Raw genomic sequence first — 55,829 nt, 5'->3', positions numbered from 1 at the left:
GCTATCAGCTATCAGCTATCAGCTATCAGCTATCAGCTATCAGCTATCAGCTATCAGCTATCAGCTATCAGCTATCAGCTATCAGCTATCAGCTATCAGCTATCAGCTATCAGCTATCAGCTATCAGAAAAGAATAAATCGAGTCTTCAATTAAGAAATAGTTTTTAGGAATTTATTTTTGAGAAAGTGGTCGGCGATGCAGAGTTTTAACTTGTGACTGCGTGAGATATACCCAAACCAAATATCACTAAACTTTATAATTAAGAAAGTGGTCGGCGATGCAGGATTTGAACCTGCGACCCCTTGGACCCAAACCAAGTGCGCTACCAAACTGCGCTAATCGCCGATATTGAAGAGTAAACTTCATATTTCTATTGAATACTTAAATTTTGATTTTAAGACCACTTTTGAGAAAGTGGTCGGCGATGCAGGATTTGAACCTGCGACCCCTTGGACCCAAACCAAGTGCGCTACCAAACTGCGCTAATCGCCGATATTCTTTTTTTGTAAATGGGGTGACTGATGGGGCTCGAACCCACGACAACCGGAATCACAATCCGGGGCTCTACCAACTGAGCTACAACCACCACTATATTTACATGTTTTCAAAATGGCGCACCCAGAAGGATTCGAACCTTCGACCGACGCCTTAGAAGGGCGTTGCTCTATCCAGCTGAGCTATGGGCGCATCGAAAACTTCATAGCGAACCAATAAGCTTCTCTTTTAATTAGAAAAGTGGTTAGCGTTTCAGGTTTTAACCTGCAACTGCATGGGATATACCCAAACCAACTATCACTATTATTAATAATTAAGAAAGTGGTCGGCGATGCAGGATTTGAACCTGCGACCCCTTGGACCCAAACCAAGTGCGCTACCAAACTGCGCTAATCGCCGATGCTTACTATTGCCTGCGAGTGACCTCGTTGACAACGGGGTGCATAATAGTGATTTGACCGAGTCAGGTCAAACCTTTTTTTAAGAAAATAAATCAATCGGTCATTTTTAGTTCATAATGGCTAAATAATGTAAAAACAAGCTAAAATTTCAACTCTTTTATAGAATTAGCGGCTATATCAGAAAAGCAACTTGGCGCTTTAACGCTTTTCTGCGAAAATAGTGGGCAGTTTAAAAACGAGTAATAAAGAACACGGTCTTTATTAGCATGATTACCCCTATTTTTGTATGCATTCGTTTTTTTAAAGTATCGGTATTAAGTTAACTAACCCCAATTAAAGGTCACCCATGACGGCAAACATCATCGATGGTAAGGCAATAGCTAAACAAGTACGCAGTGCAGTAGCACAACGAGTAACTGAACGTGTTGCAAATGGTCTACGCGCGCCAGGACTTGCAGTAGTACTTGTAGGGCAAGATCCTGCAAGCCAAGTATACGTAGGTTCTAAACGTAAAGCCTGTGAAGAAGTTGGTTTTGTATCAAAATCATTTGATTTACCTATAGATACAAGTGAACAGACATTATTAGATTTAATCGATGAGCTAAACGTTGACCAACAAGTTGATGGGATTTTAGTTCAACTGCCTTTACCTGCAGGCCTTGATGCTGAGAAAATTCTTGAGCGTATTACTCCACTCAAAGACGTTGACGGTTTTCACCCATATAATATTGGTCGCCTCGCGCAGCGTATGCCAGCCCTTCGCCCTTGCACACCAAAAGGGATCATTACATTACTGGATTCAACCGGCGTAAAATACAAAGGTATGCATGCCGTTGTGGTTGGTGCATCAAATATTGTTGGTCGCCCTATGGCCCTTGAGTTATTGCTTGCAGGTTGTACTACCACGGTGTGTCATAAGTTTACCCAAGATTTAGAAACCCATGTTCGTCGTGCGGATTTACTTGTTGTTGCGGTAGGTAAGCCTGAGTTTATCCCTGGTGATTGGGTTAAAGAAGGCGCAATTGTAATAGATGTAGGTATCAACCGCTTAGATACCGGTAAATTGGTGGGTGACGTTGAATATGGTATCGCAGAACAAAAAGCACACTTTATAACCCCTGTGCCAGGTGGCGTAGGCCCAATGACTGTTGCCAGCTTAATTGAAAATACCCTTGAAGCCTGTGAAAAGTATCATAGCTAAAAGCCATTAATTTTTGCTTCTATTAATATTAAAAGGGTTGCTGATCAGCAACCCTTTGTTGTTAAGAAAAACAGCATTGTTAGGCTATTTTAGCTGAGCGCTGGCGCCGTGTTAGTTTTAACAATTGCGGTAGTACAGAGAAGAAAATCATTAATGCCATAAGCATGTACTGCCACGGTTGATATTGCTCGCCCAGTAGCACCACAGCGCACATGATCCCTGCAATTGGGTTGGCGATTGTACCGAATGTAAATTCAACCACCGTCATTCGCCCAAGCAGCCAAACATAAAGTGTATAGGCTATCGCCGTATTGGGCACTACCAACCAAAAAAGTACAAACCATTGGCTTGGTGTAAACGCTTTAGCAAGAACTTGGTAAGCTTGTGGCTCAATATAGAGCGCTTGCATTGCTGCGGCAATTAGCAACACTCCACCACCTAGAATGAGTTGCCAAGTTAGTACTGTCCACCAATGAATGTGTGTGCTGATCTTTTGTACCAAAGTACTGCCAATCACTATTGTTAATAATGCCCCTATCAACGCAGCAATACCTAACATATTGACTGCAACGTGCTGTGGGTCGAATAGCCGCCACGCCAAATAAACTAATGTTAACGCACACATGGATTGTAATAGCGCAGGCCGTTGTCCTTTAAACAACCATGCATACAATAAAGCAACAACAGGCACTGATACCATACCCACCCCAGCAATTGCAGCAGGTAAATTAATCGCCATCACAAAAATAAAACTAAAAAATAAAGCGATATTGACTAAAGCTAATAATATCAAACCTCGCCATTGGTTACGTTTTGGCCAAGTTGGCTTGATAAGTAATAATAGTAAACCAGCGGGTAATGCCCGTATTGCACCGAGTAAAACGGGCGGCCAATCTGGTGTTGCATATTTTGTTACCGCATAGGTGGTACCCCATAGAAATGCGGGGATCATAGCAAGAAGAATATTCATTTCATTCCTTTAATAAATTAAGAAATGCAAACATAAAACCTCAAGCTAAGTTGAGGTCAATATACAAAAAATAAAAAGGTCGCCAATCTGGCAACCTTTTTTAACTTTTTTAACGAATAGACTTACGCTTTACGCCAGGTTGTTTTACCGGCAGAGTCTTCAAGCACTACACCTAATGCATTAAGTGCGTCACGTGCTTCATCCGCCGCAGCCCAATCTTTACTTGCTCGCGCTTCATTACGCTTGACGATTAATGCTTCAATTTGCGCAACTTCATCATCGTTTTGACCACCTTGTAAGAAAGCCTCAGGTGCTTGTTGTGCTATCCCTAATACTTCACCAAGGCTGCGCAGTACAAATGCTAATTTACTTGCTTGCTCTGCATCAGCGTCTTTTAAGCGATTCAGCTCTTTAGCTAATTCAAACAATACAGGTAGAGCTTCAGGTGTATTAAAATCATCATTCATGGCTTTTCTAAATTTAGCCACGTGCTCATTGCCTTCAAGCTCACACGCCTTAGGCTCTACACCACGCAGTGCAGTATAAATACGCTCTAATGATGAACGCGCTTGATCTAAATTCTCTTGCGAGTAATTTAGCTGACTACGGTAATGACCAGAGATCAAAAAGTAGCGTACTGATTCCGCGTCATATTCTTTAAGCACATCGCGCACGGTAAAAAAGTTATCTAATGATTTAGACATTTTTTCTTTATTAACCTGCACCATACCTGTGTGGATCCAGGTATTTACATACTTACCGTTATTTGCACAGCATGATTGCGCAATTTCATTTTCATGATGCGGAAACTGTAGATCTGAGCCACCACCGTGAATATCAAAATGCTCACCAAGGTGCTTTGAACTCATTGCCGAACATTCGATATGCCAGCCAGGACGACCTTCGCCCCAAGGAGAAGACCACGATGGCTCACCCGCTTTGGCTTTTTTCCACAATACAAAATCAAGCGGATCATCTTTGTCCTGTGCCACTTCAACACGCGAGCCCGCTTGCAGCATAGTTAGGTCTTGTTGAGAAAGCGCACCGTATTGCTCAAATGTAGATACGTCAAACAACACATCGCCATCAGCGGCTACATAGGCATGGCCTTTAGTAACAAGGCGTTCAACCATTTCGATAATTTCATCCATGTGGCCTGTCACTGTCGGTTCAACATCAGGACGAAGCATATTGAGATTATCAAAATCTTCATGCATTGCTTTAGTCATACGTACGGTTAAATCATTGATCGCCTCGCCATTTTCATTAGCTCGTTTGATGATTTTATCGTCTACATCGGTGATATTACGTACATACTTTAGATCATAACCAATATGACGAAGGTAACGTACAATCACGTCAAAACTTACAAATGTACGTGCATGACCAATGTGGCAATAATCATAAATGGTGATACCACACACATACATGTCGATTTTACCGTCGACCATAGGTTTAAATTGCTCTTTTTGACGCGTGAGTGTGTTGTATATATTTACCATTTACTATAAGTCCTTGACTGTTTACTTGAATCGCTATGTTAACACTTGAAAAGCCCCTGCTCTAGCGCTTTATCAATTGAATAAGCACTTTGTTAATCTTAGCTAACTAAGATAAAATAGCGGCAATTAATTCAGCTAATAGGAAACCTCATGGTTGTTCTACACACAAATTTTGGTGACATCACCATTAACATGCACAAAACCGAAGCGCCAAACACAGTTAAAAACTTTTTACAGTATGCAAATGCGGGTTTTTATGACGGCACTATTTTCCACCGTGTAATTGACGGCTTCATGGTACAAGGCGGCGGTTTTGAGCCTGGTATGACGCAAAAAGAAGTGCATGATCCTATTGAAAATGAAGCAAACAATGGTCTTGCAAACAAAAAAGGCACACTGGCAATGGCACGTACGCCAGATCCACATTCAGCAACTGCACAGTTTTTCATTAACGTGAATGACAACGACTTCTTAAACTTCAGCAGTGAAACTTCACAAGGCTGGGGTTACTGCGTATTTGCCGAAGTTGTTGAAGGTATGGACGTAGTTGAGAAAATTAAAGCGGTTGCTACTGGCAGCACAGGCTTTCATCAAGATGTACCACTTGATGACGTTATCATCAAAAGCGTCACTGTAAACTAAATTATTCTTACATTGAAAAGCGGATATTTATCCGCTTTTTTATTTCTTCGTTATTGACCACGAGTTCTCATGCGCCAAACATACTTTATTGCTGATCTTCATTTAAGTGAAAACCGCCCTGATATTACTGCGGCATTTTTTCAGTTTTTGGATGCCCATATTATTGATCAAGATGTCGACGCGCTTTATATCTTAGGTGACTTCTTTGAAGTGTGGGTAGGTGATGACTACGTGACTGAGCTTTCAACTGAGGTTGCAAAACATTTAAAAGCAGTGCGAGACAATGGCACACCGATTTATTTTGTTCACGGTAATCGTGATTTCATTATGCGCGATAAATACGCCAAACAAGCAGGCATGACTTTATTACCAGAGCAGGTGGTGATTGATTTATACGGCACGCCAACCGTTATTTTACATGGCGATGAAATGTGTACTCAAGATATTGAGTATCAAAAGTTTCGCAAGAAAGCTCGCGGTTGGTGGTGGCCTCGCCTCATGCTGGCTATGCCGCTGTGGTATCGTCGTAAAGTAGCGCAAAACGCCCGAGAAAAATCAAAGATGAACCAAGCTGGCAAAGCGTTAGAGATTTTAGATGTCACCGAGCAGGCGGTGCTTGATGTTTTTGCCAAACATCAAGTAACAAATATGATCCACGGACATACCCACAGACCCGATGTTCATCATTATCAAATTAATGATCAAACACTCACTCGCACAGTGCTTGGTGATTGGTATACGCAAGGCTCATACTTAGTGGTAACAGCTCAAGCACAAAATTTAATAAACGAGCCATTCGCACAAGCTTAAAATTTTGACTACCCTCTAGGTATTAATAGCTTTTAATGTTGGCCGCTATGATTAAACGTTGTTTTTTACTATTCTGGCTCTGTTTCACACACCATACTTACAGCCAAGAAGAGTGGCTTTTTGTCACTGAGCCCTTTCCACCTTACTTTGCTGAACAACTGCCACAGCAGGGTTGGTTAGCTGATCTCACCGTTACCGCATTAGCCAGTCAAAATATTACCGCAAGCATTGAGTTTACGACCTGGGCCCGAGCTATAAAGCTAGTTGAAAAAAATAAACGCACTGCAGTTTTAGGTGCTTACTTTAGCACTGAACGAGAGCAAATATTTCTCTACTCTCGACCATTAGCGCATTCGTTTACTGGTTTATTTAAGAGGAAAAACACTCATATAAGCTACGATGGTAGCTTAGCCTCATTAGAAGATTACAGTATTAGTAAAGGCAGTGACTATATTGTTGGTGATGAGTTTAGTAAGCAACGCAATTTAACTACCACAGAAAGTAAAGATTTAGTTAGTAGTCTCAGGGTGCTTCAGCTTGGCCGTGTAGATTTGGTGGCCGGTACCAAGGAAGTCGGCGAGTACTGGCTAAAAAATCATTCTATTTTGCAATCCGATACAGCCGCTGAAATTGAGTACATAGAGCCACACTTAGCTTATCATCATCTTTACATTGTTTTTTCTAGATCTTCAGCAAACAGTGAACAACGCCTTTCGCAACTTGAGTCAGGCCTAACGGCTATTATTAATAATGGCGAAGCTGCTAGTGTTTTACTCCGTCACGGTTTTTCAGAGGCGAAAACTGAGCAATACCTAGAGTTTTTAAAGCGTTGAGCATTATTTATATTGTGCATTGCTGCAAGGTGCACCTGAGTGGAACTTAAAATCGGTGTCTGGTGTAGCAATCAATTCAGCTTCAATATCGCCAAAAAACGTCACTCGCTCACTAATATCAAAACCAGCAATTTCTTGAGCAAGCGTTAGATAGTCTTGGAAATGGCGCGCCTCTGAACGTAATAATGAGATATAAAAATCCCCCAAACGTTTATCTACATGGGGAGCAAGCTTTGCAAAACGTTCACACGAACGCGCCTCGATGTAAGCACCCACTATGAGCTTATCTACTAGTGCATCAGGCTCATAGGTTTTTACGTGGCGTAACATGCCTTTAGCGTAACGACATGGGGTAATACTTTGATACTCAATCCCATATTCGTCCATTATCTCTAATACTTGATAAAAATGGTGCAACTCTTCTTTGATCAGCATCACCATCTTATCAACCAAATCTTGCCCATAAGCGGAATCAGACTTGGGGATCACGGCTTTAGTCAGTCTATTTTTCGCCGCAAGATCGCGCCAATTCCCTTCCCGCTTATAAATAAGTGTTTCAAATGGCTTAAGCCACTCAAGCAATGCGTCACTGCTGTCTTTATCAACGGCATATTTACGAATCAAAAACATTGCCGACTGCGCGGCCTTAAGCTCACAAATCAGATGATCAATTAAAATAACCGCGAGGTTTTCCTTTTTAACGGCTTCCTCAATCCATGCTTGAGGCGTTTCGCAAATAAGAAACTTATTAATTGGTTGTAAAAGTTGGCTGTATGGCACGAGTTAGGCTGCTCATTAAAATTAAATTCATAGAGCGATTATTTTACCACGAAACCATCGAGAGAATAAAACCAAGCTAAATTTTTTAATATTATTATGCCTATGTACTTTTCAGATTACTGTTGCTTGACAAGCCCCTATTACTGAACCATAACTTAATACAAGCTGTATAAAAATAAAACAGCGTCTACTTCCTTTTATGGGGCACACACTATGATACTAAACCATTTATGGGGCATCTATGCTCACCCACTCGAAGAGTGGCAAACAATTGATAACCGTCACGAAAGCTTAACTTATAGCCTTTCACATATTTTACTTATCGCGTTATTCCCTTCAGCAATGGGCTATTATTCGTCCGTTTATTTAGGCTGGAGCATCGGGGCTGGTAATCCAGTATTTTTAACTCATGATAGTGCAATATTAATTGCTGCAGCGATGTATGCGGCTTTAATTGTCGGTGTATTTGCACTGGCTTATTTAGCGCATTGGATGGCGGTGACATTTGGTGCTGAACCTACCTTTACCCAAACGTTAGAGCTTGCTGCTTACACCTCAACGCCGGTATTTATGTCAGCACTGGCGGCATTTTGGCCAGAGTTATGGTTTGTAGTTTGCGTAGGTATGGTTGCCTTAGCTTATTCAGTTTACTTATTGTATACGGGAGTGCCAATTTTAATGCATATACCACAGGAGCGCGGCTTCATTTATGCAAGTTCGGTGGTAACCTGTGGATTGATTTTGTTGGTGATTATTTTAGCGGTCACCGCCATATTGTGGACCAATGGTATTGTAAGTCCTAGTTTTACATAATACCAATCGGCTTAAATATTTAACCATTCTAGCGAGCTAAATGGTCAGTAACTTAACACGATTGGTATAATTCCTAGTTTCATGTTAGTAGCTGTAAAATGTAGTAAAAAGTAGTGTTATTATTTTCTTTCCTTCACAAAAAAGGAGCTTAATTTAGCTCCTTTTTTTATCTTTAGAGTTTAACGAATGCGTTAATCCGAACCATTTTCTTCTTGGTTATGTAACTCTAAACCAGAAGACATTGCACTTTCACGGCTACTTTTTGCTGAGTCATTGCGTAGTTGTTCAATGCGATTTAAATAATCTTGGTCAATTCCGCCGGTAATATACTGGCCGTCAAATACTGACGTTTCAAAGCGTGTGATCTCTGGGTTTTCTTGCGATACCGCAGCAATCAAATCAGGCAATGATTGAAAGATCAAACCATCAGCACCAATGCTTGCATTAATGTCTTCAACTTCGCGACCATGAGCAATCAACTCCGCAGCTGATGGCATATCTATACCATAAACATTCGGGAAGCGAATTTCTGGTGCAGCTGAAGCAAAATAAACATTTTTAGCGCCAGACTCACGGGCCATTTCAACGATTTGAGCAGAGGTAGTACCGCGTACAATTGAGTCATCCACTAATAGTACGTTTTTACCTTTGAACTCGCGGTCAATCGCATTAAGCTTTTGACGCACTGACTTTTTACGCATTTCTTGGCCAGGCATGATAAACGTGCGACCAATGTAACGGTTTTTAACAAAGCCTTGACGATATGGTAAATCAAGTACGCGGGCAATTTCCAATGCGACATCGCATGATGTTTCAGGAATTGGAATAACCACATCAATGTCTTTATCAGCCCATTCACGTGCAATTTTTTCACCTAGTTTGGTACCCATATTAACGCGAGTCGCATACACAGACATACGGTCAATGTTTGAATCCGGACGTGCAAAATACACAAACTCGAAAATACACGGTGAGTAAGACGCTTTATCTGCACAGGCTTGTGAATAAAACTCACCTGCTTCAGTTACATAAATTGCTTCACCAGGGGCTACATCGCGAACAAACTCAAAGCCGTCGGTTTTAAGTGCCACACTTTCAGAGGCAAACATGTACTCAGTACCATGCGCAGTGTCACGCTTACCAAACACTAATGGACGAATGCCATTTGGATCACGAAACGCAACAATACCGTGACCAATAACCATCGCAATAGTTGCGTAACCACCTTGAACTTTATTGATAACTTCAGTAATGCCGTTAAAAATATCTTCAGGGTCAAGCTTTAATTTATTTGGTTTACTTAATTCATGCGCCATGATGTTAAGTAAAATTTCAGAATCTGACGTTGTGTTAACGTGGCGACGCGCTTCACAGAACAATTGCTCTTTAAGCTGCTCTGCATTAGTTAAGTTACCATTGTGTGCTAAAGCAATACCGAACGGTGAGTTAACATAAAACGGCTGTGCTTCTGACGAGCTAGATGAACCTGCTGTCGGGTAGCGTACATGACCGATACCAATAGTACCTTGTAAGCGCTTCATATGACGGGTGTGAAATACATCTTTCACTAAGCCATTCGCTTTACGTAAACTAAAGGTGTTGTTTTCAATGGTAATGATGCCCGCAGCATCTTGGCCACGGTGTTGCAAAACAGTTAAGCCATCATAAATCGCCTGGTTTACAGGAGATGTTCCGACTATTCCAACGATACCACACATGAAATTTTTCCTCGCCGATTAACGGTTGACCGAATTTAAAAAGCTTGAATTGTTTTCGAGGTATGAAAAAAACCACTCAACAACAAAGCCAAATTCTGGGATCAAAATAGAGTTACCCCACCAGTGCGTATTAGGCGCACCAGTAAAAGCATCAAGAAAGAAGAGTAACGCGCTCACGACCAACACGCCACGAAGTGCACCAAAGACAATGCCAAAGACACGGTCTGTACCAGATAGACCAGTACGATGTACCAGCTCACCTAGTAGGTAGTTTAACAATCCGCCTAACAATAGCGTCGCAAAGAATAATATGGCAATGGCCGCTGCATTTCTTAAAAGGGGTTCCGAAATACTGGTTAGGAAGGAAGCTAAATATTGGTAAAATAAACTAGAGATGATAAATGCCCCAGCCCACACGGCCAAAGACATTGCTTCTTTTATAAAGCCACGAATTAAACCGATAATAGTAGACAGTGCAATAATGCCAAGTATGGCGTAATCAACCCAGATCATATGAACCAACTAGTCGTTAATTTGGGGCGCATTCTATAAGAGGTCGGCGCTAAATACCAGATCATTTTGTTACTTCAAATTGGGTAACCTTACCATTGAGTTTAGTAAGCGCTTTTAATTCAGGGAGTTTGCTCTCAAGCTCTGCCTTATTAAGCGACGGACCCACAAAAACTTTGGTTAAAGTGCCATTGGGTGTTTTAACTGGGCGAGTAAAGGTTTTAAAGCCTTTATCGCTGAGTTTCGCCTGTAACGATTTAACATTAGCGGCGTGAGAAAAACTTCCCAGCTGAATTACATAGGCCATTTTAGATAAATTTTCTTCTGGCTTACGTGCTGGCTCTGGTTGCTTCTCAACGGCTTGTGGTTTCTCTTTGGCTGCAACTTGACTAGTTGATGCTTCAACAACTTTCTGCTCAGCAGGCGTTGATTCTACAACGACCTCTGCAGCACTTGTGAGCTGTTCATCATCTGCTGCAATATCTTCCTCAACGTCTTCTTTTGGCTGCTGTGCGTTGGCCACTTGGTCATCTATCGCATCTTGGAGGTCGATAGTTTTGAACTCAGGACGTTCAGGAATGGCTTTAAAGCCTTCTTTGTAATGTACTTTTTCGCCATCGAGAATATTAGGAATAAACACGATAGCTGCAATCACCACAATACTTGTGCCGACTAAACGATTTATAAAGCCTGAGTTCACCAGATTCCTCTCTATTTTTTCCAATAATTAATAGCGGCTGCTACGGTAAAAAAGGAGCCAAATACAATCAATACCGATTTTGCATCTAGCTGTGGCAATACTGTGTCTAGTGCCTCATCAACACTTTGATATTGCTCAATCGGCGCGGATGTTTGCACACTACTCATCGATTTAGCTAAGTTTTCTACTTTATCGCCACGAAAACAATTTAGCCCAGCTAAATACCAGGTATCGACTACTGAGTTTACTTCATTTAATACCGCAACTTTGTCTTTATCAGCCAGCATAGCGACTAACGCATGAACTTTAAAGCCTTGTTCTTGCAGGTGAGCTAACTTTTTAGCTAAATAACGTGCAGATTCAGGGTTGTGCGCCACGTCAGTATAGACCATAGGTTCACTGCTTAGTTGCTGAAAACGCCCTTCAACCACTAAATTAGTTAAACAATCGCGGATCACAGCCTCATCCGGTAATAAGTTTAACACCGCTAATGTGGTCAACGCTGTCGCCACGTTTTGACACGGAATAGCTGGTTTAGCTAATTCAAGCTGATGCCCTTGATATTGCCAACTAAACGTATCTTCATATTCTGCAAAAATAAACTGCTGGCCTGATAAATACATATCGGCATTAATCTCATGCCCGTAATCAGTCACTGTGTGCGGTATGTTTAAATCGCCGACAATGGCGGGGGTGCCAGTACGGAAAATTCCTGCTTTATCATAACCCACAAGCTCCCGCGTATCACCTAGGTATTCTTTATGATCTAAATCGATGGTGGTGATCACACTGGCAAATGGGGTAACGATGTTGGTTGCATCATAACGCCCGCCAAGCCCCACTTCTAACAACACATAATCAACACTGTGGCGTTTAAAAATCGCCAATGCACCTAAAGTGCCATATTCAAAATAAGTCAGTGGCGTGTCACCACGGCCCTGCTCGAGTAAATCAAAGGCATCAACATGAAATTGGTCATCAAGCTCTGCGCCATTTACGCGTACGCGTTCGTTGTAATGAATAAGATGAGGTGATGCATAGGTACCTACAGAATAACCTTGGGCAAGTAGCAGCGTTTCTAAACAACGAGCTGTAGTACCTTTGCCATTGGTGCCACCGACGAGGATTATTTTACTCGCTGTATCGAGTAAGCCAATCGCATTGGCGACATGGGCAACGCGCTCTAGCCCCATAGCAATGTTTGCAGGGTGAACACTTTCTAAATAACAAAGCCAATCATCAAGGCTTGATGATTGGCTAGGAATGTTTTTGGTCATAGCGTGTAATCAGTAAAGCTGAAATTTACGCTACTCTATGCTCTTGTTCCGTAGAAGGCAAGTTCATAAATTTAGCCAGTATACGTGCAAGCGTATCACGCATTTCACGACGGTCGATGATCATATCGATAGCACCGTGCTCTAGTAGGAACTCACTGCGCTGGAAGCCTTCAGGTAAGGTTTCACGCACTGTTTGTTCAATAACACGCGGACCCGCAAAGCCAATTAAGGCTTTTGGCTCGGCAACGTTAATATCGCCTAGCATTGCTAATGATGCAGATACACCGCCCATGGTTGGGTCAGTCATTACTGAAATAAACGGTAAACCTTTTTCGCTCATTTTCGCAAGTGCAGCACTGGTTTTAGCCATTTGCATCAGTGACATAAGCGCTTCTTGCATACGTGCACCACCAGATGCTGAAAAACAAATCAGCGGCATATTATGCTCTAAACACTGATCAACCGCATCAACAAAGCGCGCGCCAACAACCGATGCCATTGACCCCCCCATAAATGAGAATTCAAAGGCAACAGCAGCAACAGGGATACCTTTTAAGCGCCCTTTCATCGCGACTAATGCGTCTTTTTCACCACTTGATTTTTGTGCAGCGGCAATACGGTCTGAGTATTTTTTTGAGTCTTTAAACTTTAAAATATCTTTTGGTTCGTGTTGTACACCAAGCTCTTGGCGATCATTATCATCCAAAAAATGTTCAAGACGTTTACGGCCACTCACACGCATGTGGTGATTGCATTTAGGGCATACGTTAAGTGATTTTTCTAATTCCGCTTTATATAAAATCGAATCACAATCTGTACATTTCGCCCAAACACCTTCAGGTATCTCTTTACGAGCCGAAGACTTTGTTGTTTTAGGTAGGATTTTTTCTAACCAACTCATTTGCAACTCTCTTAATACTATTCTGTGCTTTGCTGCGTTCCTGCCAAAAAATAATTAGCAGACAAATTTTTTCAATTAAAACATGAATTACACACTCACGGTATAAAAAACTGGTCTTAGTAGTGAAATGCCTGTGTAAATACGTTTAAATTATCGCCAATTAAACCCCAGTATCAGCTAAAAATAAAGGGCCTAGTGGTGTTGATGGAATTTCAAACTGCTCTGGATAATCTACATCCACTAAGTATAAACCTGCCGCCTTCGCTGTAGCGCTGGCTTTAGCGCGCTCTTTTAAATCAAGTAATTCTTTAAGCCACACTGGTTGCTGCTTATGTAAACCGATATCCATTAAGCAACCGGTGATATTACGTACCATATGGTGTAAAAATGCATTTGCTTTTATATCGATGACCACATAGTTGCCTTGGCGCTCAACCGATAAATGATGAATGGTACGTGTCGCTGTATTCGCTTGGCAATGTAATGCGCGAAACGACGTAAAGTCATGTTCTCCAATTAAATACTGACATGCTTGTTGCATTTTAGTTTCATCAAGGGGGTGATGAAAATGTGTCACTCCCTCACTCAATATCGCCCCTCGAAAGGAGTTATTATAAATAACGTAGCGATAACGCCTTGCTGTAGCACTAAAGCGAGCATGAAAATTTTCATCCACCGGTTTTGCGTAGCGAATAGCAATATCTTTCGGTAGCAAAGTGTTCATACCCATAGTAAATGCCACCATATCGCGCTCAGCGTGCGTATCAAAATGCACAACTTGGCCAGTACCATGGACACCCGCATCTGTACGCCCCGCACAAACAATTTCAACCGGGTGATTACAAATACGCGAAAGCGCGGTTTCTACTTCTTGTTGTACACTATTAACGTGTGATTGACGCTGCCAACCACTGTATCGGGCGCCGTTGTATTCAACTCCAAGTGCTACTCGCATAATGACTGCTTTACCTACTGTGCTAAAGGACGGGCATTTTATGCTATATGCCAATCTAATAAAAGTAACTCACTACAAATAAGCACCTCGAGACTTATTTATACTGGTAAGACTAAATAAAAAAGGGATATAAACTTACGTTTATATCCCTTTCTTAAAATTAAAATAGTATTAAACTATTTTAGCTTTTAAACCCAGCGCTTCTTCTTGCACCTCTTCAGGACCATCGGCAATAACCTCTTCAATAGCATCTAGCGCTGAGTCCATATCACCTATTTCAATGTAAGCACGGGCTAAGTCGAGTTTAGCTGAAAAACCACCACTTTCTAAATCAACATCTGTTGGGTTATCGCCCGCTAATAAAGCGTCAAACTCACTCAAACCCACATCCATATTTACATCATCGTAAGGTTCATGATCTAAACTTGCATCGTCACTTTGTTCAAGCAATGAATCAATATCTACAAAATCATCTTTGAGCTCGTCACTGTTGTTAGGTGCAGTTATTTCTTCATCTACTTGCTCCGCCAAGCCCATATCATCAGTTGCAGAGAATGCTTCAAGTTCCGCAAGATCTTCACTAAGCAGTGCATTAAAATCAACGTCGAAATCACTGCTCTCATCAATATCTAACGGCTCTGGTTCAGCCAACTCACTTAATAACGCATCAAAATCTGTTTGCGTAAGATCAGCCATAAAGTCATCATCAAGCTGGTCGTCTGATAGATCATTTTGTTGTGCATCTAAGTTACTATCAAGCGCTGGCGGTTGCTCAAACGGCTCGTCAAGTTCGACGGCTAAATCATCTTCATCATCTGTTACTTGCTCAGCACTGTGCTTTTCATTATCTAACAGTGTCTCATCTGCAGCGTCCGTCTCAGCTTCTTTAACATCGTCATTAGTCGTGAGAGTATCGTTAAGCTGCGGCTCTTCACTTAATGGTTCATCTTCAGCAAGTAACTCATCTTCGATTAATAACTCATCGTCAAAATCTTGTTCTAAACTATCTAAGTCTTGCCCTGCCGCCATTGCATCAGCCAAATCTTGCTCTGCTTGACTAAGTTGCAGCTCAGGCGAGTCGGCATTAGCTTCATCATCGCGTGCCTCATTACCCTCAGCTTCTTCATCATCAAGTTCAAGTTCTGGATAGTCATCAAGCTCTACACTCGGCGTCACAGCATCTGCGCTCAGCGGCTCATCTTCTAATGCTAGATCAAATTCATCATCAAGTTCTTCATCTGCAAGGGGGTCATCCCCCAAGTCAATTTCAACTTCCTCAATTTCATCGTCAAGTTCATCAACATCAGACCATTGTGGTGGTTCAACGTAATCATCTTCTTGCTGTAATTCATTAAGTAAATCATCAACACTTTTGAGTGAAGGATCGTCATACTCATCTAATAGATCGTCTTCGTCGAGCAAATCGTCACTTGATTCTTCACTTGTTTGTGAGAATAAATCATCATCTGTACTTGTAGGTTCTGATCCAGCGTCTGATTCATCAACTAGACTTGAAGCTATCGATTCAGCTTCTTCAATATCAAGTTCATCTTCTACATTCGATAATTCTTCCATCGAGTCAGAAAGTGCTTCATCAAGCTGCGTGTTATGCGCTTCATCCGTTAAACTTTCAATATCACCTAACTCATCCTCTGTTTCGGTAGGATCTATGCCGAGTTCAGGCTCAGATTTAGCATCTGTCGGCTGATCTAATAAACTATCAATATCACCAAAATCAAATTCATCATCTTCTACAACTGACTCTGGCTTAACGTCTTCAGCAGCAGTCTCATCAAGCAGACTGTCGATATCATCTAAATCAAATTCATCGTCTTCTTCAACTGGCTCTGGCTTAACGTCTTCAGCAGCAGTTTCATCAAGCAGACTGTCGATATCATCTACATCCAGTTCATCATCTTCTACAACTGGCTCTGGCTTAACGTCTTCAGCAGCAGTTTCATCAAGCAGACTGTCGATATCATCTATATCAAGTTCATCATCTTCTACAGCTGGCTCTGGCTTAACGTCTTCAGCAGCAGTCTCATCAATCAGACTATCGATATCGTCTAAATCAAATTCATCGTCTTCTTCAACTGGCTCTGGCTTAACGTCTTCAGCAGCAGTTTCATCAAGTAGACTGTCGATATCATCTATATCCAGTTCGTCATCTTCTTCAGCTGGCTCAGGCTTAACGTCTTCAGCAGCAGTTTCATCAAGTAGACTGTCGATATCATCTATATCAAGTTCATCATCTTCTACAGCTGGCTCTGGCTTAACGTCTTCAGCAGCAGTCTCATCAAGCAGACTGTCGATATCATCTAAATCAAATTCATCGTCTTCTTCAACTGGCTCTGGCTTAACGTCTTCAGCAGCAGTTTCATCAAGCAGACTGTCGATATCATCTACATCCAGTTCATCATCTTCTACAACTGGCTCTGGCTTAACGTCTTCAGCAGCAGTTTCATCAAGCAGACTGTCGATATCATCTATATCAAGTTCATCACCTTCTACAGCTGGCTCTGGCTTAACGTCTTCAGCAGCAGTCTCATCAATCAGACTGTCGATATCGTCTAAATCAAATTCATCGTCTTCTTCAACTGGCTCTGGCTTAACGTCTTCAGCAGCAGTTTCATCAAGTAGACTGTCGATATCATCTATATCAAGTTCATCATCTTCTACAGCTGGCTCTGGCTTAACGTCTTCAGCAGCAGTTTCATCAAGTAGACTGTCGATATCATCTATATCAAGTTCATCATCTTCTACAGCTGGCTCTGGCTTAACGTCTTCAGCAGCAGTCTCATCAATCAGACTATCGATATCATCTAAATCAAATTCATCGTCTTCTTCAACTAATTCAGGCTCAGCTTTGCTAGTGTCACTCGCTGCTTCATCAATCAGACCATCAATGTCGTCTAAATCAAATTCATCGTCTTCTGAGGCAAGTTCAGGCTCTGCGGGTTTATTACTGCTTTGCTCATCAATCAATGCATCAATATCAAAATCATCATCGGCCAATTCTTCACTCAATGCTGCTAAATCATCATCTGAATCAAGCGAGTCATCGGCTTCAGCCGTTGCAGGCTGTTCAACGTCATTGGCAAATAAGTCGTCTAGATCAGCAGCACTTAAGATATCACCGTCGTCAGCATCAGCTTTCATATCTAAGTCGATATCATCGCCTAAACTATCATCATCTGCTTTGTCAAAATCTTGCTGCATGAAAATATCGAGCTCATCATCTTGCTCTTTATGTTCATCATCGAAGACGATGTCATCACTCAGTAGACCATTTAGTTCATCTTGATTTAATAAACTGTCGCCATCTTCAAATTCATCATCGATATTATCATCAAAAATAATGTCATCGTCGTCCGGTAAAATATCCTTGTCATCATCGTCCAACTGCACACTTAAGTCATCAATATCACCAGGAACTGGATCTGGAATAATTGGATCAAGTGAAGGGCCTAAGTCGATATCTTCATCGGCGGTATAACTTGGGCTTTGTGGTAAAAACTCATCATCATCAACATCTTCATCTTGTTTGTTATTACGCTTACGCAAAAACATCACGATTGCAAAGATGACTAACAATGCCGGTATGGTCATTAACAGAATGAGAACTAGCGGATTAGCTAATAGTCCAGCAAAATCAAATTCGCTAGTCTCTTCGAGCTTTTTTGCATTTTGTTGCTCTATAATTTCGTTTTGTTTGGTTATTAATTCTTTCAGTTGTCGTTGAATTTCGCTGTCTTGACCAAGCTGTTCACGAATGTTTTCAAGTTCTTTAGAAACACCTGTAAGCTGTTGCTTTAATTTGTTATTTTCAACTAATATTTCTTCAACATTATTCACAGATGATTTGAACTGTTTTTGTAGCTCAACCAGTTGCGTGCCTTGCTGCGTTTTTATGCTGTTGATTTCTTGTTTTAATTCTTGCTTTGCCTCATCAACATCCACTTTACGCGCTTGGGTGACTTTCTTTTGTGATGCGTTGATCTCACTTTTCGTTAACGTGCCGTTTTTCTTTTTTTCCCACAATTCATCATCTTGCTCAGAGCGCTGCTTAGCAAGTTCAGGGCTTACACCTTGAATTTCAGTTAAGGTTGGGATTTTTAGATACGCGCCATCGCGCATATGATTAAGGTTTTGATCTAAAAAAGATTGAGGATTTTTTTCATACAAAGCCTGCATAACTTGATAAATACTGACCGAGTTATCTGGTCGTATTTTTGCTGCAATACGCCATAATGTATCAGTTGGCTTTATTGGCCCAATTGAACGCCCTTGAACGCCATAATCGACACCCTTAGGCCCTTTTAATTGAGCTCCGTCTTGGGAGTATATCGGTGTTACCACCAATGCAGACGCTAATAAGAAGAGTGAAGCTAAACCGCGCATGCTGATCCTTTAATGTTTAAATGTTAACGCAGCACCTTGTAATTAGGCGCTTAAACATTGATTATTTCTTACAGAAATAACTTACATAAATAGTTAATTGAGTTTTTCTTGCAAGCTCTATTCCAGTTGCTGACTATAAACCAGTTGCGTCCTAATATCCATCGCAACACTTTGATACGTAATAGCTTAAACTTTATCAGCTGAAAGAGTTTGTTTTCGTTAAGATTAAGTTTATACGCTTTTAGCGGCTATGCGGCAATTATTTGGCAGCTAAAAAAGAAAAAAGCGGCAAAAAGCCGCTTTTTTACTTATAAATTAAAGGTAGTTAGCTATTAGCTCTTCAGCTATTTGCACACTATTGGTTGCAGCACCTTTGCGGGTGTTGTCGCTCACAACCCACATATTTAAGCCATGGGGATGAGAAATATCTTGGCGTAAACGACCCACATACACAGTATCGTTACCACTGGCATCAGAAACCGGTGTTGGGTAATCGCCTTCATCATCAATTAATTCAAGGCCAGGTGCATCGTTAAGTAATTGCTTAACGTGTTCAAAGTCATACGGCATTCTGGTTTCGATATTAATCGCTTCAGAGTGACCAAAAAAGACCGGCACACGAACACATGTAGGATTAACAGCGATTGTTGTGTCACCTAAAATTTTATGAGTTTCGTTAACCATTTTCATTTCTTCGCGAGTGTAGCCATTATCTTCAAAAGCATCTATTTGCGGAATAACATTAAACGCCATTTGCTTTGGAAATAGTTCGCTATCGATTGGACGAGCATTCATTAAATTAGCCGTTTGTTTAGCTAGCTCATCAACGGCTTGCTTACCCGCACCAGAGACTGCTTGATACGTTGACACATTGATACGATCAATCCCATACGCATCATAAATTGGTTTTAACGCCACCATCATTTGAATGGTTGAGCAATTTGGATTGGCAATAATATTGCGGTTTCTAAAATCAGCAAGGCTTGCAGCGTTAACCTCAGGCACCACTAATGGCACTTCAAAATCGTTTCGAAAATGTGAGGTGTTATCAATTACGATACAACCCGCATCAGCTGCAATAGGCGCGTATTGCTCTGATACACTGCCACCGGCTGAAAACAAGCCAATATGGGCTTGGCTAAAATCAAATCCTGCAACGTCTTGTACTTCGATGGTTTCACCACGAAATTTAATATCTTCACCCGCACTTCGGCTACTTGCCAATAAAAATAATTGATCAACTGGAAATTTACGATCTTCTAACGTTTCAATAATTTGGCGGCCAACAAGGCCTGTTGCGCCAAGTACGACAACATTATATTTTTGTGACATGTGTATTCCTCGTTTAACAACCGCCCTTATGGCCGCTGTTTAAAATTAGATTATTCGGTTACGAAACCAAGCCCTGATAGCAGTGCTTTATTATGTTTCGCGCCAGTGATGTTTACAGTGCTAAATTCACGACGGATCGGGTAGTTTTTGCGTAAACTATCAAAGCCGTCTGTTGCTAAATTACGGCGTAAAATACCATCATCACGACGCACATCATAAACAAGATGGAGCAATTGCCCCAGGTCAGCAACACTGAAGGTTTCTTGTAAAGTGACGTGGGTAATGGCAGGTACTGGTAAAAAATCAGCTAACGTTTTATCTGCTTGTACGTCTTTAAGCTCACACAGTTTTTGATAGAGCATTTGCGTGCCACGAGCTTTACCCTCAAGGGTATGCCCAGCAATATGCACACTTGCAAAACGCACATAATCGAGTAGTTCAGTCAGGATGTTCGGCTCGTTTTCCCATACATCTAGCACTAAATCTAATTGAGCGCCGTTCTGCATCATTTCTAACAACCCCTGATTATCAATGACATCGCCACGACTGGCATTGATCACGATAGTGCCTGGCTTAAGTGCAGCTAGACGAGCTTTATCCATTAAATGTAACGTTTTGTGCTTGCCAGTAGTGACCAGTGGCACATGAAAAGTAACTATATCTGCTTTAGCGAGTAACTCATCTATATCAATATGCTCTGCTAGTTGCCCAGCTTCATGCTTGGGTGGGTCACACAGCAGCACGGTTACGTCAAGTGCAGCGAGTTTTTCTCGTAAACAACTGCCTATACTACCAACACCGACAATCCCGATGGTTTTACCCTGCACACTAGTGGCATTTTCTTGGCTCAGTGCAAACAAGCTACTGATCACGTACTCAGCAACCGCAACAGCATTACAACCTGGAGCACTGGAGAAAGTGATACCGCGTTGATTAAGTAAATCCGTGTCAATGTGGTCGATGCCAATGGTCGCCGTACCGACGAACTGTAATTTATTTGCGTGGCTTAACAGTGCCTCGCTCACTTGCGTGACTGAACGCGTTAATAATACATCAACATCTATTAGCTGTTCACTTTGCAATGTACGACCGTCAAAACGCGTTACTTCACCAAAATCAGCAAAGTATTGCTCAACGAGTGGCATGTTTTGATCCGCAAGAATTTTCATTAACAAGTCCAGTAGGCACGAAGAGCCGCTATTGTAACGAACATAGGCCAGTTTTGAAAACGAAAAAGCCGAGCAAGTTGCTCGGCTTCTAAACTAATTAGCTTGAACCAAATTAGCCTTTATATTTACTCATTACTAATGTGGCGTTAGTGCCACCAAAACCAAAGCTGTTAGACATAACAGTATTTAGTTCAACGTCTTTACGCTCAGTGATGATGTTTAAGCCTGCAGCTTGCTCATCTAACTCATCAATATTAATTGAAGGCGCAACAAAGTTGTGCTCTAACATAAGTAACGAGAAAATAGCTTCATGAACACCAGCCGCACCAAGTGCATGGCCTGTCATTGCTTTTGTTGCGCTGATCATTGGTGACTTACCACCAAATACTTCTTGAATCGCGCCAAGCTCTTTAACATCGCCAACCGGTGTAGATGTGCCATGAGTATTTAAGTAATCAATGCTGTCAACGCCTTGCATTGCTTGACGCATACAACGTGCAGCACCTTCGCCAGAAGGAGCAACCATGTCATAACCATCAGAAGTCGCGCCGTAGCCAACTATTTCAGCATAAATGTGCGCACCACGTGCAAGGGCATGCTCAAGTTCTTCAACCACTACAATACCGCCACCGCCTGAGATAACAAAACCATCGCGGTTAGCATCGTAAGTACGAGATGCTTTTTCTGGCGTTTCATTGTACTTAGTAGAAAGTGCACCCATGGCGTCAAATTCCATTGCTAAAGTCCAATGTAGCTCTTCACCACCACCGGCAAAAACAACGTCTTGTTTACCTAATTGGATTTGTTCTACTGCGTTGCCAATACAGTGTGCAGAGGTTGCACAGGCTGAACTGATTGAATAGTTAACGCCTTTAATTTTAAACGGTGTTGCTAAACACGCAGACGTTGTGCTGGCCATAGTACGTGGCACCATATAAGGACCAACACGTTTTACGCCTTTTTCACGTAAAATGTCAGCGGCTTCTACTTGCCATTTAGATGAACCACCACCGGAACCCACAATGATCCCCGTACGCTCATTTGATACTTGCTCATCAGACAACCCTGAATCTGCGATAGCTTCAGCCATAGAGATATATGAATAAGCTGCGGCATCGCCCATAAAGCGCATTGCTTTACGATCAACAAACTCTTTAACGTCAATATCAATTTTGCCCGATACGTTACTACGTAACTTATATTCAGCAAATTCTGGGTTAAAAGCGATACCACTCTTACCAGTTTTTAACGATTCTAATACTTCTTCTTTGTTGTTACCGATGCTTGATACAACACCGATGCCCGTAATAACGGCTCTTCTCATGGGTAATTACCTTAGCTTGATACTAAATTGTATTCTATTTTACGCTGAAACTTACGACAAAGTGGTCAGCTTTCTAGCGTACACTTGTACTCTGAACCTCTAGCTTATAAATAACGCCAGACTATTTCAAAGAAAACACGTAAAATAATGAAAAAAAGTACTCATTTATTGCATGCCATGATCAAAAACGCTGAAATCCACTTTAATAACTTAGGTACACCCGTCGCAGACAATTTTAACGATGTCTATTTTTCAAACGATGATGGCCTGTCTGAGTCCGATTATGTCTTTTATCAACAAAATAATATGCCGTATCGGTTACAAAATCATGACCAAACTCATTTTGTTATTGCAGAAACAGGTTTTGGTACTGGACTTAATTTTTTAAATACCTGGCAGCAATTTAAAAATCATTTAACCAATAGGCAGCATCCTAATCGAGAAGTTCACAATTTAGAACAACAAAACGTGAAACGCTTACATTTTATTTCCTTTGAAAAGTACCCGATTAAAGCGACAGAGCTAAAAAAAGCCTTGCAAGTGTGGCCAACTTTAGCCCCTTTAACTGACCAGTTATTAAAAAAATATCCGATAAACCTCGCTGGCTGCCATCGTCTTGAATTTGATAATGGTCAAATTATTCTCGATTTACATTTTGGTGATGTACAAGAATCGATTGCAACAATGAGTAGCCCTGCGCAGGGGCTTATCGATGCGTGGTATCTTGATGGTTTTGCACCGAGTAAAAACCCCGAAATGTGGCAACAATCACTATTTAACGCAATGGTGAATCTTTCTCGCACTAGTGCAACCTTTGCCACCTTCACAGCAGCAGGTTTTGTACGCAGAGGGCTTGCAGAGGCCGGATTTACAGTACAAAAAGTAAAAGGCCACGGTAATAAAAGAGAAATGCTAACTGGTTATTTAACACAAGCTAATGATGCACACTCTACGCCAGCTTACTTTGCTCATCAGCCAAGTGCATTAAGCAATGTCGCGGTTATTGGCGGGGGAATTGCCAGTAGCGCGGTTATATATAGCTTAGCCAAGCGCGGTATCGGCGCTCAGTTATTTTGCCAAGACTCGCAACTTGCAATGGGCGCATCACATAATGTGCAGGGCGCAGTTTACCCACACTTACAAGCCAAGAATTCACCGCACAGTGAACTATTTGCACATAGCTTTTTATATGCAAAGCGCTTATATCAACAATTAACTGACAATGGTTTTAACTATGATCACCAATGGTGTGGGGTCCTGCAGCATGCAGTAAAACAACCCCTGGCCGATCGTCATCAAAGTATTGAAAGCAAACAGCTGTGGCCAACTGAGCTCATGCACAGCGTAACGCCAGAGCAAGGTGATGAAATTGCCGGTGTATGCACAGGCTATTCTGGTGTGTATTTTCCACTGGGTGGTTGGGTAAATCCCCCTCAATTAGTGAATGCGCTGTTTCAACAAGCTCAAGCGCTTACTGCTATTCAGAGCCATTTTAATTGTGACATCGAAGCACTAGAGAAAACCTCTCAAGGTTGGTTACTAAAAAGTCACGGACAACAATTTGGCCCATTTAGTGATGTCATTATTTGCGCGGGCGAACACAGTGACCGCTTTACGCAAACTCAGTCTTTGCCGATTGTTGGCGTGCGTGGTCAAGTGTCTCATGTGCAAGCAAGCGCAGCATCACGCCAGCTAAAAACAGTGTTATGCCATAAAGGTTATTTTACTCCCGCATACTTAGACCACCATTGCATGGGCGCAACGTTCGAGAAAAATTCAAAAAGCCGAGCGGTCACCGAGCAAGACAACCAAACTAACCGAGAGCAACTACTGAACTTTTATGGGCAAACCGAGTTTGCAACTAGCTTAGGAAAAGTCACTGCAGCCAAAGCCTCGGTACGGTGCAGTTTTATTGATCATCTGCCAATGGCGGGGGAATGGGCGCAGCAAAGTGATTATATACAAGCATTTGCCAATTTACGTTTGGGTAAACGTTACCAATATCAAGCCTTACAAAAACCGCAGCAAGGTTTGCACCTTTTAACCGGGTTTGGTGCACGCGGCTTATGCAGCGCGCCTTTGTGTGCGGAGCATTTAATTGCCGCTCTTAACAATGAACCACTGCCACTCAGTGAGCGAGTAAGCCAAGCTATTCACCCTGCTCGCTTTATTGTTCGCGATTTAATTCGTAATAAAATTTAACTTAGCCACACAAGTGCTTTGGAACTAACGTGATAAAAATAATAACACCACTACTGCTAACGATATGCCTAACAACCTTTACCTGTGCTGCGAATTTAGAGCGCATCCCCTTACCCGTGGACTTTAAGCAATCTTTAGAAATTAGTGATGACTACCCGCTAATACAAACTGGCTATGTTGCTCAGTCGATTTCAGCTGTAACCGCTTTCTATCAGCAAGCACTTGGACAGCCTGAACTGACAACAGGTGATAATACGCGTCGTACTTTGTTTTACACAATCGATAACAACACGGTTCGGATCAGCCTATATGTTCGTGACTACACCACCGAAATAGCCATTATGGTGACAGCTGCTAACAACTAAAGTCTCAAGAAATGGCAGATAAAACGAGGCTAATATGGTTTTTTTTGATATCGCTATAAAAGTCACCTATCGGCCTTATCATTGCCGATAGGTTATCCAAAGAGCGTAATTAAAACTGATATTGCAGACCGAGCGCCCATTCATTCACATCATTTTCACTCAACTTATAATGGCTATAGTTGATGGTAACCGCTGTATTTTCTAGTAACCAATAGGCTAATTGCGCCCCCAAATAGGGCCGCGTATTACTCTCATGATGCGATGAGGCCGGCTGCGAATTTAATTGGCTGTCAATGGTATAATGGTACTTAAATGCCCCAAGGTATACCTTACCTTTGAGTTGTTCAAATAACGGTAGTACGTATCCTAATTGTATTGCTGGTCCTTGTGACAAGATTGGAGCCGTAGTTGCAAAATCTGCTTGTGCAGTTGCAGGGTCAAGCGTTTCACCAACAAACGTATTCTTAGCCTCACCTAAATTAATATAGCGTACTCCAAATTGCCAATTCGTCGGTAAAGTATAATATGCCCCAATAGACCAGCTAACATCACTATCGTCATACTCACTGCGCACTAATTCATCTTGCTCCTTATAGCTGATAGCGCCCGCAACGGCGGCTTTCCCAAGTGTGCCATCAACAGACCAGTTACTTGCATATACAGGCGGGTTAATGATACTAACCGTTGCAAGTAATGCCCAAGGCGCAAGTTTTGGCTGACGACGAAGGAGCACGGCGCCAATTATAAGCAACACAATCCCCCCACCTAAACTCCCAGAAGAGCTATTTTCAATTATAGTGGCTTGATAAGCTTTAACAGTCACTTTCACCTCACCTTTAGCGGTTGCCCCTTTACTATCTGAAACTGTATATTCAACGAGGTCAATACCTTCAAAACCTGCTTTTGGCTGATAGCTCAATGTACTATCGGCGTTGATAGTCACCGAACCTTGTACAGCCGTTGCATTTGTAACAGTTAATAGGTCGCCATCTATATCACTATCGTTACTTAAAACATCAATAACTATTTGTGTGCGATCATTGGTTGCCGCTGTATCAGCTGCCGTTGTGGGTGCACTGTTGACAATAATGCTCACCTTCGCATTATCAAATGCGGTGCCGCCTTGGCCATCGGAGATACTGTAAGTGAGCGTATCTGTACCAATAAAGTCAGCAGGTGCGCGGTAACGTATTTGGTTATCAACAATACTTATCTGGCCAAAGTCCGCTATGGCACCCGTTAATATGAGTGTATCACCATCCGCATCAGTGTCATTACTAAGTACATCAAACATCATTTGCTCACCAACCGCTATGGTGATTGCATCAGGCTGAGTGATCGGCTGTGTATTATTACCCATTAATACTGCAACACCACCGGGGTCAACGATTTGTCCATTTTGCATCCCGTCTGCATCATTATCTCCACCATCGCTGATAAGTAATTGCACACACCAATCCCCTTCTTTAAGACCCACTTGCCACTGTGTACTTCCCGGTGCAGGGCAGTAACCACGTTCGCCATGGGCAGAATAGACCTGATCGCCATTGTCAGTATTAAAGTTTATCCATTCACCATTAATAAACTTACGATATACAGCCATTGCAGGGATTGGCATCCGTTGTGGGAATACGATTCGATAGCTATCTCCTATACGTTCAAGCTCAGATACAACAAAACTGAAATACCCACCTGTATTTATCATTGCGAGATCTTCAGGAAGCTGATCGGCAAATATTCGCATTGCTACAGTAATATTTTCGGTCTGGGTAAAGGTTTTTCTTAAACATGCTCCAGTTTCACCTTCCACAAGGAATTGCGATGTTTCAGCTATTTGCTCAGGCATCACATTACATGCGCTAATTGCGTCTAAATGATCAACTAAGCCATTATTATCAAGATCTTGATAGCCTTCAAAATTATCAGGCAATAAGTCATTGTCTGTATCTGTGTTAGTCAACTCAGGCAATCCAGCCACAACTTCAAAGTAGGCCGTAACTGTAGTTGCCAGACTTTGCGAAGCATCATCGGTTGCTGTCACTTGCACAGTGTAGACGCCAATATCGAGATCTTTGGCTGAGAAAGTAAACTCATGCTCAGAACTTGCTTGTTTGATAATTCGCTCATCATCAGCAAGCCAGCTGATTGATGTGCTATCGTCAGGATTGTTATCGGATACCATAGCTGTAATTGTAACCAAGTCATCATTAGCGAGTACAAAGGGCCTTTGCTCACTACCTTGACTGATCATGACACTAACATTAGGCGCTATATTCGCCTCAGATATGGTGATGGTATTAGAAGATTGACCTCCTAAATTAAGGCTTTCATCTAATGTAATTATAAGGGTTTCATCTGCCTCAACGACGTTATCAGCAAACACGGTGAAATTAATGTCTGCCATCACACCCGATTCAATGACAACTTCACCGCTAACTAAGTCATGGTCGTCTGCATCAGCACTGCCAGAAATGGTATAAGGCACCACCATTGGATAATCCAATGCCGGCCCATTTAAGTAAACATGGGTTGTATAGTTTTGTTGCTCCGCCACAATTCTATTTTTAGCTAAAGACACTTGCGGGTTAACCCTAACCTGCTGACTCGCAATCGCTACTCGACCATTACTATCAACCGCTTGCCAATATACTTGATGGATACCAGGTGCGAAGATGACCTTATTATCGAGCACAGATACCGCAAGTGGATTACCTTGGCTATCAATGGCCATCGCAGTGCCTAGATCAACTCGGGTAAATAAGCCGGTTGCATTAACTAAAATATCTGCAGGGGCTGTAATACTAGGTGCATTTTCGGCCCCATCAGTGATTGTTACAATTGCAGTGCCAGTACTTAGTGCTTGCTCAGGATCTGTGATTATATACTCAATTGTTACACTACCTTGAATGCTGGCCGACAGCTCATACTGTAACTGTTGCTCAACAATACTTAGCGTTCCGACCGATGCCTTAGCGCCAACAATCGTAATAGCATGACCATCAACATCACTATCATTTGCTAACACATCAAGCATATACCGACCACTTTGCTGATAAGGCAGGCTAAAGCTATCAGGCTCCGCAACAGGGGTATCATTGATTGAGCGAATAGTAATTGCTGCGGTGGCGATAGCTGACCTTGCTTCACCATCCGTAACTAAATAACTAAAACTATCATTGCCATGATAATCAGCTTGCGGCTGATAGCTAAACACTTGGCCCTGTAGCATTAAACTACCAAATTGTGGTTGCGTTACCACTTCAATCACTAAATTATCATTGTCGCTATCACTAACATCTGCGCTAATACTGATATTCGTGTCTTCATCAATAGTAAGCTGCATATCATTAGCAACAGGGGGGGCATTGACATAAGTAACATCAATACTAAATGGGCTAAGTGTATTACTGAGATCTCCGTCTGTTACGGTGATCAAAATATTACTGTGGATACCAACATCAGTGCGACTTGGCACCCCGGTTAGTAAACCCGTTGCGCTATTAAACGTGGCCCAATTTGGTTTATTGACAATGGTAAACATGAGGTTTGAATTATCAATATCTGACACCGTTGGCATAAAGCTGTAGCTCACATCTTGAGCAACTGTAAGCGTTGGTGTACCACTGATCATCGGTGCATCATTAACATTTACCACGGTGAGTGTGAATGGCGTTAAACTTTGCGTTGCAACTCCATCACTCACTGATAAGGTAATATCAGTGTAACTACCAACATCTGCATTACTAGGCACACCTAAAAGCTGCCCAGTTGTTGTATCAAATGCTAACCACTGCGGTTGATTTTCAATACTAAAACTAAGATTGTCGCCATCGTTATCAGTGGCCATTGGCATAAAGCTATACTGCGAATTTTCATTGACTGCGCCACTAGGCACACCTGTTATAGTCGGTATGTCATTAACACTGTTGATAGTGACTGATACTGTGCTCGGCGCTGAATCAAGCTGTCCATCATTGGCAATATAGCTAAACTCATCTTCTCCAAAGTAATTTGCATTACTTTGATAAGTCAGTTGTTCACCAGAGATAGTCGCCGTGCCGTGAGCTGGCTGTTCAACTATTGAATACGTTAAGGTGTCTCCTTCTATATCATTACCGAGCAAATTAATGACCACCGCTGTATCTTCGTCAACATTGGCACTTTGTGCACTGAGCGTTGGTGCATCATTTACTGCAGTAATAACTAACGAAACAGCTGTAGTTGCAGAATCTAACTGTCCATCATTAACAACAAAACTAAAGCTATCGCTGCCGTTGTAATTAGTGTTTGGCGTATATAACCAACTATCATTACTTTGTTGTACCAGCGCACCATGTAATGCGCCCTCTTCAATGCGATAGCTCAATACATCGTTTTCAATATCTGAGCCAATCAAGGTGATCAGTAGAGTATCATCTTCTGCTAACACTAGACTCTGTGCTATACCAAGCGGCGCATCGTTGACTGGTTCTACCGTCATAGTGACAGTAGCAACATTGGATACTGCGCCGTTGCTGTCTTTGACTGTGTAACTAAAGCTGTCGCTACCGAAGTAATTGGCGTTGGCTGTGTAAATAATTGCGCCTGTTACGGTTACTTGCGTTTGTCCATTGCTGGGCGCACTGACCACAGTAACACTACTGATATCTAAGCTATCACCGCTGTCAATATCACTGTCGTTACCCAGTATATTAACTTCAAACGAGCCTTCTTCTTGCAGTTGCGCGGTGTTATCAACGGCCACTGGCGCGTCATTCACCGCATTAATTGTTAACGTCACTGTGGCTGGAGTGGAGCTTAAGCCATCACTGTCCGTCAAGGTGTATGTAAAGCTAAACACCCCGTTGACATCTTGGCTCGGCGTTATCGCTAAGCTGCCATCAAGATTAACACTCACCTCAGCAAAGTCGTACATGCCGGCGCCTGTGCCTTTATTCTCTAAGCTGACGTTGGCAGCATTAAAGCCACTGTCTTCTACGTCTGAGTCGTTGGCTAAAATAGCCACCGTTGTTACAGTGTCTTCATCGGTGCTAATACTGTCATCAGCCACCACTGGGCGGTCATTCACAGCACCAATATTCACAGTCACCGTGGCGGGCAATGAGACCCCGCCTTCGCTGTCGGTTAAGGTATAACTGAAACTATCTTGTCCTGTCACGTTGGCATCTGGCGTGTACACAAAGGTGCCTGCAACTTGATCTAACACCACTTGCCCTGACGTTGGGCTGCTAACAATGGTGATATCCCCTGTTGGCGTAGTGTCTTCTACATCCGTTGCTAAACTGCGCAGGGCTGTTGCCACTGAGGGCGTGTCTTCATCCACATTGATATTCACAGCCTGTACCACAGGCATATCGTTCACTGGAGTAATAGTCACGGTGGCGGTTGCCGCGGCCGAAGTGTTCAACGCCGCATCTTTAACGGTGTAGGTAAAGGTATCAACCCCAGTTTCATTGGCGTTTGGAGTATACGTGGCAATGCCATTGGTGATACTCACCATGCCTTTACTCGCAGGTAAAACAATCGCCGCTGAGGCGGCCACTAAGTCCCCTTCGGCATCCGTGTCATTATCAACCAAACTAAAGTTAACCGCGGTGTCTTCATCGGTTGTTGCACTGTCACCCATGGCTATTGGCGCATCCGCCACGGCTGCTATCGTCAGGGTCACGGTATGCACCGCCGATAATGCGCCATCACTGTCGCGTACTTGGAAAGTAAAGCTGTCGGCATGATTTTCACTGCCGTCATGTTGATAGCTAAAACTGCCGTCACTGTTGAGTGTTAAGCTGCCAAATTGTGGTTGACTCACCCCGACCGCTGTCAGTGTATCACCCGTGTCATCATCGCTGGCATTACTCAATAAACCATTAGCAAGTGCCACGGTTAAGGTGGCTGCTTCATCAAGGTTAAAGCTGAAGTTCTGCCCAACCGGCGCATCATTGGTGTTGGTGACCATTAAGGTAAACGGCGCTAAGCTGGCACTTGCCGTACCATCGCTAACACCAATGGTGATATTGGCGTAGCTCCCCACATTACTGTTATCTGGCGTGCCCGATAACTCACCTGTATTGGTATTAAAATCAGCCCAGCTAGGTTTATTACTGATGCTGAAGCTCAAACTGTCACCATCAATATCATTTACTGAGGGTATAAATTGATACAGACTGTCTTCGCTTACCGTGGTATTAGCTGTACCGCTGATCGTAGGGGCATCATTCACATTGTTCACTGTAATATTAAAGCCACTCAATGCGGTGATAATTGCACCATCGGATACTGAAATTACAACATTGCTGGTCATACCTACATCGTCATTACTCGGCGTACCAGATAACTGCCCGGTGTTATTATCAAAACCAGCCCAGCTTGGTTTATTGGCTATGCTAAAGCTTAAGCTATCACCATCAATATCATTTGCTGTTGGGGTAAAGCTATATAATGCATCTTGATCCACATTGAGTGCCGGAGTACCGCTAATCATTGGCGCGTCATTGACGTTGACAACCGTTACGTTAAAGGCCGGTAAACTCACGGTATCCATGCCATCGCTGACACTGATAATAATATTGCTGTACACGCCAACATCACTATTACTTGCGGTGCCACTTAATAGCCCGGTAGTGCCATTGAAGCTCAACCAACTTGGTTTATTGGTAATGCTAAAGGTGAGGCTATCGCCTTCCGTATCGGCCGCAGTTGGAGTAAAGCTATACGCGATTTTCTCACTGATCGACAAGGTAGGCGTGCCGCTGATCACTGGCACGTCGTTCACACTAGTCACATTCACGCTAATGTCTGCCGGTGCTGAATCCACCGTGCCGTCGTTAGCAATAAAGCTAAATGAGTCTGTACCAAAAAAGTGGCTATCCCCTTGATACACAGCTTGTGAGCCTGTAAGTGTAACAGCGCCATTTTGTGGCTGTGTACTAATTTGATAGGTTAAAGTATCACCTTCTATATCACTCGCAGCAAGGCTGATAGTTATTGTACTATCTTCATTAACAGACACACTATCGGCGGTGGCGACCGGTGCATCATTGACTGCATTTACGGTCAAGCTTACGTTCACCGGTGCAGAATCTAACGCGCCATCATTAGCAATAAACGTAAAACTATCACTGCCATTGAAATCAGGGGTTGGTGTGTACAACCAGCTATCACTGCTTTGCTGGCTCAGCGTTCCTTGTGTTACATCATTATCGATACGATACGTTAAACTGTCATTTTCAATATCTGTTGCAAGTAAGGTAATCAATAAACTTGCATCTTCATCCAGGCTAAGCGTTTGCGCTTGTGCCACCGGCGCATCGTTGACTGGTTCTACCGTCATAGTGACAGTAGCAACATTGGATACTGCGCCGTTGCTGTCTTTGACTGTGTAACTAAAGCTGTCGCTACCGAAGTAATTGGTGTTGGCTGTGTAAATAATTGCGCCTGTTACGGTTACTTGCGTTTGCCCATTACTGGGCGCACTGACCACAGTAACACTACTGATATCTAAGCTATCACCGCTGTCAATATCACTGTCGTTACCCAGTATATTAACTTCAAACGAGCCTTCTTCTTGCAGTTGCGCGGTGTTATCAACGGCCACTGGCGCGTCATTCACCGCATTAATTGTTAACGTCACTGTGGCTGGAGTGGAGCTTAAGCCATCACTGTCCGTCAAGGTGTATGTAAAGCTAAACACCCCGTTGACATCTTGGCTCGGCGTTATCGCTAAGCTGCCATCAAGATTAACACTCACCTCAGCAAAGTCGTACATGCCGGCGCCTGTGCCTTTATTCTCTAAGCTGACGTTGGCAGCATTAAAGCCACTGTCTTCTACGTCTGAGTCGTTGGCTAAAATAGCCACCGTTGTTACAGTGTCTTCATCGGTGCTAATACTGTCATCAGCCACCACTGGGCGGTCATTCACAGCACCAATATTCACAGTCACCGTGGCGGGCAATGAGACCCCGCCTTCGCTGTCGGTTAAGGTATAACTGAAACTATCTTGTCCTGTCACGTTGGCATCTGGCGTGTACACAAAGGTGCCTGCAACTTGATCTAACACCACTTGCCCTGACGTTGGGCTGCTAACAATGGTGATATCCCCTGTTGGCGTAGTGTCTTCTACATCCGTTGCTAAACTGCGCAGGGCTGTTGCCACTGAGGGCGTGTCTTCATCCACATTGATATTCACAGCCTGTACCACAGGCATATCGTTCACTGGAGTAATAGTCACGGTGGCGGTTGCCGCGGCCGAAGTGTTCAACGCCGCATCTTTAACGGTGTAGGTAAAGGTATCAACCCCAGTTTCATTGGCGTTTGGAGTATACGTGGCAATGCCATTGGTGATACTCACCATGCCTTTACTCGCAGGTAAAACAATCGCCGCTGAGGCGGCCACTAAGTCCCCTTCGGCATCCGTGTCATTATCAACCAAACTAAAGTTAACCGCGGTGTCTTCATCGGTTGTTGCACTGTCACCCATGGCTATTGGCGCATCCGCCACGGCTGCTATCGTCAGGGTCACGGTATGCACCGCCGATAATGCGCCATCACTGTCGCGTACTTGGAAAGTAAAGCTGTCGGCATGATTTTCACTGCCGTCATGTTGATAGCTAAAACTGCCGTCACTGTTGAGTGTTAAGCTGCCAAATTGTGGTTGACTCACCCCGACCGCTGTCAGTGTATCACCCGTGTCATCATCGCTGGCATTACTCAATAAACCATTAGCAAGTGCCACGGTTAAGGTGGCTGCTTCATCAAGATTAAAGCTGAAGTTCTGCCCAACCGGCGCATCATTGGTGTTGGTGACCATTAAGGTAAACGGCGCTAAGCTGGCACTTGCCGTACCATCGCTAACACCAATGGTGATATTGGCGTAGCTGCCCACATTACTGTTATCTGGCGTGCCCGATAACTCACCTGTATTGGTATTAAAATCAGCCCAGCTAGGTTTATTGATAATACTAAAGGTATGAGTATCCCCTGTATCGCTGTCGGTTAGTGTGGGTATAAAACTATACGCCGCGTCTTCTGCTGTTGTTGTGCTGGGTGAGCCACTTAACACCGGTGCGACATTGTATTTTTTAGTTACTGTGGCAGTTACTGCTGCGCTGGCATTACCTGCAGCGTCTGTAATTATTGCAGAGATCGTTAACACTCCCTCTGCCAGTGTTGTAACATCGATACCCGTAATTTGCTGTGCCACAGCACTAATAGTTGCTATACCGCTGACCGAGTTACTACCATCACTCACTTGATATGTCAGCGAGCCACTCCCTTCAAGGTTCGTTAACGTAACACTCATCGCGGATTCATTACTGGCATTTATTACACTCTGATCCACACTTACCGCATGGCCTGTTGGCGCAGTATTATCCAATGTAATGGTTGTGGTTGCTGCCGGTGACATATTACCAGCGCTATCAGTTTGCGTTGCCGATACTGTTAATGTGCCATTACTTAGCGCACTGATATCTAATTCACTCCCGCTGAGTGTCCAGTTGCCACTGGCATCGGCGGTGACAGACTGACTCTGCCCACCTATATTTACATTCACGCTGGCATTTGCTTCAGCACCAGCACCTGTCACTAATACACTGTCATCTTCACTAGCATTAACAATGTCATCAACTTCTATGGGGGTATTGATCGTAACTGCTGTTGGTGCGCTATTATCTAAGGTGATTGTAGTGGTAGCTGCTACTGAGGTATTACCTGCGTTATCCGTTTGCGTTGCCGATACCGTTAATGCGCCATTACTTAGCGCACTAATATCTAATTCATTGCCGCTGAGGGTCCAGTTACCACTAGCATCCGCGGTAACAGACTGACTCTGCGCACCTATATTTACATTAACGCTGGCATTGGCTTCAGCACCAGCCCCCGTGACTAATACACTGTCATCTTCACTAGCATTAACAATATCATCAACTTCAATCGGGGTATTAATAGTCAACGCCGTTGGCGCAATGTTGTCCAATGTGATGATTGTGGTTGCAGCGGGTGAAACATTGCCCGCACTATCGGTTTGCGTTGCCGATACCGTTAATGCGCCATTAACTAGCGCACTGATATCTAATTCACTGCCACTGAGGGTCCAGTTACCGCTACCATCAGCTGTGACCGAGGTATTCACGCCATCAATATTAACATTAACCGTAGCACCCGCTTCGGCGCCCGCACCGTTGATCACCAGAGCATCGTCTTCTGTTGCGTTTACCACGTCATCACCGGCAATCGGGGTATTAATTGTCACTACTGTTGGCGCAGTGTTATCTAAGGTGATCGTGGTAGTAGCGGCGGCAGAGATATTACCAGCACTATCGGTTTGCGTTGCCGATACCGTTAATGTGCCGTTACTTAATGCACTGATATCTAATTCATTCCCGGTGAGGGTCCAGTTGCCACTGGCATCTGCGGTAGTTGCGGCATTCACTCCGTCAATACTTACATTAACCGTAGCCCCCGCTTCTGCACCTGCACCGCTTACCAATACGGCATTGTCTTCAGCCGCGTTTACTAGTCCATCAACTGCAATCGGGGTATTAATCGTGACCGCTGTTGGCACACTATTATCTAAGGTGATTGTAGTGGTAGCTGCTACTGAGGTATTTCCTGCGTTATCCGTTTGTGTTGCCGATACCGTTAATGCGCCATTACTTAGCGCACTAATATCTAATTCATTGCCACTGAGAGTCCAATTACCGCTAGCATCCGCGGTGACAGAAGCATTCACGCCATCAATATTAACAACAACGGTGGCACCAGCTTCTGCACCCGAACCACTAACAAGTACACTATTGTCCTCACTCGCATTTACAATATCATCAGTTGCAATAGGTGTATCAATTGTTAAGGTAGTTGGAACTAAATTATCGAGTTCTATTTGAGCCGTCGCAGTAGGTGAGATATTACCAGCACTATCGGTTTGCGTTGCCGATACCGTTAATGCGCCATTAACTAGCGCACTAATATCTAATTCATTGCCGCTGAGAGTCCAATTACCGCTACCATCAGCTGTGACCGAGCTATTCACGCCATCAATATTAATATCAACCGTAGCACCCGCTTCGGCGCCCGCACCGTTGATCACCAGAGCATCGTCTTCTGCTGCGTTTACCACGTCATCACCAGCAATCGGGGTATTAATTGTCACTGCTGTTGGCGCAGTGTTGTCTAAGGTGATCGTGGTAGTAGTGGCGACAGAGGTATTGCCTGCGCTATCAGTTTGCGTTGCCGATACCGTTAATGTGCCATTATTTAATGCACTGATATCTAATTCATTCCCGCTGAGTGTCCAGTTGCCACTGCCATCTGCGGTAGTTGCGGCATTCACTGCGTCTATACTTATATTAACCGCGGCATTCGCTTCAGCGCCTGCTCCCGTTATCAGTACAGTGTCGTCTTCACTCGCATTAACAATATCGTCGCCTTCAATGGGGGTGTTGATTGTTAAACTAGCTGGGGCACTTTTATCTAATAACAAAGTCAGGCTACTGTTGTTCAAGCTATTGTTTGCTGGATCTGTAGCGATAAAAGTAACCGCAATTGCGCTACCTTCTTGCATATTACCATTACTATTAAGTGCTGCTGTGGTAATGCTATAGGTACCATCACTATTATCGGTTAATGATGAAGAACTACTAAAGTCGCTATCTAGCACAGTTAGATCTGCAGTGACAATTAACCCCGCCTCCCCTAAATTTAAATTAAAGGTAATAATCTCACCGGATTTATAGGTGCCATCGCCAGTTTGTATCACTGATGTATATACGGGTGCTGTGGTATCAATCGTAAATGCTGGGATACTTAATACACTACTGGTATTATTCGCCGCATCGGTAACCGTCACACTACAGTTATTGTAAGTGCCATCGGCGAGTACACTGTTATTATCTGTCTGAGTTAGCGTAACCGTATTATTTCCTACTGACGCAGTTGTTGAGCTAGATAAACCACAACTTCCTGCAACACTAATTGTGCCAGCTTCATTACTAGAAAATATAAAATTCGGAGTACTATCGTTAGTCGGTGTAGTCACTGCCGTGACTAAAGCAATCACAGGCGCGGTGTTATCATCGTCATCTAAAATAGTCAGTGTTTGTTGCTGTATACCACTTTCACTAGCGCTGCCGCCTGAAACAGAGTTCAGATCAATGACAATCGTTTCTGTTCCTTCCTCGGTAGCATCATCAATACTCGTTATGGCTGTAGTTGTATTAATATCTCCTGCAAATATAGTCATACTACTAACAGGCGTATTATAGTCACTACCTGAAGTTGCTGTTCCTGAATAACCCAAATTAACAGTTACATTTTCATATGTCGGCACACTCAATGTTGCCGAAAGAGTACTAGAACCGCTATTTTCAGTAAGGTTAGTATCAGTCAAGCCAAGAGACACCACAGGGGCAGACTCCGCATCAATGATTGTCACAGTCACCGCAGAGCCCGTAATAGTTCCAGTGCTCGCAGAGCTAAGACTCACCGCGAAGTTTTCGTTTACAGCAGCATCATAAAATGTGTCGGGCTTACCTGTCGCAGTTACACTACCACTTGTACTTCCGGCATTTATCGTTACTGTCGCACTATCAACTATATAATCTAGATCGCTACCACTATTATTAGTGTCGTTAAATGCAAGCGCCGTAGTAATCGCAACAGGCCATTGATTGTTCAAACTATTACTGAGAGACACCGTAATTACCTCAGTGTCACCGTCTTCGCCTAAGTTACCATCTGCAGTCGATACACTCACATTGGGTAAATTAGCGTAAATAGCATCATTTGCCTGTGTAATAGCAGTGTTATAAGTACTACTGGTATTACCCGAAGAATCACTCAAGGTAATACTAACAGGCACATTTGAGCCGGCAGCAATATCTTGTCCACCATCTGTAATGGTGAACTGAGCGGTATAGGTCGAGTTATTGGTTTTGCTTAAATTGGTCACCGAATAACCGGCAATAGTGCCTGAAATTCCACCACTGCCTGTTGTATAATTATCACTATCGTTACTGACAGTAATTGTTGCGGTAACTGTATCACCCACTTTAGCGCTACTATTTGCAATACTTACATTGCTTATGGCTGGAGCTGTTGTATCTACACCAGTACCTTGTAAAGCGATGTTATACGAAGATTCATCGCTGTCATTACTGGTAATACGTAAATTACCGCTCACTGAAGCAAGCGACGTAGTTGCAAAAGCAACGACCACACTGCAAGAAGCACCCGATACTAAGGTTGCAGGAAAAGGACCACAACCATTATTTTGAACAGAGAAATGGCTCGCTCCTGCTGTTATGGCTATATTAGAGAGAGTTAGGTTGGCATTACCCGTATTTTTAACTAAAAACGTTTTTGTTATAGCAGAGCTACCATTAGCCTCGACATTGCCAAAATTCTCACTGAGTGTCGTGCTACCATTTTCAAGTACATCAATTTCAGGCGCAGGTGCTGGGCCACCACAAAACCCGAAAGTACCACCTTGGATATTACAGCTAAAGGTTCCGGTTACGTAAGTAAGGCAATAGCCAGTTGTTAATAAGCAATAATCATCAAATGCAAATACTTTTCTTATCATTGTATCGCTGGCACTGATGTCACTATCACCTGACACTATACTTGTTTCTGTAACTGAGGTATTTAACAAACCTTGCTCGCGCAAAAACGCCATAGTTTGTTGGGCATCGTTATTATCTGCAGTACCCGCTTGCACATTTTGTGTTGCTTTTTTATTGCCAGCGGCAAATGCATCAAATGGATTAACCTTATTACTTTGCTTTTTAATTTCATAAGGTTGAAATTTACTTTCCATATTATTCATGCGTATACTACGGCGTGATGAAGCCACAGAAGCAAACGCACCACCACTTAGTAACACTGGCAGTACTGCACTTAATATGGTTCTTTTTACTGGCACAACATTCATGTCATTGACTCCTGATAAAACTCAAACAAGTGGCTTGCTAAGCTATCTGAGCTTTGAATAATTTCTGGTACTAGAGTATTTGGGAGTACAGCAATATCGTAAAGCTGCTGTACATCGCCGTTAAATTCCACGCTGGCGATAATTTCGCCATTTTTCACATCAATTAACCATACGCCACAACGACTATTTTCAGCGCCTAACTGCTCATCAAGCGGTATTTTATTGCGATGTTTACTCGCACGAATTTTACTTGTTGCAACAATTAATAAATCACCAAAAAAAATCATTCCACGGGTAAAACCGGGTAAAACACACAGCACTTTTGTTTCACCATTACTCGGGTTGTATGATTGCACTTCGCCTCGTCCTGACTCACAGTAGTAAACCAAGCCTTGGTAACACCTTGGCGAGTGCGGCATGATCAACCCTGTTTTTAATATTTTATTCGTTTTTATATCAATCAAGGTGCCATCTAATTGATTGGATGTTCGCCAAGCATCTTTTTGATTAGCTTGGTTAAACGTTGTGACATAACGCGGCTCGCCCGCCAATAAAGCCATACCATTAAGATGACAACGATCCTCTGCCACCAGCTCTGAAATAAACGGTGGTTGCCAGCAAGCAACAAAACTATAGTCTGAGTTCAATTTAGAAATACATGAAAAGGCCGAATTCACCACCCATAACCCTTCATTTCCCCATGCAATATCGTGGATATTAATCATTCCAGTAGTTAAAGCAGCACGTTGTGTAAATAGCGAATCAGCCTGTTTAATCGCATTGAGTTGTGCAGCCCGTTGCTGCAATTGCTCGGTCATTTCTGGATTTTGCAGCTTCGCAGGCAATGTTTCTAAGTTATCTAAATATCCCGATTTCACACTTTTTAGAGAAATATCACTACGTTGAAAATTAATAACCTGATTTAATGTACCTATCGTTATGCGATTTTTATCAGCATAAATTCCCATCGGCCTTGGGAATGCAATTAGATTGGTATCTAATTTACCTTTAACTGTACGCAACAAAATAAGCCGCTGTGCTTGGTAACTCGTCACTGCTAACGTAACCCCTAACAGAGATAAAATAGCGGGTAAGTTGCTTGTATAGTTACTTTTAAAATCAAACGGTTGTTGACTGCCACTCGATTCCCTATCATGTGTTTCCATGCTATACCTATAAATAAATACTCAACCAACAACAGCTAACTCAAATTAAGTTATGCTAACTAGCTGTTACAAAAGAGTTATTCCAATACATATTAAGCTGCTGTAATGTCGGCTGCACATCACACGCTAAAGCCTGTGCAAGTGATGCCGACACTAATGCTGCGGACGAGGACGTACCACCAAATAAACGATAGCCATCACGATCTGTAGTGAGTACGCCAAACGGAGCGAATACATCAACGCACGGACCAAAGTTTGAGAAATTTGCCACTGTGCCTTGTGCCGTTTTCGCCCCTACAACAATCACCGAATCTAATTGTGCTAGGTGATTAGCTTCACAAGCTGGGCGCGCTTCATTTCCTGCTGCAACAACAATATAAGGTCGGTGCTGCATAGCGGCTAATTCATCAATCACATTCATTGCCAAGTCCGACATAAAGGGCATAACCCAACTACAGTTAATCACCTGCGCTTTCATCATTTTGGCCACGTTAAATGCAATTATTAGCGACGAGGTCCACGTAGTAACCTGACGAATAGCAATCAATTCACTATCAGGTGCCCCACCATCAACTACGCTACCATCTTGTTTCGCCACAATAAGCCCCGCCACTAAATTGCCATGGTAGTCACGGCTACTTTGCGGCGTTGCAACTAAAGCCATTGTTTCTACGTCGTAGGAAAATAAAACATTAAGATCACTAAACTCCTGGTGTGAAAAATCAAAACCATCATCAATAATCGCCACTCGCACAGCTTTAGGAGTCTTACATTGTCTGGCTATAGCTACCGGTGCTAACAGTTGAGGTATCGTTTGACTAAGAGGATGACTGGCAGCGCTTTTTCCTTGCGGTGCAACATCTGGCTGTACTGCAATAATTTCAGTTATTGCTTGCAAGGTCGTTAATACTGCGGGCAGGGTATTAGGCTTTAAGGTTAACCAATAAATATTAGCCTCGCGCAGCTTTGCCAATATTTGCAAATTTGTAATATCTTTATGTAAAGTTTTGATTTGCTCTGCTGATAATTTGCTTTTAACAATTAGCCGTTGATTTAGCGAAAATAATTGCCCGTTTATATCACTCAATACTGTGTCTTGTAATTGCCCAAACAGAGCCACTCGCTCACCATTATTGGCAAACGTTAAAACAGGCTGGGGCTGCTGGCTCAACACTTTACTGTGCAAAAAAAGCACAGCAAGCAGCAAAAACACCTTCGCAATTATCACAGTATCCTCCGAGTAAAAAGACGGCCCCCCTTTCACTACCCACCAATATAGGAACAAGCCATGTTTAAATTCTATTTAAATCACACATAACAGTTTCGCTCATGTCCATTGAATAAATATTGCTGTAATCATTACCCACGCGAGGGATAAAGACCTGTTAGTGCAATACAAAAACGCATCGCAAGTAAAGGCTGTCTATTTTCGTGGCCTTGACTCCCTCCGGTATTACCAAGACTATTACTGGCCATCGTCGTGTTGGTCACTTGATTTTGTTCCGCGGTATAACGTATTACCCCAGTGCCTGCCCCCACATCAACAGCTAAATGATTATTAGCCGGACTACTACTATTACCCTGCTCGGAATAGCCAAATAATGTATGTCTATGCTGTGGTAACTGAGCTTGATTCAGCGTTACCTGCTCCGTACCAGCTGATTCACCCACCATTCTCGTAGATAGCCCTGGTCCATGACCAAAGTGCATAGGAGACCTACCTTGCAGATCAGGTAAATTAAACGAAGAGGTACCATCACCCCCATAAAGGATACCGATCAATGAAAACAGCGCTGTATTTTGATTAATAGCAATTGTTTGGCCGTCACAACCTGCCCAGCCGCGAGGGTTAAAAGTACTCCCCCAGATACGAATTTCTGCAATAAATGGTTCTGCCATGTGCTCAACTCCTAACTTCTTGACGGGTAAATACCAGCAAGGCTGATAATAAAATTAATGCAGGTATAGGGCATCATATTAGAGTGTGCTGCACTATGTCCTGAAATCTGGACAGTCTGCTCTGCGAGCATCTGAGGCGGCTGAGTAGGATTACCAGAGTAGTATATATTTTCGTCGCTCGGACTGGGGGCAAACACATTATTCTCTGGGTTTTGTGTTGTTCCAAGCTCTGTACTTGATAGCAACTGATGACTATGATTTGGTAAATTCATCAACGTTAAAGTGACATTTTCAAGACCATTTTTTTGCCCTAATCGATAATGGGACAAACCATTTCCTTGGCCATATTTAACAGGTAATCGACCTCGCATATCAGGGTATGCGAAACTAGTACGACCATCGCCCCCATAAGTCGTACCCAGTAAAGAAAACAGCGCGTCTTGTTGCGCAATAGCAACTAACTGCCCATTACAAAAAGCCCAGTTACGAGGTGCAAAATTTGCTCCGAACATTTTTACTTCACCAAGAAAAGGATCTGCCATAATCAACCTCCATTAATTTCGACTTGGAAACACACCAACCAATGCAATACAAAAATTAATTGCTGCTGTTGGTTGAACGTTCGTATGAGGCAGATTACCTCCAGTATTTAACACCATATTGTCAGCAAATGCGGTTAGAGCTGTTGCTGCGGCATAAATGTTAGGATCCCCTCTACCTGGTGCATCAATAGCTCTAGAAAACACTCTGTTGGTGAAAATTGGTGGATTCACACCATCGTCCGTAGTGGCTGTTAATAAATGACTGTGAGCGGGTATTTCTGCCGTTGTAAGCGTTACTTGTTCCACTCCCGCCGTCATGCCAGCATCATAGCCATTACCTATACCAACAGGCACTCGGCTACGTAAATCTGGCAATTTAAAATTAGTTCGCCCATCACCGCCATACTGAGTATCAAGCAATGAAAACAGAGCTTGATTTTGACTGATTGCTAACAATTGCCCATCACACCAAGCCCAACCTTTAGGTGCAAAATCAAAAGCGAAAGGCCTTATTTCAGATATAAATGGATCCGCCATCACATTCTCCTAATTTGCTATTTTTCTCGATACATGAATTTCATATTCGGTTGAACTATTTGGTGAAATCAATAACTCAACACTATCAAATGCATCATGCTTGAGTGTGTAAGTGCCTTGCATCAACGGACAGTCCTCAGAGCCTTTCATAACGACACAAAAAGCATCCCACTGATTGCCATGTAAACTCGTGCGTTCAACGGCATCAATAGTCAGTTCCGTTTCACCCTGTTCAGCACTGACTTTCGCCGTAGAACCAACGATGCCAAGCAAATTGTCGTAATTAAATTTTTCCATTTTCTTTCCTTTTTACTACTTGCAATTGCATTACGGGTTTACGCTTTTTAATTTGCAAAACCGCTAGAATAAATCAGTAGTTAACCACTAATTTTTTCATCGCTGCAGGATACCAAATCATAAATTCGTAAGGAGCTGAAACCGACTCACTAACAAAACCAAGGCGCAAATAAAGCGCTTTAGCGACAAAGTTACTTTGCTCAACAGTAAGCGTTAATGGGGTGCATGAATCAGCGGCTGCATGCTGAAATGACTGAATAATTGCAGCGCCAAAACCATGACCTCGCGCTTGAGTAATGAAACCGATATCAATAATACGCACCTCATTAACACCAAAATCTATGGTTACCTTGCCAATTGGTTGGTGGTGTTTTTCAATAATAAAGTACATTGCATTAGGGAACTTTTCGCCATATCCCTCGGTTTGTGCTTTAAACTGCATATCAACAATCGACTCGATAAAGTCTTGATCCGCATTGATCTGCTGCAAGTCCTGACGCACCTCTGAATGTAAACGCCGAATAAATGCAGCATCGCTAGGCTTGGATGGGCGAATATTTAATCCATCAGGAATAGAAAAGTGACTCATCACCATGTCCTTTCTAAATGTCTAATAAAGAGGCTGTAAACAACAAAATAGCAAATAAAGTTATAAAAACGTTGAGTAACAAACTGAACTTAAGCTTTACACGCATTTAACAAAAAAAACATTACACGGCATTACAGCGCAGTGAGTTATATAGCTATCAAGCCAAAGCAGAAAAGTAATTAGCCCTTGCCCTTTAAATAAACTGTTTACACCCCAAGCTCTTATGTATTCCTAAGCAATCTATAAGTGCATACTGCTTAAACGTTTATTTGCCCGTATGACTTACAGCCTAGTGGTTGCTTTAAACTCAGCAAAAGGAGTTAAACATGAAAACCTTAATCATTGGCGCAACAGGCCAAATTGGTAAAATGACCACCCAAAAAATGCTGCAAGCTGGTCATCAAGTAGTGGCTCTCGTTAGAAATAAAGACAAACTAGCCGATATTCACAACCCGCATCTAAGCGTGATAGAGCAAGATCTAGAAAATGATTTTAGCCATGCCTTTAAAGACTGCGATCAAGTCATTTTTACTGCGGGTTCAGGCGGTGGCACAGGAGCAGAGAAGACCATACTCATTGATCTATGGGCCGCCGTGAAAGCGATAAATTATGCTAAGCAACATAATATTCAACACTTCATTATGGTCAGCTCGATTGGCGCCGATACACCAGACAGCATTGAAAGCAGTATTAAACCCTATTTAGTTGCCAAACATATGGCTGATCAGTATTTGCTAAGCAGCGGACTTAAATACACCATCTTACGCCCAGGCACGTTATTGGATGAGCCTGCCAGTAAAGGCTTTAGCTTTAAGCGCCCCAACAGTCGCGCAGATGCAATGATCAGCCGAGAAAACGTGGCAGAGGCCTTAAACTTTGTAGCCACAAAATCACCTAACGACTCAGTCATCGTTGAGCTATTCGATGGCGATAACAAATTAGAGTCGTTTTTCCATTAAACTAAATACGTATACATAGAAGATTCTATTGCGCTTAGCACTAAAGCACCGTTGTTATTCTCACAGTAATAACAACGGTGCTTTAAGCTGCGCTATCAGAGACATATTAAAACCTCACTGCTATTTCCAAGGCCTAGTATTACTCCCCTCCATATTACTCCCCTCCATGGCCATGTTTTGGTGACGGCGCCATATGCGACCGCGCCGTTAGATTCATGCACGCAGAGCACACACCAAATACTGCGGTAGGGGCATATTTATTTTTACCAAAGTCTGTGTAACTTATAGTATTGCTGCAACTGCCCTGTAATGATGTGTAATAGAAAAGCCTGTCACCTCCCATATACTCCTTAACGAGTCAAGCATTTAGCTGCAACTCACAACCTATTCAAATAAACAATTTAAGGAGAAATTTATGGCTACATTTAAAGTGAATATCCCAGCAGGTCCTATTTGGGATCAAAAAGATGCTGAAGAAAAAGCCCCAGCCGTTGCCGCAGCACATCAAGGCAAATGGACAGGCCAATGGAATACCGTAGTAGAGAGTCAAATGAGTGTTGTTGAAGTTGAGCTTGAAGTAACAAACTCAGGCAGTAACTCATTCAAAACTACTGTATTAGCCGGCCCTCTTTGGAGCAATGACGAAGCTCAAAAAATAGGCAAAACCATCGCCACTTCATATGGTGCAGAGTTTACCGGTGAATGGAACACCATCGTCAATGGCGTGATGAGCGTGATTGAAATAGAGTATAAATTCTAACTAGTTAGAATTTATAAAGCGCTATAATACCTAGGCTTATGGCGCTTTAACTGTACTTCCGACTAAAAGGCTTGCAAACCCTGCCATGCCAATTGCAGCGCAAGTAAGGTTAAAATAGCCCGAAAAATACGTTTAAATTTATCAGCAGAAATACGCTGTAATAACTGCAAACCAAGCCAAGTGCCAAGCGCACCACTGATGATCATTGCCGCAACTAAAGGCAACCACTGCCAAAACGAAAAGCCTACAAAGCCATACAAAATAGCTTTAAAGGTATGCTGCACACTCATACAAGCGGAGAAAGTAGCAGTATATTTTAACTTCTCGTAATTATTAACATACAAACAACTGCCCACTAACGGGCCACTCGCCCCAACAAACATCGATAAAAATGTTGTCACAGCACCAGCAGCACTGCGCCATAAAGCAGAGGTTTCACGTAACTTTGGCGTCACTCCCCACAATAAATAAAGTACAAACCCCGCCACAACAATTTTCATCAATTCAAGTGGAATCCGTGTCACAATAGCCGACGCAGCAAACGCACCAATAATCCCACCAAGTGAAAAGTATACAAACATACTTTTATCAAGGTGCTTAAAAGTCAGCATAAACCTGTTGGCATTTGAACCCAACTGCACTAACCCATGTACCGGAATAACAATACTCATAGGCAATAACGACGCCATTACCACCAACAACATCAACCCGCCACCAGCACCAAAAGCCGCAGAAATCATCGACGTAACAGCCGACAAAATAATAAGCCCAACTACGCTGAGCGGCGTTAATAAATCGCCAGCTAAAAATTCCATCTAAGACCACTTGGCAAGTAAAACAGAATAATGACGTTAGCATGATTAAAAACAACAAGCGAGTAGCCAAAGCACCAGTAAAATGAAACGCTTATTACAACAAAGAGCAACATGCCACCAGCTATTCAAACAATAAAACACCTCGCTATAAGCATAAAAAAACCCACCAACTTGATTGCTCAAATTGGTGGGTTTTTTAGGGTTTTTAAATCAACGAATTTAAAAACCTAAGAAGTGACTAACAAGAAGCAACGGGCTGGGCGCTGGTATGACTCCCACTGTCAAATTAAACACACTTATCCTTGCTAAGCTTTAAGCCATAATTACTTAAGCTCGAATTGAAGCGAGTTAATACATTAGACGATACAAGTAATGTCGTCGGTTTTCATACTGATATTCGTTGATTATTACTATTTCTAGTAACAGAGTCGACCTTACTTAGTCCGTCGTGCCACTATCCCTGTGAGCCACTCCGTTCTTCCGCTGTAGTGAGCAACATACGGTTCATTGCCGGCGTTTACTTTTGTATAAATCAAAACATTTGATGAGGGACTAAAAGCAAGCCAAACCAATAAAAGCCTTGCTAAAAACAACTCACCAGCTAAAATAGCTTTTCATAAATCACCATAATAACTTTAATAATTAAATCAGAGCACTCAACTTACACAGACTTCAATAATGTGATTAATCAACAAATTAAGCTTACTGAAGTCATAATCATCATCAATCGACTTAACTTTCTTAAATTGTTTTGTGTAGTAATCTTTATTTTCTAAGGCACCCTGATACACATTTGAATCACCTTTATATGAAGACCACCTGATAGCAGGCTCCCCTCTCTCCTTATAATTCAAATCAAGGAAACACTCTATGGCCACTGCCTTACCATTTACATCGGCATAGTGCCTACCCGTTGGCCCTTCAGTAATGAAATAAGAACACTCTTCCAAGTCTGGTAACTTCATAACCTTTAGATTACTTGGCGCTTTAGCCTCTGCGGCCTTGTGGTACTTCTCTACGCCTTCAGCATCGTTATCGAAGATACAAAGACATTTGTTTAATATACCTATACTCGCCAAGCCTTGAAAAAACTTATACAAATTGCCGGTACCAGAAAACGGATAATTGTCTTCCATATCAACATAAGTAAACAAATCAGCTAATTCAGGTCTAAGAAGTGAAATAGCGCGCTTTAAAATGAATAAATCAGATGACCCTTCAGTTATGATCATAAATTTATCTTCATCACCAATACCTTTATAAAGATCATCTTCACTAACCCACCCAGCCTCAACTATCTCGTGCGTACTCCACATCACTTTCACATGTTGGTTTTTTGGATTTTCAGCCAGTAATCGCATATAAGCATATGGATGAAGACGATCATAGAGCGCTAAAAAATCAGCAATATTCGTAATTACTCGAACTTTTACATCTTCAAAACCACTTTGTGTTAAAACAACCTCTGAGATATAGTCTTGAAAATTAAGCCCTAAACTCTCCGAATAGCGCTCGAAGTCATCAATATTTACTGATGAAACGACTTTCCTGAAATCATCAAAAGTGAAATCCACCAAAGATGTATCTTCAAAATAATAAGAAAGAATACTTTCATATATTCTTTGAACATCTTTGATCGTGAAGCTCAACAATTCCAAACGTAGCTTCACTTCACCCAGCGTGCGAGCGTAACCAGTTTCTTCTCGTAACTCACCATCATGCATATCGGATTTAATGACGCCAAAATCAGACGGCATAAACAGCTTAGAGTGATTGTTAAAGTACTCACCTTTACTATATTCAAGCTCTATAAAACCAGCATCCAATGAAGCAACTGAACCCACTAACAACTCCTTATAAGCACCATTGAGTGCACCTTTAAGTGATAACGGTAACCCTACACATACCGACAAAACCAATCTAATAAATTTAACTCCAACTAACCAGAAATATAGGATAGTTAAAATTCATACAACACCCGATTTAAAACCAACTATTCGGTCATTCCTAATAGTTAAAAAACAATCAACATCCAATCAAAGCGCATAAAACCTACTTCAGCATGTAGAGCTCTTTCTCAAAATCGTTCAACCCACCTAAATCAATGACTTTAAGAATACAGCTGGATAAGATGTGTGAGGCTTTATCAAGGACATCGCGCGAAGGCACCTCTGTACCTACATCCCTTACCTTAACAACATCTCTGACCTTGGCATTATGAACAGCAGACGAGCGAATTTTATAGAAGGCTTTTAAATAGTTATAATTCTCTTCGCGTTCTTTATAACCATCTGAAGACAGCTTGGCACCAAGTAGACGCACTTGTAATGAAAGTTGATCTGTACTTTCACTCTGCGTGAGAATTGATTCCGCACACATCCCTAAATCAACGGCCCTATCAACTAGGTCATGCGCATTCATAGAAGATGTTTTGCGTTTAAGGGCGAGTTCAACAGCGCCTTTTGTGTTTGCATTTAACGCGCTGTAATGCCCAAACACCTTCATCAACGTGTCTTTTTCATCAAAATACACATCTTCATTATGAAGAGGACGCAGCAATTGAAGTGTGCTTAAAATATTAGCATCTATAAACCCTGAACAAGGCACTGTATCGTCAAAAAGCATTCTGTTACGCGTGATAACCGCGCCACATTCTTTTGTGAAGAGCGACAAAAAATTTGTCTTTAAAGTATGCGAGTTCAATATTTCGTCAAGCGCTCTACCTTCATCACAATCCACATCATCATCTTCATGCTCATTTAATACATTTTGCTTAACCGTGGTAACTATGAAAGCGGGTCTCGCCCCAGGATAATCGCGACTTATGTCATACCAATCAGCATTCATGCGGTATTTAACACCAACGGGGAGTGCATCAAACCCACAAATATAGGTGTCATTATCAAAATAGTATGTTTGCCCGGGATAGACACCTTCCACCAACGAAATGAGATGCAAAGGAGCTGTGTGGTTAGCGGTAAAATCAAGAAAATATTGAAACGCTTGCTGCGCCCCAACATCATTCGCTTTTATGCAAAGCCACTTAGCCACATCAAACGGGGATATTGTCGTGCTACTTGTCGACGTTCCCCACAACCTGTTTAATAACTCAGGGTAACGCGCTAACAACGTATCCATCAATTTAAGCGGCTTCTTCGCCACGCCATAGCTAACAACCATACTGCGCCACTCAATAAGTGGGCTCACCATTTTCAAAAAATCTTCGTCTTTGCGACACACATCAATAAGTGAGACTATGTCCTTTTGATACGCTTCCATACTCTGTCCATTACAATTTCAATTAACGTTTGTTGTCGCTGGCCTATCACCACAAACAAACCCGCACTTTGATTGTTAAAAATTAGTCACGCCAAAAGCAGGGCCTTATACACAGCAGCCTCACAGCCCTTACGAATACATCAGCTTTTCTTTTTACTCATCATCCAAGCCACCCTGCTCGATGACTTTTATCAAACACGCTGACAGTATTTCTGATGTTTTCATCAGAATCGCATGAGTCTCTACTTTACCTAAGTACTTAACAGTATAGCTATTTTTTACTTCACCGTTGTGCACGGCAGATGAGTGGATACCGTAAAACGCTTTTAAGTAATGATAATACTCAGCGCGTGGGCCATTATTATGTCGTTTATCATTTTTTAATTACAGCATCTGTTAACGCCATACATTCCATCCTATAAGTAAGTGGATTTAACTTTTGAAGAAGTAATCGCTATTGAGTACTTTTACTTCAAATACGTGTTTGATTCTTAAGTCTAAATTTTGGAGGAATTTTGGCCTGTTAGGGAGCGACATATAATTCCATTTTTTGTAAGACTCCGCTAATCCGTTATTTAACAAATGATATTATATAAATTTAGCTGTTAAGGAAAAAAAGCGGTGAGGTATTTGAAATGATCTATATTGAATAACGCACTTATTTAATATTAAAAAGTTGCATTAACCTGCCAGCGCCAATACCAACGAACTTGCCACTGTTTATATTATCGTTCAAGCCCGCCCGACAATGAAATCCTATTTAATTCGGCCCTAGAATTTGCCAGCCAATTTTATAAAAAGCGCGCAATCTTCGTCGGGTATAAAAAACAGCTGCATAAACACATTATCGACACCATTGATACTGAAAATAAACCCATCATCGATGCTGTTAGTTGGTTTTTATCCATATCTAATATATTGAGTAGGCCAAAGTAAAATTTAGCCTTCTTCATAGTGCCTAAATTTGAGCCTCGAATATGAGACAACTAAAATAGCTATCGTAAACGTAATGACAACAAAAATGTAAAACAGAGTAATATCTAGGGCTGGACTTACTTCTAAATAGTTAAGAGCATAAGAACTCGCCATTTCATTATATTTATCAGCTAAAACGACTAGGAATTTGTGACCATCAATCAAAGCAATATAGTTGCCTACACAAAAAGTTAAATAGCCAATAACAATGGCTATGGGCTCTCTGATTGTTCGGCTTGCTTTTTCATTACCAATGGTAAACCCTGCAACGGCTAAGCTAATGATCCCAAAGTAGTTCCATAATTTATCAACTTGAGAGTATTGAACCTGAAACATTTGAAAAACGTCTACAATATTAACCGAATTATCCATTTCTAAACACCTATGAAACGCGTTTTACTTTAAGCTGAATACTTCCTTGATTATTACGGTACAGAGACCAAACATCATTTGGGAAAGCATAAAAATATCCTGAAGACTCGATTTTCAAGGCATTAGATTCTTCCTGATATCTAGGTAGTGCAACATATTGATGCGGATGAGGACTACCATCATTTGTTACAGCTTTTTCTTGGTTCGAGTCATTTGCAATGCAACCCACAGCTATGAACCAAGGCATATGCTCTACACGCTTGGTTCCCCAAAAGTCTGTAGACCTATTTTCTGTCACTTGCTTAAATTTACGCTCTGTCATCCCCCAAATAGAAGATGCAAACCTAATAATATCGCCAGCTGTTAATTTTCCGTCTTCTGTTCCTAACCAGTTGCATACATCTTTGCTATCTTGCCAACTTCCATCTGCTTCAAATATATATCGCTCACCTTTTTTCATATAAATATAGGTTGGAGTCCAATGTTGTTTTGCAAAGATATTTACTGGCGTTGATTCATCAATTGCTAACTTTATTGTTGGCCAATATTCCGGATGTTCTATCGGCGAGATTGCTTGCCGTTGAAACACACTTTCATGGAAGTTCTCTTGGTTATCAGCAACAACACAATCTACATTTCGGGGTCTTGATCTGAACTTAGCAAAAATACCTTTATAAGAGTTGTGTAATACACCTGCAGGGTTTGGCTTTAATTGTTCAAAAACCCCGTCTCTAAAAACTAGCCCAGCATCTGCTGCTTCATATAACATCCATTCAAGCGCTATGTCTGATAAATCAGTATCGCTATATCCGCCACCCACATCAGAGTGCACACCAGAGAACCATTTTTCTTTAACGTTACGATCATCTGAATACTTAGACCAACGAGTTACACAAAAGCTACTTCTTTTTTCATCCATAGCCATTGCATGCCTAGCAATATTTATATGTTCGCCAAGATTGGTATCGTGGAAGCGCCATGAAGCGGGGTTATCTAGTAAGTTAAAAAGCTCCATATCATTTGGAATACCTAACGCCCCTACGGTATCCCATACACCAATGAAATGAATTGGCAGAGCAGCTTTCTGATTTAAAAACTTGCTGGATTTAATAGTTTCAACACCTGATTTATAGTTATCAAAATGCTTATGAACATATTCCCACTGTTCATTGCCCTCGAGCAAACTAAAATCAAGCAGCCCTAATTTAAGTAACCCGCCTAAGCTTCTAGCTGTGAACGCCCCACGGCTAAAGCCAAAAATATAAACATTATCACCATCGCAATAGTTATTTGCCAACCAATAATAGGCACTACAAATATGGCGCTTAATGCTTTTCCCTAAAGCTCCATCAATAATAGAGTCTTTTAAACCGGTTTCTTCGCCGCCAAGCCCTGGGTGGTAATATGCCTTCTGTGATTCTCCCATGTCATCTTCTTTTGCTAAAGCATGGTAAAGCTTTGCAACATTTGTGGGTGCGGGTATGCCATTATCTTCCTGGCGAGGGTTATTCCAAGTTCCATCACAGCAAATAATTAAATTAGCCATAAATACATCCTTGTCTTTAAAAGTTAATATAATCTATCTTTAGGTTACGATTGTTAATTTGTCAAAAATTTAAATGACGAACTGTGATTCATGGGAATTATTATTTTTGTATTTAATCTACAAAAAAGTAGTGCTATGAGAACCCATTTCATATTTGATGGAGCTGAAGAGTTACCTGACCGAAATCATCGCTCGTTACAAACACTCAATTAAAACAACAACTTAATATAAAAATCAGTTTCTTATATCATCTTTTAATATCTTGTGTAATCGACTCCGTTAGGGCAATATGTGGACAAATTAGAATAGGATTTAACTTATTAAAGGGATTATTATGTCACTTATTGAAGGTTTTGTATCACCTAAAGACTTGTTGTTAAAAATGTTTCGTGAAGGTCGAAGAACTCATCTGTCTGAACGAGAAGAGGATGTTGCTGATCATTTCCTTAACTTTTGTATAACAGCACACTCTTTGAGAGACTGGTGCATAAAGGAAAAGTCAATTCCACAACAATCACTACATGATTATTGTAACAAATCTATTTATCTAGAACATTGTAGAGACATAGCAAACTCTTCAAAACACTTTGGACTTCGCTCTGGTTCAGGCTCTACGGTTCAACAAGTATCTAACGATATCGCAAAATTTCAGACCATTAATTCTAATGGTGAAATATTAGAAGATCACCATGATAGAAACACTTTGATAATCGAATTACCTGATGGTACAGAACAACTTTTAATGATGTTTTTATATAATGTTGGAACGAAGTGGTTAGAAATATTTGATTTTTACAATATCGATGCATTGCCTGAAACAGTGGTTGGTGAAATGTTCATTGATTTTAAGTAAGGCTATGGCTCTAAAGCTGGCTCAAACTTTATAGCATTTTCCAAATGACTTGGTGCAAAGATTGAGTAAACCATGGCTACACTGCCCCTTTGGTAAGTTAATATCGGTTTTATTTACCGCCCTTTCAAATGCCTTGCGGTAATCTGCTATTAATGTTGCCACAAAGACTGCATAACTTCCTACATTTTAAACTCCACAGCACTTACCTTACCTGATAACTGATCTTGTACTGTTTTAAATAATTTAATAAGCGTTGAAGTTAAATACGCTTGAAATTTATCCAGTGCTAAGGTGCGATCAAAAACATCGGTGGGTAAGAAGCGTTTCATCTCCGCTATAAATGCATCACTTTTGACAAGCTCCGCTAGGCGTTCAATTAAATTAGTAAGTAAACCATCATCCAATACCGTACTATTAGCTCCTGAGAATGCGAAACAAATCAGTTGCTTTAATTAAACTTTAGCCATAAAAAAACCCACCAACTTGATTACTCAAATTGGTGGGTTTTTTAGGGTTTTTAAATCAACGAATTTAAAAACCTATATTGGTGGAGCTGGGGGGATTTGAACCCCCGTCCGAAAAGCCTCGACCGTCGGTACTACATGTTTAGTATCGTCATTTAATTAACCTTTAAGTCCCGGACGAACACGGTAAATAAAGGCGAGGCCGCTTAGTTTTAACGCTTCAACCCCGGCCAGGGTTTCCGTCGCGATCAGGTGTTAGGGTGACACTCCAAAATCCAGTCCACAAGAATACATGGAAGGAGCGCTAGCTAGCCTAAGCTGCTAGAGAGTAGTTATCGTCGTTTGCGATTACTTTAAATTGCGGCTTTTTTACGAGGCAAACCGCACCTCGACATGCACCTTGGGCTTCATGAATTCCGTCGAATCCTAATCAGCCCCTGAATTAGTTAAACTCATTCAGAGCGTGCAAGCAGTATAACTGAGTAACACGCTGATACTCAAGGGTCTTCGTTAGTTTATTTTGTTTTTCTGTTTAACCGTACAATTATCAATCAAACAAATGTTAATTAAAAACAACACAGGCAGAAACATTTACTTAACATGCGCTGAAAGTTGTGTTCAAATAGCTGCTGTTTTGAAAATATCGAATTTAGTATTAGCTAAACAACAACCAATAAAAAAATAATAAGAACAGGCATATTACATAGGAAGTCTATAAATGTCGTTGTTTATACATGACTCTAAAACGGGTTTTGTATCACTATTTGAGCACCCTAAAAATAGTGGTTACCCTGTGACTAGTTCACAGCTCATTGAATTAATTGAACAGTCACAATTCGCAGAATTTGAAATAGTCAGTGCTAATATTGGCAAACTATTTTCACCCAACAAAAACTATCACGCCGATTCTTTGATCATTGCCCGCGCGCTTGATGCGTCTATACTCATTCACGTTGATGAAAAGAATATGGTCGTAGAAGCCACCTTAACCACTGCAAAAGGTGGAGCGCTGATGTCGATCGAAAAAGCCCGTGAAGTATTGGTTGATGCAGGTGTTTTGCAAGGGGTTAGTTGCCGTGCATTGGATAATTTTTTAGGCCAACAATTTGAAACACCCGCTGGTATTGCTTATAAAGCCATTGTTGCTCATGGCCGCAGGCCAAAAGAAGGCAGTGATGCGAAATTTGTTCGTTTATGTTCCACCGCACAAGATCGTGTTCTAAGCCCGCAAGCAAAAGAAGGCGGTAAGGTCGATATGCGAGACTTAGGTGCCATCATCACAGTCAAACCTGGGACTCCTTTAATGCAGCGCATTGCGGCTACCGCTGGCGAAGATGGCTACACAGTGTTTGGTGAAGTACTGCCTGCAATACCGGGAAAAGATTTACCCTTACAACCGTTTGAAGGCACTAAACTCGATCCTGCAAACCCTAATTTATTGATTGCTGATAGTAAAGGTGTGCCCGTTGCCCTGCCCCGAGGCATGCGTGTTGACGATGTATTGTGCTTTGATAATGTTGATATTGGCACCGGCCATGTTAATTTTG

General features: G+C 42.1%; 38 protein-coding genes, 5 tRNA genes and 1 other RNA gene (1 of these 44 only partly in view). 11 read left to right on the top strand and 33 right to left on the bottom strand.

Features of this window, described 5'->3' with window-relative positions; all coding sequences use genetic code 11:
• Positions 1–269: 269 nt before the first annotated feature.
• The 5 genes from A7968_RS07365 to A7968_RS07345 form a co-directional block, all read right to left on the bottom strand.
• Positions 270–346: transfer RNA gene (locus A7968_RS07365), tRNA-Pro, on the bottom strand.
• Between the two features lie 70 nt (positions 347–416).
• Positions 417–493: transfer RNA gene (locus A7968_RS07360), tRNA-Pro, on the bottom strand.
• A gap of 18 nt (positions 494–511) precedes the next feature.
• Positions 512–587 (bottom strand) — tRNA-His (locus A7968_RS07355).
• 24 nt (positions 588–611) lie between these two features.
• Positions 612–688: transfer RNA gene (locus A7968_RS07350), tRNA-Arg, on the bottom strand.
• Positions 689–818: 130 nt separating this feature from the next.
• Positions 819–895 (bottom strand) — tRNA-Pro (locus tag A7968_RS07345).
• Between the two features lie 348 nt (positions 896–1,243).
• Between A7968_RS07345 and folD the strand changes: the two genes are divergently transcribed.
• Complete coding sequence (gene folD / locus A7968_RS07340; RefSeq protein WP_064665899.1) at positions 1,244–2,098, top strand: bifunctional methylenetetrahydrofolate dehydrogenase/methenyltetrahydrofolate cyclohydrolase FolD; 855 nt, start codon at positions 1,244–1,246, stop codon at positions 2,096–2,098.
• Positions 2,099–2,177: 79 nt separating this feature from the next.
• On the opposite strand, the gene A7968_RS07335 is transcribed toward folD, so the two are convergent.
• Positions 2,178–3,068, bottom strand: coding sequence for a DMT family transporter (locus A7968_RS07335; protein WP_064665898.1), 891 nt, complete (start codon positions 3,066–3,068; stop codon positions 2,178–2,180).
• Between the two features lie 122 nt (positions 3,069–3,190).
• Entirely contained in the window at positions 3,191–4,570 is a 1,380-nt protein-coding gene (cysS, locus tag A7968_RS07330; RefSeq protein WP_064665897.1) for a cysteine--tRNA ligase, read from the bottom strand.
• A 150-nt stretch (positions 4,571–4,720) separates the two neighbouring features.
• Between cysS and A7968_RS07325 the strand changes: the two genes are divergently transcribed.
• The 3 genes from A7968_RS07325 to A7968_RS07315 all read left to right on the top strand — a co-directional run bounded on the left by A7968_RS07325 (position 4,721) and on the right by A7968_RS07315 (position 6,855).
• Positions 4,721–5,212 carry a peptidylprolyl isomerase gene (locus A7968_RS07325; protein ID WP_064665896.1) on the top strand — a complete coding sequence of 164 codons (492 nt, stop codon included), beginning with the start codon at positions 4,721–4,723 and terminating at the stop codon, positions 5,210–5,212.
• Between the two features lie 69 nt (positions 5,213–5,281).
• Positions 5,282–6,022 carry a UDP-2,3-diacylglucosamine diphosphatase gene (locus A7968_RS07320; RefSeq protein WP_064665895.1) on the top strand — a complete coding sequence of 247 codons (741 nt, stop codon included), beginning with the start codon at positions 5,282–5,284 and terminating at the stop codon, positions 6,020–6,022.
• A 47-nt stretch (positions 6,023–6,069) separates the two neighbouring features.
• Positions 6,070–6,855, top strand: coding sequence for a substrate-binding periplasmic protein (locus A7968_RS07315; RefSeq protein ID WP_064665944.1), 786 nt, complete (start codon positions 6,070–6,072; stop codon positions 6,853–6,855).
• Between the two features lie 3 nt (positions 6,856–6,858).
• Here the strand turns inward: A7968_RS07315 and miaE are convergent, their stop codons facing one another.
• Positions 6,859–7,635: a tRNA isopentenyl-2-thiomethyl-A-37 hydroxylase MiaE gene (gene miaE, locus A7968_RS07310; RefSeq protein WP_064665894.1), complete on the bottom strand. Its 777-nt coding sequence runs from the start codon at positions 7,633–7,635 to the stop codon at positions 6,859–6,861.
• 213 nt (positions 7,636–7,848) lie between these two features.
• Here miaE and A7968_RS07305 point away from each other — a divergent pair, with 213 nt between their 5' ends.
• A complete protein-coding gene (locus A7968_RS07305) occupies positions 7,849–8,448 on the top strand; it encodes a Yip1 family protein (protein WP_064665893.1) in 600 nt (199 codons plus the stop codon).
• A gap of 191 nt (positions 8,449–8,639) precedes the next feature.
• Here A7968_RS07305 and purF read toward each other — a convergent pair whose 3' ends face one another.
• From purF to fabB, 10 genes are all read right to left on the bottom strand, one after another.
• On the bottom strand, positions 8,640–10,166 hold the full coding sequence (purF, locus tag A7968_RS07300) for an amidophosphoribosyltransferase (protein WP_064665892.1): 1,527 nt from the start codon (positions 10,164–10,166) through the stop codon (positions 8,640–8,642).
• A gap of 18 nt (positions 10,167–10,184) precedes the next feature.
• Entirely contained in the window at positions 10,185–10,679 is a 495-nt protein-coding gene (locus A7968_RS07295) for a CvpA family protein (RefSeq protein WP_016710222.1), read from the bottom strand.
• Between the two features lie 61 nt (positions 10,680–10,740).
• Positions 10,741–11,376 (bottom strand): SPOR domain-containing protein, encoded by a 636-nt coding sequence (locus A7968_RS07290; RefSeq protein WP_064665891.1) that lies wholly within the window; start codon positions 11,374–11,376, stop codon positions 10,741–10,743.
• Between the two features lie 11 nt (positions 11,377–11,387).
• Positions 11,388–12,653: a bifunctional tetrahydrofolate synthase/dihydrofolate synthase gene (gene folC / locus A7968_RS07285; RefSeq protein WP_064665890.1), complete on the bottom strand. Its 1,266-nt coding sequence runs from the start codon at positions 12,651–12,653 to the stop codon at positions 11,388–11,390.
• Positions 12,654–12,678: 25 nt separating this feature from the next.
• Entirely contained in the window at positions 12,679–13,554 is an 876-nt protein-coding gene (accD, locus tag A7968_RS07280) for an acetyl-CoA carboxylase, carboxyltransferase subunit beta (RefSeq protein WP_064665889.1), read from the bottom strand.
• A 160-nt stretch (positions 13,555–13,714) separates the two neighbouring features.
• Entirely contained in the window at positions 13,715–14,509 is a 795-nt protein-coding gene (gene truA, locus A7968_RS07275; protein WP_064665888.1) for a tRNA pseudouridine(38-40) synthase TruA, read from the bottom strand.
• Between the two features lie 171 nt (positions 14,510–14,680).
• A complete protein-coding gene (locus tag A7968_RS07270; protein WP_064665887.1) occupies positions 14,681–18,910 on the bottom strand; it encodes a FimV/HubP family polar landmark protein in 4,230 nt (1,409 codons plus the stop codon).
• Positions 18,911–19,225: 315 nt separating this feature from the next.
• Positions 19,226–20,242 carry an aspartate-semialdehyde dehydrogenase gene (locus tag A7968_RS07265; RefSeq protein WP_064665886.1) on the bottom strand — a complete coding sequence of 339 codons (1,017 nt, stop codon included), beginning with the start codon at positions 20,240–20,242 and terminating at the stop codon, positions 19,226–19,228.
• Between the two features lie 50 nt (positions 20,243–20,292).
• Positions 20,293–21,411, bottom strand: coding sequence for a 4-phosphoerythronate dehydrogenase (locus A7968_RS07260; RefSeq protein WP_064665885.1), 1,119 nt, complete (start codon positions 21,409–21,411; stop codon positions 20,293–20,295).
• 112 nt (positions 21,412–21,523) lie between these two features.
• Positions 21,524–22,735: a beta-ketoacyl-ACP synthase I gene (gene fabB / locus A7968_RS07255; RefSeq protein WP_064665884.1), complete on the bottom strand. Its 1,212-nt coding sequence runs from the start codon at positions 22,733–22,735 to the stop codon at positions 21,524–21,526.
• 177 nt (positions 22,736–22,912) lie between these two features.
• Between fabB and mnmC the strand changes: the two genes are divergently transcribed.
• Together mnmC and A7968_RS07245 are read left to right on the top strand one after the other, a co-directional pair.
• On the top strand, positions 22,913–24,937 hold the full coding sequence (gene mnmC / locus A7968_RS07250; RefSeq protein WP_064665943.1) for a bifunctional tRNA (5-methylaminomethyl-2-thiouridine)(34)-methyltransferase MnmC2/FAD-dependent 5-carboxymethylaminomethyl-2-thiouridine(34) oxidoreductase MnmC1: 2,025 nt from the start codon (positions 22,913–22,915) through the stop codon (positions 24,935–24,937).
• Between the two features lie 29 nt (positions 24,938–24,966).
• Complete coding sequence (locus A7968_RS07245; RefSeq protein ID WP_157586672.1) at positions 24,967–25,302, top strand: hypothetical protein; 336 nt, start codon at positions 24,967–24,969, stop codon at positions 25,300–25,302.
• A gap of 109 nt (positions 25,303–25,411) precedes the next feature.
• Here the strand turns inward: A7968_RS07245 and A7968_RS07240 are convergent, their stop codons facing one another.
• From A7968_RS07240 to A7968_RS07205, 8 genes are all read right to left on the bottom strand, one after another.
• A complete protein-coding gene (locus A7968_RS07240; protein ID WP_064665883.1) occupies positions 25,412–39,229 on the bottom strand; it encodes a tandem-95 repeat protein in 13,818 nt (4,605 codons plus the stop codon).
• Positions 39,226–40,395 carry a TIGR03032 family protein gene (locus A7968_RS07235; RefSeq protein ID WP_084448074.1) on the bottom strand — a complete coding sequence of 390 codons (1,170 nt, stop codon included), beginning with the start codon at positions 40,393–40,395 and terminating at the stop codon, positions 39,226–39,228. Before A7968_RS07235 ends, A7968_RS07240 begins: the two co-directional genes overlap by 4 nt.
• 55 nt (positions 40,396–40,450) lie before the next feature.
• Positions 40,451–41,623, bottom strand: coding sequence for a S8 family peptidase (locus A7968_RS07230; protein ID WP_064665882.1), 1,173 nt, complete (start codon positions 41,621–41,623; stop codon positions 40,451–40,453).
• A 131-nt stretch (positions 41,624–41,754) separates the two neighbouring features.
• Complete coding sequence (locus A7968_RS07225) at positions 41,755–42,294, bottom strand: phage tail protein (protein ID WP_064665881.1); 540 nt, start codon at positions 42,292–42,294, stop codon at positions 41,755–41,757.
• Between the two features lie 11 nt (positions 42,295–42,305).
• Positions 42,306–42,836: a phage tail protein gene (locus A7968_RS07220; RefSeq protein WP_064665880.1), complete on the bottom strand. Its 531-nt coding sequence runs from the start codon at positions 42,834–42,836 to the stop codon at positions 42,306–42,308.
• A gap of 12 nt (positions 42,837–42,848) precedes the next feature.
• A complete protein-coding gene (locus A7968_RS07215) occupies positions 42,849–43,373 on the bottom strand; it encodes a phage tail protein (RefSeq protein WP_064665879.1) in 525 nt (174 codons plus the stop codon).
• A gap of 9 nt (positions 43,374–43,382) precedes the next feature.
• Positions 43,383–43,670 (bottom strand): DUF6916 family protein, encoded by a 288-nt coding sequence (locus tag A7968_RS07210; RefSeq protein ID WP_064665878.1) that lies wholly within the window; start codon positions 43,668–43,670, stop codon positions 43,383–43,385.
• A gap of 73 nt (positions 43,671–43,743) precedes the next feature.
• Positions 43,744–44,259: a GNAT family N-acetyltransferase gene (locus A7968_RS07205; RefSeq protein WP_064665877.1), complete on the bottom strand. Its 516-nt coding sequence runs from the start codon at positions 44,257–44,259 to the stop codon at positions 43,744–43,746.
• Positions 44,260–44,585: 326 nt separating this feature from the next.
• Here A7968_RS07205 and A7968_RS07200 point away from each other — a divergent pair, with 326 nt between their 5' ends.
• Positions 44,586–45,218: an SDR family oxidoreductase gene (locus A7968_RS07200; protein WP_064665876.1), complete on the top strand. Its 633-nt coding sequence runs from the start codon at positions 44,586–44,588 to the stop codon at positions 45,216–45,218.
• 415 nt (positions 45,219–45,633) lie between these two features.
• Positions 45,634–45,978, top strand: coding sequence for a mannan-binding lectin (locus A7968_RS07195; protein WP_064665875.1), 345 nt, complete (start codon positions 45,634–45,636; stop codon positions 45,976–45,978).
• 62 nt (positions 45,979–46,040) lie between these two features.
• Here the strand turns inward: A7968_RS07195 and A7968_RS07190 are convergent, their stop codons facing one another.
• The 5 genes from A7968_RS07190 to A7968_RS07170 form a co-directional block, all read right to left on the bottom strand.
• A complete protein-coding gene (locus tag A7968_RS07190; RefSeq protein ID WP_064665874.1) occupies positions 46,041–46,793 on the bottom strand; it encodes a sulfite exporter TauE/SafE family protein in 753 nt (250 codons plus the stop codon).
• A 656-nt stretch (positions 46,794–47,449) separates the two neighbouring features.
• Positions 47,450–48,637, bottom strand: coding sequence for a HEPN/Toprim-associated domain-containing protein (locus A7968_RS07185; protein ID WP_064665873.1), 1,188 nt, complete (start codon positions 48,635–48,637; stop codon positions 47,450–47,452).
• 208 nt (positions 48,638–48,845) lie between these two features.
• Positions 48,846–50,072 carry a HEPN domain-containing protein gene (locus tag A7968_RS07180; RefSeq protein WP_064665872.1) on the bottom strand — a complete coding sequence of 409 codons (1,227 nt, stop codon included), beginning with the start codon at positions 50,070–50,072 and terminating at the stop codon, positions 48,846–48,848.
• A gap of 939 nt (positions 50,073–51,011) precedes the next feature.
• Entirely contained in the window at positions 51,012–51,419 is a 408-nt protein-coding gene (locus A7968_RS07175) for a hypothetical protein (RefSeq protein ID WP_064665871.1), read from the bottom strand.
• Positions 51,420–51,429: 10 nt separating this feature from the next.
• Positions 51,430–52,965 (bottom strand): T6SS phospholipase effector Tle1-like catalytic domain-containing protein, encoded by a 1,536-nt coding sequence (locus A7968_RS07170; protein ID WP_064665870.1) that lies wholly within the window; start codon positions 52,963–52,965, stop codon positions 51,430–51,432.
• A 334-nt stretch (positions 52,966–53,299) separates the two neighbouring features.
• On the opposite strand from A7968_RS07170, the gene A7968_RS07165 reads away from it, so the two are divergent.
• Positions 53,300–53,818: a hypothetical protein gene (locus A7968_RS07165; protein WP_064665869.1), complete on the top strand. Its 519-nt coding sequence runs from the start codon at positions 53,300–53,302 to the stop codon at positions 53,816–53,818.
• Positions 53,819–53,997: 179 nt separating this feature from the next.
• On the opposite strand, the gene A7968_RS07160 is transcribed toward A7968_RS07165, so the two are convergent.
• Both A7968_RS07160 and ssrA read right to left on the bottom strand, forming a co-directional pair.
• Entirely contained in the window at positions 53,998–54,222 is a 225-nt protein-coding gene (locus A7968_RS07160; protein WP_064665868.1) for a hypothetical protein, read from the bottom strand.
• Positions 54,223–54,363: 141 nt separating this feature from the next.
• Positions 54,364–54,720: a transfer-messenger RNA gene (gene ssrA, locus A7968_RS07155) on the bottom strand.
• A gap of 280 nt (positions 54,721–55,000) precedes the next feature.
• Here ssrA and A7968_RS07150 point away from each other — a divergent pair.
• A protein-coding gene (locus tag A7968_RS07150; RefSeq protein ID WP_064665867.1) for a flagellar assembly protein A crosses the window boundary here: on the top strand, positions 55,001–55,829 show its 5' portion. Its footprint extends 797 nt past the window's final position; 829 of the gene's 1,626 nt are visible here — the first part of the coding sequence; the start codon lies at positions 55,001–55,003; its stop codon lies beyond the right edge, outside the window.

This window comes from Pseudoalteromonas prydzensis, from assembly GCF_001661495.1.
Lineage (GTDB): Bacteria > Pseudomonadota > Gammaproteobacteria > Enterobacterales > Alteromonadaceae > Pseudoalteromonas > Pseudoalteromonas prydzensis.
This window is presented reverse-complemented; position numbering and strand designations above follow the sequence as displayed.

Coding starts and splice junctions, on each gene's coding strand:
- cysS (WP_064665897.1), bottom strand. CDS start 4,570: ATGGTAAATATATACAACACACTCACGCGTCAAAAAGAGCAATTTAAA.
- A7968_RS07180 (WP_064665872.1), bottom strand. CDS start 50,072: ATGGAAGCGTATCAAAAGGACATAGTCTCACTTATTGATGTGTGTCGC.
- truA (WP_064665888.1), bottom strand. CDS start 14,509: ATGCGAGTAGCACTTGGAGTTGAATACAACGGCGCCCGATACAGTGGT.
- A7968_RS07200 (WP_064665876.1), top strand. CDS start 44,586: ATGAAAACCTTAATCATTGGCGCAACAGGCCAAATTGGTAAAATGACC.
- A7968_RS07215 (WP_064665879.1), bottom strand. CDS start 43,373: ATGGCGGATCCATTTATATCTGAAATAAGGCCTTTCGCTTTTGATTTT.
- A7968_RS07235 (WP_084448074.1), bottom strand. CDS start 40,395: ATGGAAACACATGATAGGGAATCGAGTGGCAGTCAACAACCGTTTGAT.
- A7968_RS07210 (WP_064665878.1), bottom strand. CDS start 43,670: ATGGAAAAATTTAATTACGACAATTTGCTTGGCATCGTTGGTTCTACG.
- A7968_RS07220 (WP_064665880.1), bottom strand. CDS start 42,836: ATGGCAGATCCTTTTCTTGGTGAAGTAAAAATGTTCGGAGCAAATTTT.
- A7968_RS07175 (WP_064665871.1), bottom strand. CDS start 51,419: ATGGATAATTCGGTTAATATTGTAGACGTTTTTCAAATGTTTCAGGTT.
- A7968_RS07305 (WP_064665893.1), top strand. CDS start 7,849: ATGATACTAAACCATTTATGGGGCATCTATGCTCACCCACTCGAAGAG.
- A7968_RS07205 (WP_064665877.1), bottom strand. CDS start 44,259: ATGAGTCACTTTTCTATTCCTGATGGATTAAATATTCGCCCATCCAAG.
- folD (WP_064665899.1), top strand. CDS start 1,244: ATGACGGCAAACATCATCGATGGTAAGGCAATAGCTAAACAAGTACGC.
- mnmC (WP_064665943.1), top strand. CDS start 22,913: ATGATCAAAAACGCTGAAATCCACTTTAATAACTTAGGTACACCCGTC.
- A7968_RS07295 (WP_016710222.1), bottom strand. CDS start 10,679: ATGATCTGGGTTGATTACGCCATACTTGGCATTATTGCACTGTCTACT.
- A7968_RS07260 (WP_064665885.1), bottom strand. CDS start 21,411: ATGAAAATTCTTGCGGATCAAAACATGCCACTCGTTGAGCAATACTTT.
- folC (WP_064665890.1), bottom strand. CDS start 12,653: ATGACCAAAAACATTCCTAGCCAATCATCAAGCCTTGATGATTGGCTT.
- A7968_RS07240 (WP_064665883.1), bottom strand. CDS start 39,229: ATGAATGTTGTGCCAGTAAAAAGAACCATATTAAGTGCAGTACTGCCA.
- A7968_RS07335 (WP_064665898.1), bottom strand. CDS start 3,068: ATGAATATTCTTCTTGCTATGATCCCCGCATTTCTATGGGGTACCACC.
- A7968_RS07270 (WP_064665887.1), bottom strand. CDS start 18,910: ATGCGCGGTTTAGCTTCACTCTTCTTATTAGCGTCTGCATTGGTGGTA.
- A7968_RS07325 (WP_064665896.1), top strand. CDS start 4,721: ATGGTTGTTCTACACACAAATTTTGGTGACATCACCATTAACATGCAC.
- A7968_RS07170 (WP_064665870.1), bottom strand. CDS start 52,965: ATGGCTAATTTAATTATTTGCTGTGATGGAACTTGGAATAACCCTCGC.
- A7968_RS07195 (WP_064665875.1), top strand. CDS start 45,634: ATGGCTACATTTAAAGTGAATATCCCAGCAGGTCCTATTTGGGATCAA.
- accD (WP_064665889.1), bottom strand. CDS start 13,554: ATGAGTTGGTTAGAAAAAATCCTACCTAAAACAACAAAGTCTTCGGCT.
- A7968_RS07265 (WP_064665886.1), bottom strand. CDS start 20,242: ATGTCACAAAAATATAATGTTGTCGTACTTGGCGCAACAGGCCTTGTT.
- A7968_RS07320 (WP_064665895.1), top strand. CDS start 5,282: ATGCGCCAAACATACTTTATTGCTGATCTTCATTTAAGTGAAAACCGC.
- A7968_RS07165 (WP_064665869.1), top strand. CDS start 53,300: ATGTCACTTATTGAAGGTTTTGTATCACCTAAAGACTTGTTGTTAAAA.
- A7968_RS07190 (WP_064665874.1), bottom strand. CDS start 46,793: ATGGAATTTTTAGCTGGCGATTTATTAACGCCGCTCAGCGTAGTTGGG.
- purF (WP_064665892.1), bottom strand. CDS start 10,166: ATGTGTGGTATCGTTGGAATAGTCGGAACATCTCCTGTAAACCAGGCG.
- A7968_RS07315 (WP_064665944.1), top strand. CDS start 6,070: ATGATTAAACGTTGTTTTTTACTATTCTGGCTCTGTTTCACACACCAT.
- fabB (WP_064665884.1), bottom strand. CDS start 22,735: ATGAGAAGAGCCGTTATTACGGGCATCGGTGTTGTATCAAGCATCGGT.
- A7968_RS07225 (WP_064665881.1), bottom strand. CDS start 42,294: ATGGCAGAACCATTTATTGCAGAAATTCGTATCTGGGGGAGTACTTTT.